The sequence below is a fragment of the Haemophilus sp. THUN1690 genome, assembly GCF_059704375.1.
Genome location: NZ_AP046582.1, coordinates 403,700 through 461,370, shown reverse-complemented (window position 1 = coordinate 461,370; position 57,671 = coordinate 403,700). Strand labels below are relative to the sequence as shown.

Below are 57,671 nucleotides of genomic sequence, written 5' to 3'. Positions count from 1 at the left end.
AAGCAAAATAAAGCCTAAAATCAGCCAGTGCCAAAGTGTCCAATTTATTAGCCAATCCGCCATAGATTCTCCTATTTGTTGTAAAGGCTTTTTATTACAAAAGTGCGGTGATAAGCGATTAAAAAAATCCGGTATTATGTAGCAGTTGCACAAAGATTTAATTTGTTGTTTCTGCTACATTTTCTTATCTTTTATGTACGAAAGGTAAGAATAGTCAATGACAAAACAAAAATCAACTTTGGAAAATGCGCTTGAAGAAGCGATTGAAGAAATTGAAACCGAAAAGAAAGAAATTGTAGCGCAAATCAAGCAACTCCATAAAGAATTAAAAGATCTTGATCGGAAGATTTCAGACTATCGTGTAGCATTAAATCACGCAAAAGGTCGGGAAGAACCGCCTTTACCGTCAAACCCCAAATTTAGAAATCTTCGTTTCCAAACTTCTCCTCAACAGTTGATTGCTCAGGTACTAAAACAAGAGCCTTCAAAATGGTTAAGTGTGAAGGAGATTACATATCTGGCGATGAAGTTAGATGGGCAAGAGATTGAAGAAGTCATACCGTATAAACAATCACAAACGATTGCTTGTACATTAAACTATTTAAAGTATAAATCGTTAGTGGAAAAATGCTTAATAGATAACTCACAACATTGGCGATTGAGAACACTTGAGCAAGGATAGTAAATAGCGGTAGAAATACCGCTATTTTTGTTTCCATTGCCAGTGAACCTCATTTCGGTTGATTTGAACTCTATTAATCCATTCCCTTTTATAAAACTCATTCAGTTGTTTACGCACGGAATCAAGATGCTTTTCAGACGGTGTATCAGGATTTTGTTCAATATCAAAAATGCGCTGCGTAAGCTCGGCAATTGTAAAGGTTTTATCTGGTGCTTCTCGCATCATTTGTACGATGTATTTACGAATTTTCCCTTTAAAGAGCTTATATTTGGAACGATACACAAAGTTGTCCGTATTATAAAGGGCTACATCAGTTTCCTGTTGAGTAAGCTCAATAGCACGTTTTAATGTGGCAATGTTCGCATCAAGTAACGCAAGATGATGTAATACTTGTTTACGCTCAAATTCAAACTCTTTGAGCTTCTTATCTAGGTTGTATGCCATATATCTATTGCCAAATCACTTCTTGATGAATAATTTTTCGTTGCCAATAACCGCACCATTCATTGTTATCGTTGGTGGTTTTCAAACATCGGCTTAATACATCAATAAACTGCGCTTTATTTGAGGTACGGCGATTGTCCTCACGGTAGGCAATTTCATTAGCATAGTTAAGTAAGTATTCATTGCCGATACGGTGAACTTGTCCGTAGTACATACGTTTGAAGCGACTGAATAAACTTTCTGCCTGATTGTTCGTTACGCCCAAATCACTGCGATATTCTTCCTTATGGTTTACAGTTCTCAAGTTATAGTAAGGCAACAAGACATCATAAGCAGTGCTTTCATCGGTATTGATTTGCGTATTCGGTTTAATAAATTTATCGGCAAAACTTTTCACTACCGATTGCGATTCCGTATGCGCCACAAAAACGTGAGAGCGTTTTGCCCCACAATGCAGCACATTACTGGCTTTTTCTTCTGGTGAATAATGCTCACGTGCAACCATTACACAACGTTTATCAGGATTCTGATTTTCCTTTAAACGATAGTCAATGCGGTCAGATTTCTTATTTGCTTTACGTGGTGCAGGATGAACATAAGTGCCGTCCATATCCACTACGCCTGAAAGGGGTTTCATATCACGACTTTCTAATAATGCTTTACGGAATTTATGCGATAAAACAAATGCCGTGCGAGGATTAAGTTTTGCATTACGAGCTAATTGAAGGGAAGATAAGCCTTTGACTGCATTTACCCATTCCATTAAAGCATAGAGATAAACCTTAATCGGTTTCTTGCGATTGGCAAAAATGGTGCCTGAAGTGACACTAAAAGTGTGATTACAATGTTTGCAGCGCCATTGTTTACGTGTAGAAATATAATAAGGCTTGTGTTGTACCCCACATTTAGGGCAAGTGATGAACTCTTTTCCACCCCATCTTAATTCACAAAGCAAATCATACGCTTCTTCTTCCGAGAGTTGTGCAATCTCGTAGGAAGAAAGCGTGCGAGCTTTGCTAGAAAGTAAGAAATGCTGAGTCATCGTCTTGTTTAAAATTTATGTTAATAGAGATTTTAAATATGCTCAAACGTGATAAAATGCGTTTAAACTAAAAACAAATATACGCTCATTTGCGTAATTTGTCAATTGTAAATTGAAAATGGAACGCTCAAATGTGCATATCAGAAAGATTAAGACAAGTTTGTGAGGCTAAAAATTGGAAAATTACGGACTTCGCAGAACAAACAGGAATAGCCTATCGTACGATGCAAGGTTATATCGGTGGTGAACGTGAACCCAATGCAGAAGGAATGTCAGGCATTGCTAAAGCAGGAGTGAATTTGAATTGGCTCGTGAGTGGTGAAGGTGAGATGTTTCAAGCTGTAACGCCAAAAAATACTATCTCAGAGCAAGAAGAAAAACTGATTGCAGACTATCGTACTATGCCTGAAAATTTAAAGGATGCCTTTGCTATTTCTTTTAAAGAAATATCAGAAAAACAATAAATACTAATTTGACACTAACTCAATAAGGAACAAAAATGTCTATACAAGCCTACAAGCCTACAAGCCTACAAGCCTACAAGCCTACAAGCCTACAAGCCTACAAGCCTACAAGCCTACAAGCCTACAAGCCTACAAGCCTACAAGCCTACAAGCCTACAAGCCTACAAGCCTACAAGCCTACAAGCCTACAAGCCTACAAGCCTACAAGCCTACAAGCCTACAAGCCTACAAGCCTACAAGCCTACAAGCCTACAAGCCTACAAGCCTAGTTTAATCTTGTCTTTTCAAACTTCCAACATTTTTTTTGGGAGTTTGAAATGTTAAAAAATACTTCTGCCAAAAACAACAATCTTCATGCGGCAAAACGCGGCAAAAATGACGAGTTTTACACGCAACTTTCTGATATTGAGCGCGAACTGCAACACTACACCGGTCATTTCAAAGACAAAGTGGTTTATTGCAACTGCGATGACCCACGAGTAAGCAATTTCTTTCATTATTTTTCCTACAATTTTGAACGCTTGGGGCTGAAAAAACTGATTGCCACATGCTACAAAAACCAGCATTCCGATGTATTCAGCCGAAACGACAGCGAGCAAGCCGTTTATTTGATTTACGAGGGCGACAAAGATGGCAACCGTGTTCCATCGCCCGATGAAGTTGAAGTGAAACCCTTACAGGGCGACGGCGATTTCCGCAGCGCGGAATGTATCAATCTGCTGAAACAAGCGGATATTGTGGTTACCAATCCGCCGTTTTCGCTGTTTCGGGAATATGTGGCGCAATTGGTTGAATATGATAAGAAATTCATCATTATCGGCAATCAAAACGCGATTACTTACAAAGAAATTTTTTCGTTAATCAAAGAAAATAAAATTTGGCTCGGTTACAAAAGCGGCGATATGGCATTTCAAGTGCCTGATTATTATGAAATGCGCGAAACACGCAGTTGGCGTGATGAAAACGGTAAAAATTGGCGCAGTTTGGGCAATGCTTGTTGGTTTACCAATTTAGACCATTCTAAACGCCATGAACCATTGATTTTATGGAAAACCTATACGTCCGAAGAATATCCGCATTACGATAATTATGATGCGATTAACGTTAATAAAGTTATAGATATTCCGATTGATTTTGACGGTGCAATGGGTGTGCCGGTTACATTTTTGGATAAATACAATCCTGAACAATTTGAGATTGTTGGACTTGACCGTTATGTTGAAGATAATCCCAATTATGGAAAACGGTTTACTTTAAATGGAAAAGAAACCTATGCTCGCATTCTTATTAAACACAAACATCCCAAAAAAGGCTAAATCATGAAAATCCAATTAAAAGAAATCTCCATCCGCGAATTAACACAAGATTATCAAGATAATGATGAACAGGGTGTATTCGGTTTTTCAGGCTGCCTGAATATCCGTCCGCCGTATCAGCGCGAATTTGTTTATAAAGACAAACAGCGTGATGAAGTGATTCGCACGATTATGAAAGGTTTTCCCTTAAATGTGATGTATTGGGCGGTGGGCGAAAATGGCGAATTTGAATTGATTGATGGACAACAACGCACAATATCTATTTGCCAATTTAGCCAAAGTCTGTTTTCGGTAGAGTTTGAAAAAGACAAACCACTTAATTTTGGTAATTTAACCGATGACCAACAAAATAAGTTTTTGGATTATAAATTGCAGGTTTATCAATGCACTGGCACAGATAGTGAAAAATTAGATTGGTTCAAAACCATCAATATTGCTGGCGAAAAATTAACCGAACAAGAATTGAGAAATGCGATTTATTCTGGTTCGTGGGTTTCGGCTGCAAAAAAATATTTCAGCAAGCGAAATTGTGTGGTTCAACAGCAATTTGGTGATTATTTGAAAGGCACGGCAGAACGCCAAGAGTTTTTGGAAACGGCGATTTCGTGGATTGCAGCGCGTGAAGATAAAACGATTGAGCAATACATGAGCGACCATCAAAAAGATGAAAGTGCAAGCGAATTGTATCAATACTTTCAAGAAGTTTTTGCGTGGGTAAAACGAATTTTCAGTAATCACAGCAAAGAACGTGTGAAACTAATGAAAGGGCAAGAATGGGGCATTTGGTATAACAAATACAAGGATAAACCATTTAATGCTGAAGAATTGGAACGAAAAATTATTGATTTGATTGACAATGATGAAGTGCAGAAAAAGAGTGGTATTTATCATTATCTATTGTCAGGTCAAGAAAAGCATTTGAATTTACGCGCATTTAGTGACAAAGATAAACAGAAAATGTACCAAAAACAAAATGGTGTATGTCCGCATTGCCAACAAAAATTTGAATTGTCGCAAATGGACGCAGACCATATTGTGCCGTGGTCGCAAGGTGGTAAAACCATATTAGAGAACGGACAAATGCTGTGTAAGCCATGCAATCAAACCAAATCTAATAAGTAGTTCAACATACTGCCATAAACTCATTTGGAACAAATAAAAAGTAGAAAGCCACCCATAATGGCTTTCTACTTAAAATATAATCAACACATCGTTAAAACACAGCCAAACAAATAAAATATAAAATGAATAATGATATTTTATCTATCTTATAAAGAATAACTTTCTATACATATAAGCAATCTCGAAAGAGGTTGCTTTTTTCTTCTTGCAAATCGATCAAACTTTGATCTAAAATCCTCCCGTTTTTAAGCAAATCTTCTCGTTTGCTTTTTTTATATTTAATTTGTTCAACCAATTTAACAAGAGAAACGCGACTTATTGGGCATAAAGCAATAAGTCAGGAGCTAATTATGAATGTTGAACAAATAAATGAAAAAGATGCAAACGCCACCACAATTACTTTCTGCCTATCGCAATTTATCTATCTCTGCGATTTATGATTTATCTGATAGTGAAGCCCTTATCTTTCTGAAAAATGCTCGTTGGGGAAATTCTCACTGTTTTCATACGGTTGAGTGTCCTCGTTGTCAGATTACGCATAAAGCCTATTTTATTTCCTCTCGTAAGCAATGGCAGTGCAAGCATTGCCAACATCGTTTTTCCGTAAAAAGCGGCACGATTTTTCAGCACACCAAACTTTCCCTAAGAAAGCTACTGTTATCGGTTTATTATTTCACTATCAATAGTAAAGGGATTTCTGCGCTTAACTTATCTCGTCATATTGGCGTGCAATATAAAACGTCATGGGCATTACTACATAAATTTCGTGAAGCAGTTGAAAAAACGCAAGATTACACACCACTCACGGGCATTATTCATATTGATGGTTGTTATGTGAATAACTACCTTCGCCCCAAAAATTTTAAACATAAGCGAATTGATAGACGTAAGAGATGTCACCAACGTAAAGATAAATCCTGCGTTATGGTTTTTCGTCAACAAGCTGCAAATCAGGAGATAATAAAAGGAGCCGACCGCACTCTCGTTGCATTAGTTAAAGAGGAAAATGCTGATGATATGCTTGCTTTAACACATCGCTTAGTCGCACCAAAATCTACAATTTGTGCTGATGAAAATCCTGCTTATGATGGCTTGGCATTTCACTATGATTTATGCCGAGTAAACCATTCGCAAGAATATTGCTCGATTGACGGCACCACCAATAACCTAGCTGAATCCTTCTTTGCAAGATTTAGAAGAATGATTATGGGTGTGTATCATAAGATGGGAAATAATTACATGATGCACTATGCGAATGAAACCGCATGGCGTGAGGATTTTCGTTACCAGTCAGATAAAGACAAATTTGACAACGTACTAAAACGCTGTTTGAAAGCCAGACCTTCACGAGATTTAACTGGCTACTGGCAGGGAAATAAGAAACCTGCGGCAAAATTCGGATTGGAAAGTTTATGTTTAGAAGCCTCAAACGATAACCAATATTTAGCCGTAGCCTAAATAATTTAAAGCAACACAAGGAGCAATAATGGAAACCATGACACACACTCCACTTAACGTGGATTTAAAAAAGATGGACTATGAAACATTCAAAACTTTTATGCGAGAACTGGCTCAGATGTATTCAAACGTAAAAGATGATGCCTATCTGTTGTTCTATCACAATTTGCGAGATCTTGCGAAAGAAGTCGGTACTTTACCCCGTAATCCGCTGATATTTTATGGAGCCTATGAAATCGCTAATAATCAGGTAGTTGTAGCAATATTTGAAATGCAATTTACCGATGAAGTGTTTGAAACCGAAGATGGGAAACCTTATCAGATGCTTTCTATTATTAGTAGTTTTGCAGAAGATAAAATCTATCTACGTTGCCCGACTAAAATTAGAGAACACTTAACCCAACCTGAATACGTTGCTCTCTGCGAACAGGCTTACCCTGCAATGATGGAACAAATGCTGCTAGAGGAGCAACGAGAAAGACTGTTTAGAAGAAAACGGAAAAGTGAGTAACGTAAAAATAAGTAGAATTCTGTAAAATACATTTATAAAAAATAATGCCCTTATCGAAATAAGGGCATTTTTGTATAGTTTTGTTTAAATTTTGGTCTTTGTGCAACTGCTACATAATACCGAAAAAAATCACCGCACTTTATCTAAATTAAGATTTTTTATCGCCCTTTAATAACTCCGCAATACCAGCAACAGAACCAATTAAATTGCCAGCTTCTAATGGCATAAGCACGACTTTACTGTTTCCTGAACTACCAATTTCTTTCAATGCTTCTGTGTATTTTTGTGCAATAAAGTAGTTAATCGCTTTGGTATCACCACTGGTAATGGCTTCTGATACCATCTGCGTTGCTTTTGCTTCAGCTTCCGCTGCACGTTCTCGAGCTTCAGCTTGTAAAAAGGCTTCTTGTCGCTCCCCTTCTGCTTTTAGAATTCTAGCTTGTTTTTCACCTTCAGCACGGAGAATCTGAGCTTGGCGAATCCCTTCAGCCTCTAATACTTCAGCACGTTTATTTCGTTCTGCTTTCATTTGAGCATTCATTGAATCAATCAGTTCACGAGGCGGACGAACATCACGAATTTCAATACGCGTTACTTTAATCCCCCATGGATTTGTCGCTTCATCCACAATAGCCAATAATCGACTATTAATAGAATCACGTTGGGAAAGCATTTCATCAAGCTCCATCGAGCCGAGCACTGTTCGAATATTTGTCATGGTTAAATTGATGATAGCTTGTTCCAAATGGTTTACTTCATAAGCCGCACTTCGAGCATCAATCACCTGCACAAAACAAACCGCATCAATAGAAACATTGGCGTTATCTTTAGAAATCACTTCTTGTGAAGGAATGTCTAAAACTTGTTCCATCATATTAATTTTACGACCAATACGATCAACAAAAGGCACCACTAAATTTAACCCTGGCATTAATGTTCTTGTGTAACGACCGAAACGTTCGATTGTCCAGTTATAACCTTGTGGTACAGTTTTCACTGTAGAAAACAAAATTAATGCGACTAATATCACAAAAATTAATGTGGAAATAGCGAATCCATCAAGCATATTTTTTCTCCTTTATTAGGGTAGATTTAATGAAAAAAGTCTATCAAATCCACCCGCACTTTTATAGCCTATTTTGTATAAAATTAAGGCAATTTTGCCACCACTGCATAGCCTTCAATTAAGCCTTCCACTTCATAAGAAGCACCTGCGGTAATGAAAGCTGCCTCACCTTGCTTCAAAGAAAGTGCGGTCGTTTCTGAGCGTAAATTTAACTGGCCATTCATCACCAATAAAATACTCGCACTTTGTGCTTTTAAATGATGAGTTTCACCACATTCATATTGAATATTTTGCAAAGCGAAATCTTGCGCCGGCGTAGCATAAGTAAATATACGCGCGTCTTGAGGTGCCGACGGGATAATTTTAGGCTCCACTTCACGACAATCGACAATTTTAAGCAATTCTGGAAGATCGACATATTTAGGCGTTAAACCACCGCGAATTACATTATCTGAACAAGCCATCAGTTCAATATTTTGCCCTCGCAAATAAGCGTGCGGAATGCCAGCATCTTGGTAAATTCCCTCGCCTTTTTTGAGGTGCACAATATTAAACAAATAGAAGCAAATTAAACCTGCATCTAATTTATCTAAAGAAATATTCATTGCATCAATGGTGTAAAGCACCCAATAATCTGGATTAGTTAAATCCAGATTATTAGCCTCATAATCTACTTGATTCGCCAACAGAATTGGGGAAAGCCATTGGTGTAATTGGGCCTGTTTTGCTTGCATAATATCGGCATAGAAAGCATGTAAATCTTGTTCATGCAATTTTTTTGCAAGCGGGACTAAAGATGATCGTGCCTCTAAAGTTTCGATAATATCTGATTTATTTTTAAAACCATGCAACAACCAGAAATCAGATAAAGCAATCATCATTTCAGGTTTATGATTGTTATCTTTATAAGTTCGTGTTGATGCTTTTAACTCAATGCCTTTCGCATTTTCTTCCGCAAAACCTATTTCAGCTTGCGTTTTTGTTGGATGAAGTTGAATGGAAAGAGGTTGGGCGACATCAAGAATTTTTAATAAATAGGGTAATTCATTACCAAAACTGGCTCGGCTTTGTGTGCCAAGTGCGGTAGGATTTTTCTGTAAAAATTCAGTAAGTAATACATTTTTACCATCGACTCCAATGGTTGAAGGCGCAGAATGATGTGCACCTAACCACCATTCAGCATAATATTGATTTTCTTCTGCAGGAATATTCAGTAATTGAGGAATATATTGATGCCCTCCCCATACATAATTTTGGAGTGAGCCAGTAAGTTTATAGATCATTTTTAATTTTTCCGTTGAATCCTATCTACACCACAGTTTTATTTACATAAATAAAAAATCCGCACAAAGGCGGACTTTTTTATCGTAAAGAAATTATTTAGTTAAGCTTAATACCACTGACTCTCCAGCGACCACTTCACCTGATTTTTTCACGATGCAAGAAACTTCATCCATATTGGAAATAACAACGGGTGTTAATACAGATTTTGCTTTTGATTCTAATAAAGGAAGATCAAATTCAATCACAGTATCTCCACGTTTAACTGATTGACCTTCTTGCGCAATACGAGTAAAGCCTTCACCTTTCAGCTCAACGGTATCAATACCAAAGTGTACAAATAATTCTACACCTTCTTTTGATTCCATTGAGAAAGCATGGTTGGTTTCAAAAATTTTACCAATCACACCATCAACTGGCGCAACGATTTTGTTACCAGTAGGGCGAATAGCAACACCATCACCCACGATTTTTTCAGAAAAAACCACATCGGGAACATCTTCAATATTTACAATATCACCAGAGATAGGTGCATAAATTTCAACTTCCACAGATTTGTTTTCTTTTGAACCGAATAACTTGTCAAATAAGCCCATTTTAATCTCCTATCAATTCATAGATGGCTGTTATTTTAACGTAAAATCAAACAATTTTGTTTAATTTAATGCATTTTCCGCCAAAAATTCTTCGATTAACTGCTCAATTTCCGAAGCGGTCGGTTTTTGTAATGCGGCATTAGCAAGGGCTTTTGCATCTTGGAAATTCACATTACGGATTAATTTTTTAATTCGAGGTACAGAAATAGCACTCATACTAAATTCATCTAATCCCATACCAAGTAACAATAAGGTTGCACGTTCATCACCGGCTAATTCACCGCACATTCCCGTCCATTTGCCCTCTGCGTGAGAAGCATCAATTACTTGTTTAATTAAACCAAGCACAGATGGCTGCATTGGATTATAAAGATGTGAAATTAACTCATTGCCTCGATCCACTGCTAAAGTATATTGGGTTAAATCGTTAGTTCCAATACTGAAGAAATCTACTTCTTTTGCTAAGAATTTTGCATTTACGGCAGCGGATGGCGTTTCAACCATTACCCCCACTTGGATATATTCATCAAACGCTTTACCTTCTGCACGCAATTCCGCTTTTAATGTTTCAATAACCGATTTTAATTCTCTAATTTCTTCTACGGAAATAATCATCGGGAACATCACTGCCAATTTGCCAAATGCCGAAGCACGCAACACCGCGCGTAATTGTGCATTTAAAATTTCACGGCGATCTAACGCAATGCGAATCGCACGCCATCCCAAGAATGGATTCATTTCTTTTGGTAAATCTAAATATGGAAGCTCTTTATCACCACCAATATCCATAGTACGAAGCACGGTTAAACGCCCGTTCATTGCTTCTACGACTTCTTTGTAGGCGATGAATTGTTCTTCTTCCGTCGGAAGTTGTTCACGATCCATAAATAAGAATTCAGTTCGGTATAAACCAATACCTTCTGCACCATTACGATCTGCCCCTTCACAATCACGGATTGTCCCGATATTAGCAACCACATCAACTTTATGTCCATCCAAGGTGATCGCTGGAAGATCTTTTAATTTAGCTAACTCTGCTTTTTCCTGAGAAATTTTAGCTTCAAGTGTTTTTAATTCATCAATCTGAGATTGTGTTGGATTAATATAAACTTGATTATTTATCGCATCTAAAATTAAGTAATCACCTGTATTGACTAATTCGGTCACATTATTTGTGCCTACAATCGCTGGTAATTCTAAAGAACGCGCCATAATAGAAGTATGAGATGTTCTACCACCAATATCAGTGACAACCCCTAATACTTTTTCAAGATTAAGTTGGGCGGTTTCTGATGGGGTCAGATCATAAGCAACAAGAATTGATTCTTCTTGAATATCGCCAAGATCTACTATGTACATGCCCAAAATATTTTTAATTAAACGGTTACCAATATCACGAATATCGCCAGCACGCTCTTTTAAATATTCATCATCGATCTCCGACAACATTGTGACTTGTTGATCAATAATTTTGCTCGCTGCAACTGCGGCATTGACTTTATTTGAACGAAGATAATCAAGAATTTCTTCTTCTAATTCTTCATCCTCAAGAATCATCAAGTGGCCTTCAAAGATCGCGGCTTTTTCTTCACCTAAAGAAATTAATGCGCGCTCTCTGATTGAATTAAGTTGTTCCACCGCCAATGCACGACCTTCATAAAATCGAGCGACTTCTGCGTCAATTTGATCATCAGTAATTTTTTGCGTATCAAGAACAATCTTTTCTTCTTTAAGAACAAGTGCCTTACCAAAGGCAATACCAGGTGATGCGAGAATACCAGAAATCATAGATACCTTCCGAAATAATTAAAAAGGAATAGATAAACAATAGCCATAAAATTTCACAATTTTATGGCTAAGTAAGAATTATTCTAAAGTTGGAATCAAAGCGACTAAATGCTCAACTGCCTGCTGCTCATCTTCGCCTTCAGCAGAAATGGTAATCACTGTTCCCTGTGTTAAACCTAGTGTTTGTAACTTAAACAAGCTTTTTGCACTTGCGCTCTTACCGGCAGATGTTACTGTGATATCGGAAGAAAATGCTTTCGCTTCTTTCACAAATTGTGCTGCTGGACGAGTGTGTAAACCGTTTGGCGCAGTGATTTCAACATCTTTTGAGTACATAATGCTACCTCTCTACTAAATAATAGTTAAAAAATACAAAGATAAAATCTGCCTTAGTATCCTTGTTCAAAAGCGAATAATCAAGAATAAACACTAAAAAAATTGAATTAGATCATAAAAAAACTCAGGATTTGTTTATTTATCATCCAGCTTGCGCAATCGTTAAACTGCTGAAAAATGACGTTGTGATTTTGTTTCACTTAAACTTTCAATTAATCGGTGATAATTATCATAACGAACAGGCGAAATTTTTCCTTGCTCCACTGCTTCACGCAACGCACACCCAGGATCGCTCAAATGTTTACAATCACGGAATTTACAGGTTCCCAAAACATATTGAAATTCTCGATACCCTTTTGTGATTTGCTCGGCATCTAAATGCCAAAGCCCAAATTCTCTAATCCCTGGCGAATCAATTAAATTACCACCTTGCGGCAAATGGTAAAGACGTGATGATGTCGTCGTATGCTGCCCTAAGCCTGATGTTTCGCTCACATCCCCTACTTGAGCGTTTACTCTAGGCAAAATATGATTAATTAAACTCGATTTACCAACACCAGATTGCCCAACAAAAATCGCCGTGCCTTGTGCCAAAAGTGCGGTTAATTTTTCCATATTTTCACCGCTCTTTGCTGAAATCATTAAAATCTCATAGCCAATATCTTGGTAAATTTTAAGATCTTTTTCAACTTCTTGACGCTGTTCTTGTGACAATAAATCCACTTTATTCAAAACAATGAGAGGCGTAATTCCCGCGATTTCACACACAACAAGATAACGATCGATAATATTTAAGGAAAGCGTTGGCAATACTGCTGATACAATAATAATACGATCAATATTCGCCGCAATGGGTTTCAAACCATCATAATAGTCAGGGCGGGAAATTTCATTTTCTCGGGGGTGAATTGCCTCAATCACGCCGCTCACACCTTGTAATTGTTCATTGCCTTTACGCCAAACAACTTTATCTCCCACCACCAAACTCGACAAGGTACGACGCAAATTACAACGATAAATTTCGCCTTGTTCATTTTCGACATCTGCATGAATCGAATAACGCGTGACCACAACACCTTCTTGTGATTCACCAAGCATTTCATCTGACCATTCAATCTCTTTTTTCTTATGGCGATGTAATGTTTTCGCATTATTCGATTGAATTCTTCTAGTTTGGTTCTGAGTTAATTTACGTTTAGCCATAAAAGTGAGGTCGTTTTTTCCCTTGTTTTTGGTAAAATGAAAAAAATTTTTGCATAGGATACCTGATATTATGTCATTCGATAAACAAAATCTTATTTGGATTGATTTAGAAATGACCGGTTTAGATCCGGAAAAAGAACGTATTATTGAAATTGCGACTATTGTGACAGATAAAAATTTAAATATTTTGGCAGAGGGCCCAGTATTGGCTGTTCATCAGTCTAATGAATTACTCAATAAAATGAATGATTGGTGCCAAAAAACACATAGTGAAAATGGCTTAATTGAACGCGTAAAAACCAGCAAACTCACCGAACGTGCAGCAGAATTACAAACCTTAGACTTTTTAAAAAAATGGGTTCCCAAAGGTGCGTCGCCAATTTGCGGTAACAGTATTGCCCAAGATAAACGATTCTTAGTGAAATATATGCCTGATTTAGCCGATTATTTTCATTATCGCCATTTAGACGTGAGCACATTAAAAGAACTTGCTGCACGTTGGAAACCTGAAATTTTAGAAGGCTTTAAAAAAGAGAATACGCATTTGGCGCTAGATGATATTCGAGAATCGATTAAAGAGCTGGCTTATTATCGCGAACATTTCATGAAATTAGATTGACGAAAACTTCAACAAAAAATTTCTTTTTATGAAATTGCCCTTGCAAGCCCTAAAAATATTTGTATAATGCGACCTCATTCACTGATGTGAACTGCGGGAATAGCTCAGTTGGTAGAGCACAACCTTGCCAAGGTTGGGGTCGCGAGTTCGAGCCTCGTTTCCCGCTCCAATTTCACATTATAGAAGCATTATTGCGGGAATAGCTCAGTTGGTAGAGCACGACCTTGCCAAGGTCGGGGTCGCGAGTTCGAGCCTCGTTTCCCGCTCCAAATTTCAATCCCTAGCCAAAAGGCTGGGGATTTTTTCTATCTATAAGAATAGATCGTCAAAATGTTAAAAAGCGCGGCGAATTTTCTCAAAAATAAAGGCTTGTGATTTAATAACACAAGCCTTTATTTTTTATGCTTTCTTCAATCGTTTTGCGCGACGTTTCATTCTTCTGACCCAACGAGTTATTCGCCATGCACGCGTAATTGAATAGACATAAAGGAAAAATAAAATGAAAAAGCCGACAAACATCGCCCACTCATTCACATAATAAACTTCCCCTAAAATACCGATAGTTGCACAAATTGCAGAAACAAACGTAATCAATAAAAAGGCTTGTCTTGATGTTAAACCTGCTCTCACCATTAAATGATGAACGTGTAAACGATCTGGGCGGAATGGGCTTTTACCTTTACGTACACGGCGATAAATAATCGCAACCATATCAATCAAAGGAATCGCAATAATCCAAAGTGCGGTTACTGGATTCATAGGATGCCCTTTTCCTTGCGTACTCAATAACAAAATCCAAATAATGGTAAATCCAATTAATGTACTCCCCGCATCCCCCATAAACACCTTATATTTTGGGCCAAATGGAATCCCTAGATTGAGCATCAAATAAGGTAAAATCGACACGATTAAAGCAAAACTCCAATGCGCCATATCCATTTGCCCATCTCGATACATCAAGAAACCAATCGCGGCAAAAGAAACGCAAGAAAGCCCACCGAGCAATCCATCAATACCATCAATCATATTAAAGGCATTAATAATCGCGATAGTGGCAAAGACGGTAATAATCAAACCAATTGAACCCAGCGTTAACTGGAAAGGCCCTAAAATTTGACCTAGATGATCAAGATAAACATTCCCAAGATCGATCATTAAAATAGCCAGTATTGCTTGAATCCCAGCTCTTAAGAAAGGACTGATATCAAATCGATCATCTAAAATCCCAATCGCCAATAAAACAAAAATACTGAACAAATAGAGATACGGTAATCGAAGTTGATCCCATTCCATCAGGTAATAGCAAAGATTTCCAACAAAAAGCGATACGCCACCGATTAGCGGAATTGCACCTTGATGACGTTTACGATAGTTTGGCTTATCAACTAATCCAATCCAATTGGCAACTGGTCGCATCACAATCAATGTTAAAAATGCGCCAAGGAAAGTAACAAAAATACTCAGCATAGTGTGACCCTAAAATGTTTTTGTAAAGGATAACATAAGGCAAATTTACCTAGAAATATATTTTTATAAAAAGGACTATCCAATATTTCGATACAGCACGTTACGTAATATTTCTCTTTGTTGAGAATCCAGAGCTTGTCCAAATTGGTTCGTCAAAATAAAAAAGTCCTCAGCTTTCTCGCCCACAGTGGTAATTTTCGCATTCAATAAATTGAGATTTAACTCACTGAAAATCTGGCTCACTTGGGCTAATAAACCCGGTTTATCCAACGCAACCAGTTCCATTTCAGTATGCTCTTTTTTGTTTTCATGTAAAAAACGCACGTCTGTTTGTACAGTAAAATGTTGAAGCTGACGATTCGGCGCAATAGAAAGTGCGGGTAATTTTTCACTTTGAAGGGCTAATGTTAGGGCTTGCTCTAGTTCTCGGCGACGATCAAATTCCACTAATTCACCGTTAAGTTCTGTGATGATAAAGCTATCAAAAACATAACCATCTTGTGTCGTAATAATCTGCGCATCATGGATACTGAATTTTTTTGCGCCAATGGTACTCACCACTTTATTAAATAAGTGCGGTTGATCTTGGCAATAAATAAACACTTCCGTGCCGCCAAGTGAAAAGCGATTACTAATTTTCACTAATAATGATTCAGCGAAATCCACCAACAAACTTGTATGCCACGCAATTTGTTTTGGCGTATTACGCACAAAATAATCTTCAGGACAACAAGCCCATAATTGCTCAATAAAGATTGGTGCAATATCTGAATAATCCTGCGTTAAAATTTGTTGTGCAAGTTTTCGGTTTTCTTCCGATTTTTCTGAATAATCAAGCAATTCTTTCATGCCTTGTGCAAATTGCTGTTCGGTAAATTCATATAAAGAGGCAAAAAGCGAACGTTTCCAGCTATTCCATAAATTGCTGTTGGTAGCACAAATATCCGCCACCGTTAAACAGGTGAGATAATCTAATCGAACTTGATTTTGCACAGCTTCCGCAAAATTCATGACGACTTCAGGATCATGAATATCACGGCGTTGCGCCGTAATTGACATCAGCAAATGGGATTTTACGAGCCAAGCAAGGGTATCAATTTCTCGACGATCTAAACCATGTAATTGCGCAAAGTCTGCCACATCTTCTACGCCAAGCTCTGCGTGATCACCGCCCCGCCCTTTTGCAATATCGTGGAACAACGCCGCAATATAAAGTAAAGAGCGGTCAGAAAGTTGACTAAAAATTCGATGAGCAATGGGATGTTCTTCCGCACTTTCCTGTGACAGAAAACTTTCCAATTTCAACATCACGCGCAATGTATGCTCATCCACCGTATAAATATGAAATAAATCAAATTGCATTAAGCCCTCAATGGCTTGCCATTGCGGAAGATACGCAGTTAATACGCCATATTGGTGCATCGGCATAAACGCACGCTTAATCGCATTAGGTTGATTAAACAAACGTAAAAATTTTTCTCGAGCCTCAGGGATTTCACATAATTTTTGTGGTAATTGCTCTAAGGAAATTTGTAATTGACGCAAGGTATCTGAATGAATATCAGCCTGTTCATACTGCGTTAAATAAAAGAATATATCTAAAATTCGCGCTGGTTTTTCTTGAAAAACAAGGCTATTACGCAAACATAAGGATTGGTTAATCAGTTGAAAATCATCGTCTAATTGGTCAATCACAGTATCCTGATTTGATGAGAGCACATTTTCTCGATAATGCTGAATCAGCAAATTACTAATCAGCGAAATTCGGTGCAATGCTTGGAAAAAACATTTCATCATTTTTTCCACAGCTTGATTGCCTTCCCCTCGGAAACCCAACAATTCACTGACTTTAATTTGACGATCAAACAACAGACGATTATCGTAACGTTTCAAAATCAAATGCAAAGCGAACCGCACTTTAAATAAAAATGCACGACTTTCTTGTAGTTGCTGATATTCTTGAGGATAAATAAAACCACTTTGTAAAATGGCCTCAAGGGTCAGCGCCCCCGAATGGCGCAAAGCCACCCAATACAACAAATGCAAATCACGCAAACCACCAGGGCTATACTTAATATCTGGCTCAAGGTTATAAGCCGTATTGTGATAACGCTGATAACGTTCTATTTGCTCTTGCACTTTGGCGTTAAAAAAATCCTCTTTCGACCAAAAATCAGCACGTTTTACCAATTCATTTAGCGCATCAAAGTGCGGTCGATTTCCAGTGAGAAATCTTGCTTCTAATAAATTGGTGGCAATCGTAATATCTTGTTTTCCTTCCGATTCGCATTGTTCTAAGGTTCGAACACTATTTCCCACCTCAAAGCCACAATCCCATAAAAATTGGATAAATTGAGTAATTTTTTCTTCAATTTCTGGGCTAGGTATTTGCTCGACCAAAATTAAAAAATCTAAATCCGACAAAGGAAACATCTCACGCCGTCCATAACCGCCCACCGCAATTAAAGAAATGCCTTGCTGTTCACTTAATCCTATTTCCTGCCAAAGTTGAATCAATAAGGAATCATAAAAATCACAGCGATTTTCAATAAGCTCAAAAATGGAATAACGAGAAAAATTCTCGAGCTCAAATTGCTTGAGATTTTCTCGTTCAATTTTGACCGTACTTGGCGTTAAAGGAGAAGATAATGACAAAGGAAACAGCATGTTGATTGCCTTTTAGTGGTTCGAGGTGGCGTTATTATAAAGAAAAATAAAAAGGGCGTATATCTACGCCCTTATCTTATAATTTAATATCAATTACACATTCACCATAATCCGTGAAATTCGGCCTTCCGCAATTTCTTCATCACGAATAGTCATTACTTCACAACCTGTTTCGGTGACAACAATTTGATGTTCGTATTGTGCTGAATGACTACGATCTTTGGTTTTTACTGTCCAACCATCTCCCATCACGCGCACTTCTTTTTTGCCCGCGTTAATCATTGGCTCAATCGTAAACACCATACCTGGTTTTAAAATCACACCGCCATCATCTGCGTAATAATGCAATACTTGAGGTTCGCAGTGAAATTCTGTACCAACACCATGTCCGCAATATTCACGCACAACGCTGAAAGTTTGACTTTCAGTATATTTTTGCACGGCTTTACCTATTTCATTTAAACGAATACCTGGTTTTACTGTACGCAATCCCACATATAGGGCTTCTTGTGCCGCTTCCACTAATTTTTTACTACGAATATTCGTTTCTCCGCCCACGATATACATTTTTGAGTTATCACCAAAATAACCGTCTTTAATCACCGTGACATCAATGTTCACAATATCGCCATTTTTAAGCACTTTATCTTCACTTGGAATACCGTGACAGACGACTTCGTTAATGGAAATACAGGTAGCCTTTGGGAAACCGTGATAATTCAAACACGCAGGGATAACCTTTTGTTCATTCACCATATATTCATGGCAAATTCGATCAAGTTCACCTGTAGTTACGCCTGCTTTTACGTAAGGTTCAATCATCACTAGCACATCAGAAGCCAATTTGCAGGCCTCACGTAGTTTTACAATTTCTTTTTCTGTTCTAATTGGAATAGCCATTTTATTTCACCTTTTTTGAAAAAAATTTTGCCAGATTATAGCACGATTTCTAGGAAAAAACTGGATTACACTTGAATGGAGTAAATGGTTATTAGATAATAACGGAATTCAAATTTTCGGGAAGCGGGAAATAATTATGACAGATAACATTGCAGTACCATTGATATTTACTGATGCAGCAGCGAATAAAGTAAAAAGTTTAATCAGCGAAGAAGAAAATACTAATTTGAAATTACGCGTGTATATCACGGGTGGTGGCTGTAGCGGTTTCCAATATGGTTTTACTTTTGATGAAAAAGTGAATGAAGGTGATTTAACGATTGAAAAATCAGGGGTTCAACTTGTGATTGACCCAATGAGTTTACAGTATTTAATCGGTGGTACCGTCGATTACACTGAAGGTTTAGAAGGCTCACGCTTTACTGTAAATAATCCAAATGCTACCAGCACTTGTGGCTGTGGTTCATCCTTTAGTATCTAAGATGGATTTTCAATTTACACATTATCAAGGCAATGTATCCGTAAAATGTTCGATGGAACACATTGCTCTTGCTAACTGGTTCAATACAGAAGTGCGGTCAAATCCAAAGGCGATTTTGACCGCACTTTCTACTGCGCAATCACTCTCTGAAAATCAAGAAGAGATCTTAATCGGCGCAGAATATACATTGTTTTTAGATGCTGATGAAATAATGGTGAGAGCGAATAATCTCGCCATTGAAACAGATGAAATTCTGGAAGACGATTTTCATTATTATGATGAAGAAAGCATCGCTTTTTGTGGCACGCAAGATTTTATTCATTTTCTCGAAGCTTATGTTGATTTTATCTCTTAACCGACTATGACCACCGAAAACGTTCAAAAAAATCCCGAAGAAAAAATACCTAAAAAACGCAGTTCTTTCAAAAGCTTTCTATTAAAAGTAGCGTTTACTGGTGCGGTATTAACTGTATTTTATGGCGGATATTTAGATTGGCAAATCCGTTCGAAAATGGACGGGCAAATTTGGCGTCTGCCCGCTGAAGTATATAGCCGCATTGAAAGTGTGAAAATTGCCGATAATCTCGCTTTCGATGAAGTGATTCAAATTTTATTAGATAACGAATATCGCCAAACGACCATGGTTGCTGCACCAGGCGATTTTAAATTAGAAGATGATACCATTGTAGTTCTTCGTCGAGCTTTCCCTTTCCCTGATAAACCAGAACCACAACGAGTTTTACGTTTACGTTTTGTCGATAACAAACTTAATCGAATTGAAGATCTCGTTGCCGTAAAAGCAATCGATGAATTTCGCCTTGCGCCAAAATTGATTGCAATGTTGGAATCTGATAATGAAGATCGCCTTGCAATTCCTTTACAAAATTACCCGCGCTTATTGATTGACGCCTTAATTTTAACGGAAGATCGCCGTTTTTATGATCATCATGGTATAAACCCAGTGGGGATTATACGAGCATTAATTACCAATATCCGTGCGGGGCAAACGGTACAAGGTGGGAGTACGCTCACTCAACAACTCGTGAAAAATTTATTTTTATCAAGCGAACGTACGATTACCCGTAAAGCGAACGAAGCCTTGATGTCATTGGTGTTAGATTGGCGTTATGATAAAAATCGTATTCTCGAAACCTATCTCAATGAAATTTATCTCGGACAAAATGGCGATACGCAAATTCATGGTTTTGAGTTAGCCAGCCAATTCTATTTTGGTCGTTCGATTCGTGAAATTAGCTTAGATCAAATTGCACTTTTAGTCGGTATGGTCAAAGGTCCTTCACTTTATAATCCTTGGCGTAATCCTCAAAATGCCTTAGAACGTCGTAATGTTGTTTTAAAGCTCATGCTTGAACATAAAATGATCGGTGATGAACTTTACCAATTATTAAGCCAACGACCTTTAGGTGTTCAACAAAAAGGACAAATCTCCCGTAAATATCCGTCATTTATTCAAACTTTACAGGCAGATTTACGTCGTGAACTAGGCGAACATAAAATATCCAGCTTACTTGGCGCACGGATTTTCACCACAATGGATTTAAAACAACAAGCCCAAGCAGAAAATGCAGTGGTGAATACAGTTTCACAACTACAACTGAAAACGAAAAATCCATATTTAGAAGGAGCCATGATTGTTGCCGATTACCGCGTGGGTGAAATTCGTGCGGTAGTAGGTGGTTTGCAAACACAATATGCGGGCTTTAATCGCGCATTAATGGCAAAGCGTCAGATTGGTTCTTTAGTAAAACCTTCTATTTATTTGACCGCACTTTCGAATCCAGAACAGTTCCGTTTGAATACCCCAATTAATAACCAGCCAATTACGATTAATGTTAAAGGTAGCCCGCCGTGGCAGCCGCGCAACTATGACAAAAAATATAGTGGTTCAGTGATGTTAATGGATGCCTTAGCGCGTTCTTTAAATATTCCGACTGTGAATATTGGGATGAAAGTCGGCTTGAGCAAAGTCATTGATACACAAAAAGCGATGGGATGGGATAATGTGGAAATTCCAAAAGTGCCGGCTATGTTGCTCGGGGCTTATACCATCTCACCTTATGATGTAACTAAACTTTATCAAACTATTGCGAATCAAGGTGGACGGATTGAACTCACAACTGTCGATACCATTGCGGATCGTCAAGGAAATATCATTTATCAACATGATAAAACCGCAAAACAAGTGGTCCCACAAGAAGCCGCATTCCAAACGTTATTTGCGATGCAACAAACTGTTGAACGTGGTACAGCTCGTAGCTTGCAAAATGATTATGCAGATTTACGTTTAGCTGGTAAAACAGGGACAACAAATGATGCCCGTGATACTTGGTTTGTGGGGATCGATGGAAAAAATATCAGCACAGTTTGGCTTGGTCGCGATGATAATGGCGAAACCAAACTCACTGGTGCATCAGGCGCATTACAGATTTATAAAGATTATTTAAGCCATACTTATATTGAGAAATTGAAGCTAAATAAACCTGCGAATATGAAATGGGTTGGCATTACCCAACATGGCAGCTGGGATTGTGACAGCAATCGAGTGATCCCAGTTTGGGTGAATAATGGGCAAAATTTCTGTGGAGGCACACCAAATGCTTCTCCATCGCCAGCTACTCCACCAGCTGAAACAGAAATTTCTCCTCGACAAGAAAGCGTCTGGGATGTATTGGATAACCCAAATCCACCCGCACAATAATTAATCGCGGTATATTTCTAATAATAAGCAAATTTTTTGAAGCGAAAAAACTACACTTCCCCTGAAATTTCAGGGGATTTTTTTATTTCTTTTAAAAAATAGCAAACGTTTGCTTTAAAAATGCGGTACAATACGCACCAGTTTTTACTTTCATACAGGTGCAAAACGATGACACAACAACTCCCCACTCTAAGTCTAAAAAAAATCTATTCAGGTAAAGTACGCGATCTCTATGAAATAGATGATAAACGTATGCTAATGGTTGCTTCTGACCGCTTATCTGCGTTTGACGTTATTTTAGATGATCCCATTCCACGAAAAGGCGAAATCCTGACTCAAATATCCAACTTTTGGTTCAACAAACTTGCTCACATTATGCCGAATCATTTCACTGGCGAGAGTGTTTATGATGTATTGCCAAAAGAAGAAGCTGATTTAGTCAAAGATCGCGCTGTAGTGTGTAAACGTTTGAATCCCATTAAAATTGAATCTATCGTACGTGGCTATTTAACTGGTAGTGGTTTAAAAGATTACAAACAAACTGGTACCATCTGCGGATTAAAACTACCTGAAGGCTTAGTTGAAGCCAGTAAATTACCAGAACCTATTTTCACCCCATCAAGTAAAGAAGCCGTCGGCAATCACGATATAAATATCAGCTATGCTGAATGTGAAAAACTCATCGGGGCTGATTTAGCCGCACAAGTAAAAGAAAAAGCAATCGCACTTTATACTGCTGCTGCAGAATATGCACTGACTAAAGGCATAATTATTTGCGACACAAAATTTGAATTTGGTTTAGATGAAAATGGCACGCTCACCTTAATGGATGAAGTATTAACCCCTGATTCTAGCCGTTTTTGGTCTATCGATACTTACCAAGAAGGGATTAATCCGCCATCATTCGATAAACAATTTGTACGCGATTGGTTAGAAAATAGCGGCTGGAACAAACAAGCTCCCGCACCGAAAGTACCAGAAAATATTATTCAGAAAACGGTTGATAAATATCAGGAAGCACTGGATTTATTAACAAAATAGAGATCAAAATCCCTGCTATTTACAGCGGGGATTTTTATGCATGATGACAACTAAAGATTTTCAGCCTTAATATATAAAAGGCTAGACAAACATAAAAAGTGCGGTTATATTTAAGTGACTTTTTATTCAAATAAAATGATTAATTATGCAATCTAATTTATAAACAAGGAAAAGATATGTCAAATACAATTCTACAACATTTACCTGAAGGGCAAAAAGTCGGTATCGCGTTCTCTGGCGGATTAGACACCAGCGCTGCATTACTTTGGATGCGTCAAAAAGGTGCAGTACCTTATGCATACACCGCCAATTTAGGTCAACCTGATGAAGATGATTACAGCGCAATCCCTAAAAAAGCAATGGCATATGGTGCAGAAAATGCTCGCTTAATTGATTGTCGTTCTCAACTTGCTCATGAAGGCATTGCGGCAATTCAATGCGGTGCATTCCATATTTCAACAGGCGGAATTCCTTACTTCAATACGACTCCACTTGGTCGCGCAGTAACCGGCACAATGCTCGTTGCGGCAATGAAAGAAGACGATGTGAATATTTGGGGCGATGGCTCTACATTCAAAGGGAATGACATCGAACGTTTCTATCGTTATGGTTTATTAACAAACCCGAATTTAAAAATCTATAAACCTTGGTTAGATCCACAGTTTATTGAAGAACTCGGCGGTCGTTTCGAAATGTCTCAATTTCTTATCGAAAATGGTTTTGACTATAAGATGTCCGTTGAAAAAGCCTATTCGACCGATTCCAATATGCTGGGTGCAACCCATGAAGCAAAAGACTTAGAGCAATTAAGCACAGGCATGAAAATTGTTAAACCAATTATGGGTGTCGCATTTTGGGATGACAAGGTAGAAATTAAACCAGAAACAGTAACTGTCACGTTTGAAGAAGGCGTCCCTGTCGCATTAAATGGTAAACGTTTTGATAATGCTGTTGATATTATTCTAGAAGCCAATCGTATCGGTGGGCGTCATGGTTTAGGAATGTCAGACCAAATCGAAAACCGTATTATTGAAGCCAAATCTCGTGGTATTTATGAAGCACCAGGAATGGCATTATTGCATATCGCTTACGAACGTTTAGTAACTGGTATTCACAATGAAGATACCATCGAACAATATCGTATTAATGGTATCCGTTTAGGCCGTTTGTTATATCAAGGTCGTTGGTTTGATCCACAAGCATTAATGCTGCGTGAAACAGCACAACGTTGGGTGGCAAAAGCAATTACGGGTACAGTAACCCTTGAACTTCGTCGTGGTAACGACTTCACTATCTTAAATACCGAATCACCAAACTTAACCTACGAAGCAGAGCGTTTAAGTATGGAAAAAGTGGAAGATGCACCATTTGATCCAATTGATCGTATCGGTCAATTAACTATGCGTAATTTAGATGTATCGGACACCCGAGGTAAACTTGGCATCTATGCACAAACAGGTTTATTAAGCGCAATTAAAGATTCAGTCTTGCCACAATTAGGCAAGAAATAAGATAAAAGTGAGGTAAAAACTGACCGCACTTTTCCGCTTATAAAAATGGCTACTTCATGTAGCCATTTTTTATTCACCCATCTTTTCTAATTCACCTTGAGAAAATGCTTGCAGCTTATGGATTTCATTTTTCGCTTTGTCAGAAAGCACTTTATTATCCTTTAGCATCTGCTCTGAACGCGCCATAATAAAACGTAAATAATCATAGTTTTGCGTTTTTTCAAATAAAGCCAGTGCTTGATACATATCAGCAAAATCCTTATTTGCTTGGGTAAGCAACATCTTTTGCCCAACCAAAACAATTAGTGCTAATGCCAATGCAATGACAGTGCCATAGCCATTTGTTGGATAATAAAGCAACCCTCCTATAACAAATAAGCCTGAAACCAGTCGAGAGCTGTTTTTAATATAAGTTTCAGTGGGTGGTGCTTGGATAAGTTCAGATAATTTCATTCAAATTCACCATAAAAAATAAGGGCGTTATCATCGCCCTTATTATTAACTTTCGCAAGGATTATGCAAGAATACCGGCCCAGTAACCTAAAATCCCTAAACCAAATAAACCGAAGATAATGACCATAGCATTCACTTTTTTACGTAATAAATACATACATAAGAAAGTCAGTAATAAGGCTAATAAACCTGGAAGTAGATCATTTAATACGCCTTGCAAGGTGACCACAACTTCTTCACCTAATTGGTTTTTATAGCGTGTAAGTTCTAATGGGACATTAATACTTGTCCATTTAGAAACAAGCGAGCCCATGACAAAGAGACCAAGAATAGAAGCACCTTGAGTGATTTTTTGTAAACGTCCACCGCCCATATCAGAAACGATTTCAGTGCCTTTTTCATAACCATATTTGAAACCATACCAGCGAGTAACAGCACGGATCATATTGATTAAGATAAAAAACAATAATGGACCTAAAATGCTACCTGTTAAGGCAATTCCAGCACCAAGTGCAGCTAAAACTGGACGTAAAGTTCCCCAGAAAATAGGATCGCCTACACCAGCTAGAGGCCCCATAAGTCCAACTTTTACACCGCTAATTGCCGCATCATCCACATCTTGTGCGCCATTCGCACGCTCTTGTTCCATTGCAGCAGTCACGCCCATAATTGCAGACCCGACCCAAGGTTGAGTATTAAAAAATTCAAGATGGCGTTTTAATGCCGCAGCTTGATCTTCTTTTTTGCTATATAGGCGTTTGATTGTTGGGATCATCGAAACACAAAATCCCATTGATTGCATACGTTCAAAGTTAAATGAACCTAAAAGGAACGTTGAACGGAAATAAGTACTTAAAATATCACCCTTGGTAAGAGTTACTTTTTGTTCTGACATAATGCGCTCCTTATAGACCTTCTAATTCGTTATCAGCAAGTTTTCTTTTGCTTGCCACTGGCATTGCGACCTGGTTAAAACGCGGATTTAATTGGATATAAAGCATTGCTAAACAAGTACCAAGAATACCCAATCCAACTAAGTTGTAATTAGTAAAGGAAGCAATAACAAAACCAAGGAAGAAGAATGGCATTAATGCACCTGCGCGCATCATATTAATCACCATTGCATAACCCACTACGACGATAAATCCACCCGCAATTTGTAAGCCACGAGTAATCACTTCAGGAATTGCATCTAATGCGCTAGTTACAGCATCTGTACCTGCGACCAAACCAACTGCTAATGCTGGAATTGCAACACGCAATGCTTGTAAGGAAAGCCCTGCAAAATGGCAAAGTTCAATCCCACGGAAATTAGCTTGCTCAGCAAATTTATCCGCTTTATGTTGTAAGAAGATCGTTAGTGTACGTACGAAAATAGTAAGCACTTGACCTGCAGCAGCAACTGGTACCGCGATAGCAATCGCCGTACCCACAGATTGACCGCCTTTAATAACAAGAATCGCGGAGATCACACTAGCAAGTGCTGCATCTGGCGCCATAGCAGCTCCAACGTTCATCCAACCTAGCGCGATCATTTCTAATGTACCGCCAAGGATAATACCGGTTTCAAGATCGCCTAATACCAAGCCAATCATCGTACAAGCAAAAAGTGGACGGTGGGTTTGGCGCTCATCTAATACGCTCCCCATACCGCAAATTGCCGCGACAAGCACGACTAAAATGAGTTCCATTGTTGACATAAAATGCGCTCCTAGAATTTAATTGAATCAAATTTTTCGCGAGTAAGTTCAACAGGCTTATTCACAGCCACTTTTTGAAGGGAAAGCTTCACGCCCATATCAAGTAATTTTTTGAATGCAGCGACATTAGATGGATTCACTGTGACTGCATCAGAAAGCTGTTTATTGCCTTCTTTATGCGTCATTCCACCCACGTTAATGGTATCAATACGCAAACCACCTTCGATTAAACGCACTGCATCTTCAGGCTTGGTTACAAGCATTAAAATATTACGGCTCGCATATTTTGGATTGTTGTAAACCTTAATCGCTTTATCCACAGGAATTACATAGGCTTTCAAATGTGGCGGAGCAATTTGAAGAAGCAATTCCTTACGCAATTCATCATTTGCCACTTCATCACTAATAGCAAAAATGGCTTCGCATTTCACTGCTTTTGCCCAAGAAGTAGCGACTTGACCATGAATTAAACGATCATCAATACGCAGTAAGTTGACACTCATACGTCCATTAGGATCGTATTGAGTATTATCTTCTTCGCTTTCTTGTTCTTCTTTTGCTTCCTCTTTTAGAGTTTCAGGTTGAGCGAAAGAGGCAATGTCATCTGGTTTCCGATAACTTTTCACTGCCATTACGCCAACTTCCTTGGCGACATCAGCAAGTGCTTCCGCTGATTTTGCATCATCCTTGGCATCTAATACTTCTAATAACATTGGTAAACTTACGCCAGTGACAATATCGTCTTGAGGGCGTTTTGCCGCTACTCGGGCTGCCGCGTTATACGGGCTACCACCAAATAAATCTACCAAAAATAACACGCTATCTGATGGCGAGCATTCAGCAATAATAGCCTCATACTTTTCCACCAAAGTGTCTTGCCCTTCTCCTGGAACGAATGTTACACCGTGGAGTCCTTCCACCTCACCGAACACCATTTCAGAAGAATTGACCAACTCAGCAGCAAGCTTGCCGTGAGCTGCAACGATTACTTGAATCATTGGATACTCCTAAGGTTGAAATAAATCCTCAAAAGCATAGAGTAAACAGTTGCCTAACTCAAGATAATTATAAGTGCTTGTACCATTAAAATTGACATACATCAATTATTTAGAACACAAAAAGGTATTGTAAACAGGATAATTTGGTATGCTTTATGCTTAATTACACTTCATAACTTTTGGATAAAAAGTGCGGTGTAAACTAAGAAAGTTTTTAAAAAGAAAAAACCGATTTTCAATCACTGAAAACCGGTTTAAAGAAGAACAATTTTATTGAACGATTTCGCCGACAATACTGCGCGTTAATTCTTTCACTTCCGTAAGTTTCACTTTCACAATATCACCTATTTTGTAAATACACTCACCTTTAATATAAAGGGCAATCTCATCAGAATTTACCTGCATTTCGTCTTTATTATTATGTAAAGTTGAAGCAGGTATAAACATTGAGGCGCCATTTTCTAATAATTGCACACGTAATCCACCACGCATCACATCTTGCACCTCTGCATCAAATTCAGCATTTTCTGCGACTTTATCAGCAAGATAGCGACAATATAACCAGTCTGCGATATCACGTTCAACCAAGCGATTTTGGCGGCGTGCTTCTTGTAAATGGGCCAGCACCTCATCTTGTGGCTTATTACAAGTTTGTTGTGTCAATACTGCTTTAATTAAACGATGGTTCACCATATCAGAATATTTACGAATTGGAGATGTCCATGTCGCATACCCTTCTAAACCAAGACCAAAGTGCGGTGCTAATTCCGATTTAAATTCAGCGAAAGTTAAATAACGACGTAAACGGAATTCTAAATAATCGCCTTCAATCGGTTCAATATCGTGGCGCATTTGGCAATAACCGTTTAATGTTGCCAAATTTTCTACCGAATAACGCTCCGCAAGTTCAGCTTGGTTTTGTTCATTGGCTAAATTTGCCATTAAGAAATTGTGCGCATTCTCTAAGAATTTCTTATCAAAACCGCTATGCGTATTGAAAATACCAGTTTGTGCTTGTTCGTCTAAGAATTGTGCAGCACAGATATTGGCAATAATCATGGATTCTTCCACAATTTGATTTGCAATACGACGATATTCTGCTTTGATTTCTGCCACTTTGCCATTTTCAGCGAGCACAAAAGAATAATCCGGTTTTTCTTTAAATAACAAAGAATGAGTCTTACGCCATTGAATGCGTGCTCTAGTAAATTGATGTAACCAATTAATTTGTTGTGTAATTTCTGATGTTTCGGGCTGCCATGCGTTATCTGCCTGTTCTAAATAATCCGACACTTTGTTGTAAGCCAATTTCGCTTTAGATTGAATATAAGCCGAAACAAAATGCGGTTTAGCCGTGATATTGCCTTCAAGATCCGTTTCGATATAACAAACAAGGGCTGGACGCGTTTCATTTGCGATTAACGAACATAATTCATCAGATAATTCGCGTGGCAACATTGGGATGTTAAAGCCTGGTAAATAATTGGTGAAACAACGCTGTTTCGCATCTTTTTCAATTTGAGAATCTAATGCAATATAAGCGGTTGGATCCGCAATCGCGACAACTAATTTCCAACCTGTTTGTTCACCATTTTGTTCGATAGGCTCGATATATAAGGCATCGTCCATATCCATTGTGCTTTCAGAGTCAATCGTCACAAAATGAAGTGCGGTCAGATCTTCACGGGTTTGCTGATCTAACATTTCATAACTTTCAGTGCCTTGCACAGGATAACGAGACTGGTCATGACGTGCCAATGTTACCCACCAAGGGGCAAATTCATCATCAGCTCGGCAAATAAACTGATTAATAGTAGCATAGAAAAAGCGATCATCACGTAATGGGTGAGTTTTTAAATTAGCAACCACCCAATCGCCCTCTTGTAATTCTTCTTTTACATATTTAGCTTGTTGTGCGCCAATCGGTTGGTTAATGCTTGGGTGATCAACCAAGACTTGCAATTTCTTATCTTTATTGAACCGCACTTTTGCAATGAAACGCGTCAACATTGGCTCAATTAAGGATTCCGGCTCGGCTTGTTCTTTATCACCTTGCTTTTCAATGGTGGCTTTGATTTTGTCACCGTGCATGACTTTTTTCATTGCCGGTGGGGCAATAAAGTAGCTTTTTTTATCGCACTCTAAAAAACCATAAGCTTTATCAGTACTTTTTACCACGCCTTCAACGTGTTCTTTGCTGTCGTGAATTTGTTGCTTAAGTTGTGCGAGTAATGGATTATCTTGGAACATAGTTATATTTAAAAAAAGAGAAAAGGCAGACTGAAAAGCCTGCCTAAAAATAGATTGTACGAAAAATTATTCTTCGCCTAATTCGCCCATTGCGGTGATGCTGAAACCTGCATCTACGTGAACGATTTCACCAGTGATACCCGATGCTAAATCAGAGCATAAGAATGCTGCTGAGTTACCCACATCTTCGATAGTCACAGTGCGGCGTAATGCTGCGGTTTTCTCAAATGCAGAAAGCATTTTCTTGAGGTTTTTAATACCTGATGCTGCTAAGGTACGGATTGGACCCGCAGAAATCGCATTCACACGAATACCTTCTTTACCTAAATCCGCTGCCATTACGCGAGTTGCCGCTTCAAGAGACGCTTTCGCTAAACACATGACGTTGTAGTTAGGAATTGCACGCTCTGCACCTAAGTAAGAAAGGGTTAATAATGCAGCGTTTGGATTTAAGTAAGGACGTGCTGCTTGTGCCATAGCAACGAAGCTGAATGCACTGATATCGTGAGCGATACGGTAGCCTTCACGAGTTGCTGCGTTTACGTAATCACCATCTAATTGGTCGCCTGGTGCGAATGCGATAGCGTGTACGAAACCATCAAATTTTTCCCAACGTTTGCTTAATTCAGCAAAGCAGTTTTGGATGCTTTCATCGGTCGCTACGTCTAAAGGAAGGACGATGTCAGAACCAAATTCTTTTGCAAATTCTTCTACGCGTGGTTGTAATTTATCGTTTAAATAAGTGAAAGCAAGTTCAGCGCCTTGTTCTTTCATTGCTTTTGCAATCCCGTAAGCAATAGAACGATTGCTTGCAAGACCGGTTACTAAAATGCGTTTACCTGTTAAGAAACCCATAATTTTTCCTATATTGTTAGCGTAAAAAACTTGCGTAGTATAAGCGAAAATTTGTCTTTGTACAACGCAGACCAATTTTTCTAAAAAACCAACCGCACTTTATTTACAAATTCGTTTGAGCAAAAACCTAAAATCAGCGAAAATAGCCCACATTTTTAATTGAACGAAGAAGAAACAATGAGTTATCCATTAGAAGAAGTTAATAAACGCCGCACTTTTGCAATTATTTCTCACCCCGATGCAGGTAAAACAACCATCACCGAAAAAGTACTTTTATACGGAAATGCGATTCAAACAGCAGGTTCTGTAAAAGGCAAAGGCTCGACTGCGCATGCCAAATCCGACTGGATGGAAATGGAAAAACAACGTGGAATTTCGATTACCACTTCCGTAATGCAATTTCCTTATAACGATTGCTTGGTGAACTTACTTGATACCCCGGGGCACGAAGATTTCTCTGAAGATACTTACCGCACTTTAACTGCTGTAGATAGCTGTTTAATGGTTATCGACTCCGCAAAAGGGGTTGAGGAACGTACAATTAAACTAATGGAAGTAACTCGCTTACGTGATACGCCAATCATCACCTTCATGAACAAACTCGACCGTGATATTCGCGATCCGATGGAATTGTTAGATGAAGTAGAAAATATTCTGAAAATTCGTTGTGCGCCAATTACATGGCCGATTGGTTGCGGAAAATTATTTAAAGGCGTTTATCATATCGCTAAAGATGAAACCTATCTTTATCAATCCGGTCAAGGCTCAACCATTCAAGAAGTTCGCATTGTCAAAGGTTTAAATAGCCCAGAATTAGATGCCGCTGTTGGCGATGATTTAGCACAACAACTTCGCGATGAATTGGAATTAGTGCAAGGCGCAAGTAATGAATTTGAACATGATGCCTTTATTAAAGGTGAACTTACACCAGTATTTTTCGGGACAGCATTAGGTAACTTCGGTGTGGATCATTTCCTTGATGGTTTAACACAATGGGCACCAAAACCAAAATCTCGTCAAGCAGATATAAGAACGGTCGAAAGTTCAGAAGAAAAATTCTCTGGTTTCGTATTTAAAATTCAAGCTAATATGGATCCAAAACACCGCGACCGTGTTGCCTTTATGCGCGTCGTTTCAGGCAAATATGAAAAAGGAATGAAACTAAAACATGTTCGAATTGGTAAAGATGTAGTGATTTCTGACGCACTCACCTTTATGGCTGGCGACCGTGCTCACGCCGAAGAAGCTTACGCTGGTGATATTATTGGTTTACATAATCACGGCACGATCCAAATTGGCGATACCTTTACGCAAGGTGAAACCTTAAAATTTACCGGTATTCCAAACTTTGCGCCTGAGCTATTCCGCCGTATTCGCTTGAGAGATCCACTCAAACAAAAACAATTACTTAAAGGTTTAGTACAACTTTCAGAAGAAGGTGCTGTTCAGGTATTTCGCCCATTAATGAATAACGATTTAATTGTAGGTGCGGTGGGTGTCTTGCAGTTTGATGTGGTGGTTTCTCGTCTAAAAACTGAATATAACGTAGAAGCGATTTATGAAAATGTGAACGTTGCAACCGCACGCTGGGTGGAATGTGCCGATGCGAAAAAATTCGAAGAATTTAAACGCAAAAATGAGCAAAATTTAGCTTTAGATGGTGGAGATAACTTAACCTATATTGCGCCAACAATGGTAAATCTGAATTTAGCTCAAGAACGTTATCCTGATGTCGTTTTTTACAAAACTCGTGAACATTAAAACGACATTAAAACGACAAAGTGCGGTGAAATTTCACCGCACTTTTCCAGAAAAAAGCGTTGAAATTTAATTCAACGCTTTTCTTTTATTTAGAGACTTTTTCTTGTCTTAATCGCCAAAGTTGATAAACATTCACAACGGCTAAAAATGCATTTAATAATGCAACAGGATAGGCGGCGATAATTACGCTATAGATAACAAATAAAATTGCTCCAATGCTGTTCACTATGCGTAAATGTACGATAGATTTAAACAAAAACGATACTGCAACAAAAAAGGTTGCGATATAACCCAATAATTCAACTAAATTCAATTCCATAATTCTGTTCTCTTCAATTAAAAATAAAAACGGGCGCCATGATAAAAGATTTTTAAAACAAGGAAAAGATCAGAAAAAAAAGCAACCGATTGCAAGCTGAAATTATTTTTTCTTATCAAAAATAAAGGTATTTTCACCATCATTAGTGCATAAAAAGCCGGAGACGAGTACGCACATCTAAATTTTGGGAGCTTATCCAATTTGGGGGAATTAGATAACATTAGCTCGCTCAACACGCACTTTGTTACCGGCTAAATTCTTTTAAGAATCCTGATGGTAATGCTATGAACAAGAAAGAAATTTAATAAAACGAGGTTCTATCTTTTATAATAACTAGAATTCCAATTTCTATTATTCTAGAAATTGGATTGATTATAAACTATGAAGTAACTTTAGATTCAAGAGGATTATAGAGAAATGAAAGTTATGATTTTATTCTAAATAAAGACAAGTTGTACTAAAAGCATATAGAAAAGCGTACCAACAGCAATAGATAGAAACATATTTTTCTTCCAAAAATGCAACCCTAGCACCACTATGCCTGCAAGAAAATCAGGGATACCATGATAACCAGTTAAAACATCAACATTCTTATAGCAATAAACTACAAGCATACCAAACATAGCTGGAGGTAAAACTTTCCCAAGATAGCGAATATATTGTGGAATCGGACGATTGGCTGGGAAGACAAAAAATGGCAATAAGCGCGTAAATTGCACCGTAAGCACACAAATTCCAATCGTCATAATCTGTTCTGTAAGTGTCATTTTAGTGACTCCAATTTTGTGTCTAATTTAGGTCCACGCATAGTTAGAATTAACCAGATACCAATTAATGTTGGAATTAAAAAATATTCTTTGCCTACAATCAGTAAAAAAGCCAATGCAATCCCTAAACCTAAGAGAGAGCTTTCATGGGATTTTTCCTTTATCCAATTTTCTGCAAAAATGACTAAGAAAAGAGCGGTCATAGAGAATTCCACACCTTTTAAATCAAAAGGTAAAACAGAGCCAAATAAGTTACCAATTGCAGCACCAACCACCCAATAAATATGCAAATATAAGCTGACAAAAAACATATACCAACCTTTATCTAAGTGCTGTGGAATTTTGGCCATATAATTTAAAGAAAAAGATTCATCTACAAGGGTAGTAATTAAATACCAACGTTTATGACCGATATGTACCCCATATTTTTCTAACATTGATATGCCATAGAAAATCTGACGAGTACTGATCATTAAGGTAATTAATAACACACTGATAGGAGAAAAAGGTGCAATAAGTGCCCCTGCAGCAATAAACTCAACCGAACCGGCATAAATAAGTAAAGCCATAAAAGTAGGATATAAAAATCCGAAACCAAGTGCCTTCATATAAATACCGTATGCCACACCAAGAAATAGAAATCCGGCAATCATTGGCGCACTATAAGGAAAAGCTGCTTTAGCCGCCGCACTAATTGGGTGAGGCTGCTGATTTTGTTGAGAAAAATTCATTTATTACTTCTATAAATCTAAAACGGATAGCCCTGGTAAAGTTGAAAAACTTTGAGCTTTTACGGTTTGATAAAAATCTTCTAAATAAGAAAGGGATTCATCTTCTTTGCGAATAGCCGCATATAGATTGCTATATAAACCCTCTTTTGTGACTTTTCTTGCTACGACATAACCCTTTTCCAAATAAGGCAACGCAGCCCAATAAGGGATAGTCGCAATACCACGACGACTCGCTACTAATTGAATCATAGCAATAGTCAATTCAGTTGTGCGGCGAGTAGGATTAATGCCTTTTGGTTTAAGCACTTTACGCAATAGATCTAACATATCATCAGGAACTGGGTAAGTTACCCAGGTTTCATACGCAAAATCTTCCGCGTCCCAAATGTCTTTTTCAGCTAAAGGGTGATCTTTTGAGCAAATTCCAACCATCTCATAAGAAAAGAGCGGTTTAAAAATTACATCATCATTATGCTCTACTTCTGATACTATCGCCCAATCTGCTCGGTGAGAAAGTAATAAACCAACAGGATCCGTATGAAAACCAGATACAATATCTAACTCAACTAGCCCCCAATGCCGACGGAATTCATCCATAGCAGGCATTAACCAATCAAAACAAGTATGACATTCCACAGCTATTCTCAGCTGCCCCGCATCACCATGTTTAACGCGTGCAAGATCACGTTCAGCATCAACAACTTTTGGCATCACTTCATTAGCAAGACGAATTAAACGCTCTCCTGCCGAAGTAAAACGAAGTGGATTACTTTTACGCTCAAACAAAGGTAAACCAAACTGTTCTTCTATTAATTTAATTTGGTGAGAAAGGGCTGATTGGGTTAAATATACTCGCTTTGCTGCCAAAGAAACGCTCCCTGTCTCTTTTAAGGCTAATAAAGTTTTAAGATGTCTAAATTCTAGAAAGGTTGGTTTCATTAAAAATATTCATACAAAATAGAAAATTAGATGATAGATATAATACCTTAAAATACGAAATATTCGAATTAATATTCTATAGATAAACAAAAACCCCATACCTTTCGATACGGGGTTCTTCTTTTTTATTTAATTTAACTTAGATAAGTATTTGGTAACCTGGCGGTGCCCTACTCTCACATGGGGAAGCCCCACACTACCATCGGCATTACAGCGTTTCACTTCTGAGTTCGGTATGGTGTCAGGTGGTTCCACCGCACTATCGCCGCCAGGATAATTCTTTGATAACGTTTATTTTAAATTCTATCTATGTTCTTCATTGGCCACAAGCTGAACGTTTAGTTAATTTCTTTTTCTTTCACTCTGTTTTCCAAAAACACTTGAGCGTTGTATAGTTAAGCCTCTCGGGCAATTAGTATGCGTTAGCTCAATGTATCACTACACTTACACACCGCACCTATCTACGTCTTAGTCTTAAACAACCCTTACAGATTTATAATCTGGGAGAACTCATCTCTTGGCAAGTTTCGTGCTTAGATGCTTTCAGCACTTATCTCTTCCGCACTTAGCTACCCGGCAATGCGTCTGGCGACACAACCGGAACACCAGTGGTGCGTCCACTCCGGTCCTCTCGTACTAGGAGCAGCCCCAACCAATTCTCCAACGCCCACGGCAGATAGGGACCGAACTGTCTCACGACGTTCTAAACCCAGCTCGCGTACCACTTTAAATGGCGAACAGCCATACCCTTGGGACCTACTTCAGCCCCAGGATGTGATGAGCCGACATCGAGGTGCCAAACACCGCCGTCGATATGAACTCTTGGGCGGTATCAGCCTGTTATCCCCGGAGTACCTTTTATCCGTTGAGCGATGGCCCTTCCATTCAGAACCACCGGATCACTATGACCTACTTTCGTACCTGCTCGACTTGTCTGTCTCGCAGTTAAGCTTGCTTATACCATTGCACTAACCTCACGATGTCCGACCGTGATTAGCAAACCTTCGTGCTCCTCCGTTACTCTTTGGGAGGAGACCGCCCCAGTCAAACTACCCACCAGACACTGTCCGAGACCGCGTTCCGCAATCTTCGTTAGAACATCAAACGTTAAAGGGTGGTATTTCAAGGACGACTCCATAATCACTGGCGTGACTACTTCTAAGTCTCCCACCTATCCTACACATCAAAATTCAATGTTCAGTGTCAAGCTATAGTAAAGGTTCACGGGGTCTTTCCGTCTAGCCGCGGGTACACCGCATCTTCACGGCGATTTCAATTTCACTGAGTCTCGGGTGGAGACAGCCTGGCCATCATTATGCCATTCGTGCAGGTCGGAACTTACCCGACAAGGAATTTCGCTACCTTAGGACCGTTATAGTTACGGCCGCCGTTTACTGGGGCTTCGATCAGGAGCTTCTCTTTCGATTACACCATCAATTAACCTTCCAGCACCGGGCAGGCATCACACCCTATACGTCCACTTTCGTGTTTGCAGAGTGCTGTGTTTTTAATAAACAGTTGCAGCCAGCTGGTATCTTCGACCGGTTCAACCTTCGCCCGCGAGGGACTACAATCTACGCCGGCGCACCTTCTCCCGAAGTTACGGTGCTATTTTGCCTAGTTCCTTCACCCGAGTTCTCTCAAGCGCCTGAGTATTCTCTACCTGACCACCTGTGTCGGTTTTCAGTACGGTTTAGATAAACCTGAAGCTTAGTGGCTTTTCCTGGAAGTGTGGTATCGGTTACTTCAGCTCCGTAGAGCCTCGTCATCATCTCTCAGTGTTTAATAGAAGTCCGGATTTGCCTAAACTTCCCACCTACCAACTTAAACGCACATATCCAACAGTGCGATAACCTAACCTGCTCCGTCCCCACATCGCAGTTTATCCAAGTACAGGAATATTAACCTGTTTCCCATCGACTACGCTTTTCAGCCTCGCCTTAGGGGCCGACTCACCCTGCCCCGATTAACGTTGGACAGGAACCCTTGGTCTTCCGGCGAACGGGTTTTTCACCCGTTTTATCGTTACTTATGTCAGCATTCGCACTTCTGATACGTCCAGCAGCCCTCTCGAGCCACCTTCATCCGCTTACAGAACGCTCCCCTACCCAACAGACTTACGTCTGATGCCGCAGCTTCGGTGCTATATTTGAGCCCCGTTACATCTTCCGCGCAGGCCGACTCGACTAGTGAGCTATTACGCTTTCTTTAAATGATGGCTGCTTCTAAGCCAACATCCTAGCTGTCTAAGCCTTCCCACTTCGTTTCCCACTTAATATAGACTTTGGGACCTTAGCTGGCGGTCTGGGTTGTTTCCCTCTCCACGACGGACGTTAGCACCCGCCGTGTGTCTCCTGAGTATCACTCTTTGGTATTCGTAGTTTGCATCGGGTTGGTAATCCGGGATGGACCCCTAGCCGAAACAGTGCTCTACCCCCAAAGGTGTCCGCTCAAGGCTCTACCTAAATAGATTTCGGGGAGAACCAGCTATCTCCCGGTTTGATTGGCCTTTCACCCCCAGCCACAAGTCATCCGCTAATTTTTCAACATTAGTCGGTTCGGTCCTCCAGTTAGTGTTACCCAACCTTCAACCTGCCCATGGCTAGATCACCGGGTTTCGGGTCTATACCTTGCAACTAGACGCCCAGTTAAGACTCGGTTTCCCTTCGGCTCCCCTATTCGGTTAACCTCGCTACAAAATATAAGTCGCTGACCCATTATACAAAAGGTACGCAGTCACCCTTTCAGGCTCCCACTGCTTGTACGTACAAGGTTTCAGGTTCTATTTCACTCCCCTCACCGGGGTTCTTTTCGCCTTTCCTTCACAGTACTGGTTCACTATCGGTCAATCAGGAGTATTTAGCCTTGGAGGATGGTCCCCCCATCTTCAAACAGGATATCACGTGTCCCGCCCTACTTATCGTTAACTTAGTACCACAGCCTGGATGTCGAGTACGGGGCTATCACCCTGTGTCGCTAAGCTTCCCAGCTTATTCCTCTATCTCTGCTGCTATCATTAACAGGCTCTTTCGCTTTCGCTCGCCGCTACTGACGAAATCTCGGTTGATTTCTTTTCCTCGGGGTACTTAGATGTTTCAGTTCTCCCGGTTTGCCTCACCTACCTATGTATTCAGTAAGTGATAGTAGATTCTTCATCTACTGGGTTTCCCCATTCGGATATCTTGGATTAAACGCCTCTTATCGACTCATCCAAGCTTTTCGCAGATTAGCACGTCCTTCTTCGCCTCTGATTGCCAAGGCATCCACCTTGTACGCTTAGTCACTTAACTATACAACCTCAAATGTTTTCAATCACTTTAAGTTTTCACTTGAAAGTGCGGTCAATTTGATGCGTATCTTCATTCAACTAAACACTTGATTGCTTTTGTTCAATCAAGATTTTATGCAAAACAGGTTTTATTTTTAGATTTCCCTTTTCAGTTCCCTCTTTCACTTTCCTGCCTTGCCTACTCAGACTTTCTCTCGAAAATCTCTTGTTTTCAGCTTGTTTCCAATTTTTTAAAGAACAGTAAGATAATCTAACAAAGTTATCTTTAATTGGCGTCCCCACGGGGATTCGAACCCCGGTTACCGCCGTGAAAGGGCGATGTCCTAGGCCTCTAGACGATGGGGACATCAATTAAAGATACTCTATCTTATTCTTATCTTTCAACGTTGCTTTCGCTTCGTTTCAAATCTTGTCTACAACAATCAGCCAATCTGTGTGAGCACTCGCTGTCTCTCGTCTTTGGTAAGGAGGTGATCCAACCGCAGGTTCCCCTACGGTTACCTTGTTACGACTTCACCCCAGTCATGAATCATACCGTGGTAAACGCCCTCCAAAAGGTTAAGCTATCTACTTCTGGTACAACCCACTCCCATGGTGTGACGGGCGGTGTGTACAAGGCCCGGGAACGTATTCACCGCGACATTCTGATTCGCGATTACTAGCGATTCCGACTTCATGGAGTCGAGTTGCAGACTCCAATCCGGACTTAGACGTACTTTCTGAGATTCGCTCCACCTCGCAGTTTCGCCACCCTCTGTATACGCCATTGTAGCACGTGTGTAGCCCTACTCGTAAGGGCCATGATGACTTGACGTCATCCCCACCTTCCTCCAGTTTATCACTGGCAGTCTCCTTTGAGTTCCCGACCAAATCGCTGGCAACAAAGGATAAGGGTTGCGCTCGTTGCGGGACTTAACCCAACATTTCACAACACGAGCTGACGACAGCCATGCAGCACCTGTCTCATGGTTCCCGAAGGCACTCCCGTATCTCTACAGGATTCCATGGATGTCAAGAGTAGGTAAGGTTCTTCGCGTTGCATCGAATTAAACCACATGCTCCACCGCTTGTGCGGGCCCCCGTCAATTCATTTGAGTTTTAACCTTGCGGCCGTACTCCCCAGGCGGTCGATTTATCACGTTAGCTACGGGCACCAAGCTTTAAGCCCAATCCCCAAATCGACAGCGTTTACAGCGTGGACTACCAGGGTATCTAATCCTGTTTGCTCCCCACGCTTTCGCACATGAGCGTCAGTACATTCCCAAGGGGCTGCCTTCGCCTTCGGTATTCCTCCACATCTCTACGCATTTCACCGCTACACGTGGAATTCTACCCCTCCCTAAAGTACTCTAGTTACCCAGTCTGAAATGCAATTCCCAGGTTAAGCCCGGGGCTTTCACACCTCACTTAAATAACCGCCTGCGTGCCCTTTACGCCCAGTTATTCCGATTAACGCTCGCACCCTCCGTATTACCGCGGCTGCTGGCACGGAGTTAGCCGGTGCTTCTTCTGTATTTAACGTCAATGATGTCTACTATTAGCACACATCCCTTCCTCAATACCGAAAGAACTTTACAACCCGAAGGCCTTCTTCATTCACGCGGCATGGCTGCGTCAGGGTTCCCCCCATTGCGCAATATTCCCCACTGCTGCCTCCCGTAGGAGTCTGGACCGTGTCTCAGTTCCAGTGTGGCTGGTCATCCTCTCAGACCAGCTAGAGATCGTCGGCTTGGTAGGCCTTTACCCCACCAACTACCTAATCCCACTTGGGCTCATCTTATGGCATGTGGCCCGAAGGTCCCACACTTTAATCTTTCGATATTACGCGGTATTAGCTACAGTTTCCCGTAGTTATCCCCCTCCATAAGCCAGATTCCCAAGCATTACTCACCCGTCCGCCACTCGTCAGCAAGAAAGCAAGCTTTCTCCTGCTACCGTTCGACTTGCATGTGTTAAGCCTGCCGCCAGCGTTCAATCTGAGCCATGATCAAACTCTTCAATTCAAGTTCAATCGCTCAATAAACTGCTTAGCTATAAATAAAACACTACTTAAAAAAGTAATTATGAATTTTCAGTTAAGCACCTATTAAGACTTCAAAATTAAAAATATTTTAAAACAAGTCAATCAACAAGTGCCCACACAGATTGTCTGATATATTGTTAAAGAGCAAAAAACAACGACGCACTTGTAAACTTAAATACTTCACAACAGTGCGTCGTTGTGTGCGGTGCATTATAGGGATTTTCAAATCCCTTGCAAGTACTTTTTTGTAAAAATATTTAAAAAAATGATCTTTTGAATAAAGTTAATACAAAAAGGTCTATTTAACATCAATTTTAGTCTATTTTTATTACATCTAAAGATTCAAATCCCCATAGGTGTAAAGCTTTTTTAAATTGAGATTCTTCAGAAAAATGGTCGGTACAAAACATTTGATTATATTTTTCACCTTGAGCACGTATACTTTTACCATCGAGCAAATATTTTATCCGCTTAGCAATCGCCGCGCCAGGATCCATAAAATATTTAATTTGTGGCAAGCACAAGTGAATTTCATCTTTGATGAGTGGAAAGTGAGTACAACCTAAAACTAATGTATCCAAATCTGCCATGTCTGCCCACAGAGATAACTCATCTTTTAAACTAATTAGATCAACGGAATGACCACGAATTTTTTGCTCCGCAATTTCTACTAATTTTGTTGTTCCCAATCTCTCAACAACACAATCTTGCGCAAATTTATCAATCAAATCATCTACATAATGACGTTTTACAGTACCTTTTGTAGCTAATAAACCAATATGTTTTGTCTTTGTCATTTCTGATGCAGGTTTAATAGCGGGTACAGTCCCAACGATAGGAATATCAAAAGCAGCTCGCAAAGGAGGAAGTACAACTGTACTCGCTGTATTGCAAGCTATCACAATTGCATCTAATGGATAACGTTGATTAATAAGTTGGCAAACTGCTAAAGTGCGGTGAATAATACTTTCTTCTTCACGTTCTGAATAAGGGAAACCGGCATTATCGAAACAATAGAGATAATGCCAATTTGGTAATAATTTTTTGGCTTCACGATATACGCTAAACCCACCCACTCCAGAGTCAAAAAAAAGTACAGTTGGGCGTTTTTCTTTTTTATCCATTTAAAACTCTTTGAAAATTGACCGCACTTTTAAGCGTTCGAGTAAATCTCTTTATTATTTAACCAACGACGAATCAGACTTTCCGCTAGATCTGGGTATTTTTGGATAAGTGATTTCGCATAAAATTGCACCGTTGGTATCATTTTTCTATCTCGCATTAAATTTGCTACTCGCAATTCAGCAATGCCCGTTTGTTTCGTTCCAAGTACTTCACCTGGCCCACGAATTTCTAAGTCTTTTTCCGAAATAACAAACCCATCTTGGCTATCTCGTAGCACTTGCAAACGTTTTTGCGAAACTTTGCCTAGAGGAGGTTTATACATTAGTACACAAAAAGAAGCCGTACTGCCTCGACCGACGCGCCCTCGTAACTGATGAAGTTGTGATAAACCTAAACGCTCTGCATTTTCAATAATCATCAAACTCGCATTCGGAACATCAACACCCACTTCGATTACTGTCGTTGCCACCAATAAATCCAATTCTGCATTTTTAAAACGCATCATGACATCTTGTTTTTCTTGTGGTTTCATCCGCCCGTGCACTAACCCAATATTTAACATAGGTAATGCCTTAGTTAGATCTTCCCAAATCGCTTCAGCTGCTTGAGCTTCTAAAACCTCTGATTCATCAATTAACGTACACACCCAATAGGCTTGGCGTTTTTCATTAACACAAGCGTTTTTTACACGCATCACAATTTCAGCGCGACGTTCTTCAGAAACCACCACTGTTGTTATAGGCGTACGACCGGGAGGCAATTCATCAATAATTGATGTATCCAAATCGGCATAGACAGTCATTGCTAACGTTCTTGGTATCGGCGTGGCCGTCATAATTAACTGATGGGGATAAAATCCCGCTTTTTCGCCTTTCTCACGCAACATTAATCGTTGATGCACCCCAAAACGGTGTTGTTCATCAATAATCACTAATGCTAAGTCAGAAAACTCGACTTCTTCTTGGAATAAAGCATGCGTTCCCACCACCATTTGCACCGCACCAGTTTTAATTTTTTCAAGCTCTGCTTGTCTTGATTTTCCTTTTACTTTACTGGCTAACCAACCAACTTCAATACCGAAAGGCTCAAACCACCGTCTAAAATTATTCGCATGCTGTTCTGCTAGTATTTCTGTTGGCGCCATTAAGGCGACTTGTTTGCCATTATCAATTGCCGTTAAAGCAGCCAATGCAGCAACCAATGTTTTTCCCGAGCCGACATCCCCTTGCACTAAGCGCATCATCGGATAATCTTTGATAAGATCTTGTTCAATATCCGACACGACTCGTTTTTGCGCATTAGTTGGTTGAAATGGCAAGGTGGCTAAAAATCGCTGTTTTAAATCTGTTTGATAATGTAGCGGTAAGGCAGAAAATTGCTGCGTTCCTAACCGCACTTTTTGCATAGCTAAATTATGCGCCAGCAGCTCTTCAAAGATTAAGCGCTGTTGCGCAGGATGCTTACCTTGCTCTAACATTTCTAATGAAATGTCGGGCGGCGGACGATGCAATAATCGTAATGCCTCTTTTAAGCTATATTGATGTGGATTAAATTCATTAGGCAAAATTTCTGCAATCTGAACTTTGTCGAGCAATGCCAAAGCCTGATCCGTTAATTTTCGTAATGAATTTTGTTTGAGCCCTTCCGTCGTAGAATAAATCGGCGTTAGCGTTTCTTCCAATACAATAGGCGCATTATCTCGCACAATTTGATATTCTGGATGATGAATTTCTGGCATATGGCGACCACGTTTCACTTCGCCAAAAGCCTTTACTCGCACACCAACTTGAAAACTATTACGCATTCCCGCATTAAAATTGAAAAAACGTAACATAATTTTCGATGTGCCGTCTGACAAACTCACAGACAGAATCGGGCGACGGCCAAAAGCGACTTCACTGGTTTGTACAATTCCTTCAATGGTAAAATATTGTTCGGGGCGGAGATTAGCGATTGGCGTAATTCGCGTACGATCTTCATAGCGAATAGGTAAATGAAAGAGTAAATCTTGCAGGTTGTGAATGCCGATTTTAGCCAGTTTATTAGAAATGGCCGCACCAACACCAGAGAGGCTGGTCAAAGGTACGGCATCAAGAAGTTCAAGGCTCATAGCTCATTAATATTACGTTTGACATTAACGACGCCAGTGATGCCTTTAATGCGATGAACGATATTGGCAAGGTGTTTGATATCTTTTACACAAACCTGCAAAATCACAAGCAATAAATTGTTCTCTAATTCTTCCGTCCAAATATTTTGAAGACTGCTTTCGCTCGCAGAAATTGCAGTCATTAAACTAAGCAAGGCATTCTGCTCATTCAATATTTCTATTTGTAATTCAGCCTCAAAATTCACCGCACTTTGAACATTATCCCATTTAGCCAGCGATTGGCGACAAGCATTTTTCAAACTTGCACAATGTTGATGGTGTACCACAACGGTATTTTTTTCTGTACAACATCCCACAATAGGATCACCTGGGATTGGATGGCAACATTGAGCAAATTGTGTTTTACCCACTTGCATTGGTGCAATAGTGAGTATTTTTGATTCAAATTCAAAATTCTGAGTATTAGAAGATTCTAATGGCACGCCCACAAATTGATGTGCAATGATGGAGGCAGACTGATTGCCTAAACCAATTTCTCGTAATAATTCATCTAAAGAAGAAAGCGCTAAAGCATCTAATACAGTTCTAATTTGTTGAATAGAAAAATCACCTAAATTATGAGGCTGTAATGCTGCATTAAGTTCAACTTCACCTAATTTCACTGCATCCTCTTCACAACGCTGTTTGAGGTAATGGCGAATCCGTGTTTTCGCACGAGCCGTTACCACGAAATTTAACCATGCGGCTTCAGGATGCGCATTTGGATCGGTGATGATATTGACCGTTTGACCAGACTCAAGGGCTTGTGAAAGCGGATAAGGTTTACGCTCAACACTCACGCCAACACAAGTATTCCCCACATCTGAATGCACAGCATAAGCGAAATCCACGGCCGTTGCGCCCATTGGCAATTCAACAATTCGACCTTTTGGCGTAAAAACATAAATCTCTTTAGGAAAAAATTCTGATTTTACATTCTCAATAAACTCAAACGAATTACCTACACTTTGTTGAATTTCGACCAAACTTTGCAGCCAACGTTGCGCGCGAATTTGTGCGGTTGTACTGTCGTTTTTACCATTTTCTTTATAAACCCAATGAGCAGTAATGCCCATTTCGGCGACTTGTTCCATATCCTCTGTATGGATATGAACTTCTACGGGAACACCTTTCGGCCCAATCATTGAAGTTTGCAAAGATTGATAGCCATTTGCTTTAGGTACCGCGATATAATCCTTTACTCGGCCAGGGCGTGGCTTATAAAGATTATGCATTTGTCCCAAAACGCGATAACAATCATCAACATTTTTCACAATCACACGGAACGCATAAATATCCATAATAGAGTGGAATTCTTGATCCTTTATGCGCATTTTTTGATAGATCTTGTAAAGGTGTTTTTCACGCCCCCACACTCGGGCAAAAATTCCTGCGTTTTCTAACCGCACTTTAATCTCTTGTGAAATACGTTCGATTAAATCTTGTCGATTACTCCGCGCCACATCAATGAGTTTTTTCAACACCTCATAACGATGTGGATGCATTGCTTGAAAAGATAAGTCTTCTAATTCATTTTTGATATGCTCAATACCTAAACGATGAGCAAGCGGACAATAAATTTCAAGCGTTTCTTTCGCAATACGGCGGCGTTTATCTGGTCGTAACGAACCAAGCGTGCGCATATTATGCGTGCGGTCAGCAAGCTTGATTAACACAACACGAATATCACGCGTCATCGCCAAAATCATTTTGCGAAAATTCTCGACTTGTGCTTCTTGGCGAGTACGAAATTTCAACTTATCGAGTTTTGATACACCGTCCACGATTTCAGCCACACTGGCACCGAACTCTTCTTTCAGTTGTTCTTCCGTATAAGGTGTATCTTCAATAACATCGTGCAATAGCGCAGCCATTACCGCTTCGTGATCTAAGTGAAGTTGAGCAATAATGGAGGCTACCGCCACAGGATGGGTAATGTAAGGTTCGCCGCTGGAGCGAAATTGTCCTTCGTGCGCATCTCTTGCAATCACAAACGCACGCTTGATGAGTTCAATTTTATCTGCGGGCAAATACCCTTGAATAATTCGATCTAAATCCGCAAACAGTTCCAAAGGAGACCTACTTATCGTTGAAAGAGAAAGTGCGGTTAAAATATCGTGATTTTTTACCGCACTTTTAAAAGATTATTCTGTAATTAATGCAATAGCTGCTTCTTCCGTTTCTTGCACTTTCGCCATTTCTTGGAATTCTTGTGCATCCATAATATCTTGATTAATCAAACCTTTTTCGATTTCACGCAATGCGATTACTGTTGGTTTGTCATTATCTTCTGGCACTAACGGTGCACTTTGATTAAGTTGTAATTGTCTTGCACGACGAGCAGCCGTTAAAATTAAATCAAAACGGTTACCAATTTTTTCTACCGCATCTTGCACTGTAACACGAGCCATAATTTACTCCGATTTGTCAAAAATTACTCTATTGAAAGGGCGCTATAATACTCAATTTCGCCCTATTTTGCTAGTAGCTGTTGAATTAACATTGCATTTTGTTTTTGTTGATAATCTTTAGTTAAGCGTTCCGATTGCAAAATACTTTGCAAATCTTTTAATGCTTTCTCAAAATCATCATTCACAATGACATAATCATATTCGTCATAATGCGAAATTTCACTTATCGCTTTTGACATTCGTTCAGCGATAACCTCTTCACTATCTTGCCCACGACCAATTAAACGACGCTCTAATTCAGGCAATGAAGGCGGTAAAATAAAAATGCTTTTTACTGAAGGCACTTTTTTACGGATTTGTTGGGTGCCCTGCCAATCAATATCTAAAAATACATCAATGCCTTTTGCTAAATTTTCTTCAATCGCAGGTAAAGAGGTTCCATAATAATTGCCACCAAAAACTTTGGCATATTCTAGAAATAAATCTTGCTCAATGAGTGATTCAAACTCTTCTTTTGATACAAAATAATAGTGTACACCTTCAACTTCACCTGGACGTGGGGCACGTGTCGTATGTGATACAGACACCATTTTTTGAGTTGAGCTATCTAATGCCAATAACGCTGAAATTAATGAAGATTTTCCTGCACCACTTGGTGCAGATAAAATATAAAGATTACCTTGGGACATAGATCATTTAACCTTTTCTAACAATTTCAGTCTATTATGCAGATTTCTCTATAAAAAATCATCAAAAGTGCGGTGATTTTTTACGGTACTTTTTCATTCTAATGATGATTTGATATAGATCACAAAAAAGTGGTAGGGTTTATAGTTTTATAAAAATGCTCGTGCTATACTCTGTGTGCTGTCTTACTGAGTGAGCAGTATTACTCAAAGCAAACAGATTTGTTTAACTTAAATAAAAGGTGAAAATCTTATGGCAATTAAAATTGGTATCAATGGTTTTGGTCGTATCGGCCGTATCGTATTCCGTGCGGCACAACACCGTGATGACATCGAAGTTGTAGGTATTAACGACTTAATCGACGTTGAATACATGGCTTATATGTTGAAATATGATTCAACTCACGGTCGTTTCGACGGTACTGTTGAAGTGAAAGATGGTAACTTAGTGGTTAATGGTAAAACTATCCGTGTAACTGCAGAACGTGATCCAGCAAACTTAAACTGGGGTGCAATCGGTGTTGATATCGCTGTTGAAGCGACAGGTTTATTCTTAACTGATGAAACTGCTCGTAAACACATCACTGCAGGCGCGAAAAAAGTTGTATTAACTGGTCCATCTAAAGATGCAACCCCTATGTTCGTTCGTGGTGTAAACTTCAACGCATACGCAGGTCAAGATATCGTTTCTAACGCATCTTGTACAACAAACTGTTTAGCTCCTTTAGCACGTGTTGTTCATGAAACTTTCGGTATCAAAGATGGTTTAATGACCACTGTTCACGCAACGACTGCAACTCAAAAAACTGTGGATGGCCCATCAGCTAAAGACTGGCGCGGCGGCCGCGGTGCATCACAAAACATCATTCCATCTTCAACAGGTGCAGCGAAAGCAGTAGGTAAAGTATTACCTGCATTAAACGGTAAATTAACTGGTATGGCTTTCCGTGTTCCAACTCCAAACGTATCTGTTGTTGACTTAACTGTTAACCTTGAAAAACCAGCTTCTTACGATGCAATCAAACAAGCAATCAAAGACGCAGCTGAAGGTAAAACTTTCAATGGCGAATTAAAAGGCGTATTAGGTTACACTGAAGATGCGGTTGTTTCTACTGACTTCAACGGCTGTACTTTAACTTCTGTATTTGATGCAGATGCTGGTATCGCATTAACTGATTCTTTCGTTAAATTAGTATCTTGGTACGATAACGAAACTGGTTACTCAAACAAAGTATTAGACTTAGTAGCTCACATTTACAACTACAAAGGCTAATTAAAACTTTGAAAAAATTAACCGCTCTTCGGAGCGGTTTTTTATTATCTAGAATTTAGTTTACGATCTAAAAATGAACAAAGGATCACTAAGAATGATTTAAAACAATCAATATTCTTCTGGCTTTCATTCCTATTTAAGATTATATTAGCGCACAACCGTTCGCTCAATGAAATAAAAAATAGGGTTAATATGAATCTCGATCTCCATTTTGTCCATCGTATTCAACAACAAGCCAAAACTCGTGCAAATATGACCGCACTTCGCTATAAAGAACACAGCTTGTGGAGAGATATCTCTTGGAAAAACTTTCAAGAGCAACTCAATCAACTTTCTCGAGCATTGCTTGCTCACAATATTGACGTACAAGATAAAATCGCCATTTTTGCCCATAATATGGAACGTTGGACAATCGCTGACATTGCGACCTTACAAATTCGAGCAATCACAGTACCTATTTACGCAACCAATACAGCCCAGCAAGCAGAATTTATCCTAAATCACGCCGATGTAAAAATTCTATTTGTCGGCGATCAAGAGCAATACGATCAAGCATTGGAAATTGTTCATCATTGTCCACAATTACAAAAAATCGTGGCAATGAAATCCACCATTCAATTACAACAAGATCCTCTTTCTTGCACTTGGGAAAGTTTTATTGAAACAGGTTCAAACGCCCAACAAGATGAACTAACCCAACGCTTAAACCAAAAACAATTATCGGATTTATTTACGATTATTTATACATCAGGCACAACGGGAGAACCTAAAGGTGTCATGTTAGATTACGCTAATCTCGCTCACCAATTAGAAGCTCATGATCTTTCACTTAATGTGACAGATCAGGATATTTCACTTTCTTTCTTACCGTTCTCTCATATTTTTGAACGGGCATGGGCGGCTTATATTCTTCATAGAGGTGCAATACTTTGCTATTTAGAAGACACCAACCAAGTGCGGTCAGCTTTAACAGAAATTCGCCCAACTTTAATGTGTGCCGTCCCACGTTTTTACGAAAAAATTTATGCCGCCGTATTGGATAAAGTTCAAAAAGCACCAAAACTTCGCCAAATTATGTTCCATTGGGCAATTTCCGTAGGACAAAAACATTTTGATTTACGTGCGAATAACAAAACTATTCCATTCTTATTGAAAAAACAATTTGCTTTAGCGGATAAATTAGTGCTCTCAAAACTTCGCCAATTATTGGGTGGTCGTATAAAAATGATGCCTTGCGGAGGAGCTAAATTAGAACCTGCTATTGGGCTATTTTTCCATGCTATTGGTATCAACATAAAATTAGGCTATGGCATGACAGAAACAACTGCGACCGTTTCTTGCTGGCATGATTGCCAATTTAACCCAAATTCAATCGGCACACTGATGCCAAAAGCGGAAGTGAAAATTGGGGAAAACAATGAAATCCTCGTGCGTGGCGGAATGGTGATGAAAGGCTATTACAAGAAGCCAGAAGAAACGGCTCAAGCCTTCACAGAAGATGGTTTCTTAAAAACTGGCGATGCGGGAGAATTTGACGAAAAAGGTAATTTATTTATTACCGATCGCATTAAAGAATTAATGAAAACCTCAAACGGCAAATATATCGCGCCACAATATATCGAAAGCAAAATTGGTAAAGATAAATTTATCGAACAAATTGCGATTATCGCCGATGCAAAAAAATATGTATCTGCACTTATTGTACCTTGCTTTGATAGTTTGGAAGAATACGCTAAACAGATCAATATTAAATATCATGACCGTTTAGAATTATTAAAAAATTCTGAAATTCTAAAAATGTTTGAGCAACGTATTAATGCGGTGCAAAAAGAATTGGCTCATTTCGAGCAAGTAAAAAAATTCACACTACTTTCTCAAGCATTTAGCATTAAATTGGGTGAAATTACACCAACATTAAAATTACGTAGAAAAGTTATTTTAGAACGTTATCGTAAGCAAATTGAAGATATGTATAATTCAAAAGAATCAAAAAATTTATAACTAAAAGGCTCTCGTTTGAGAGCCTTTTTCTTGCTAATTATTCAGGAAATTTTTCTTCCAAAATTAATGCTAACCCATCTTCATTATTGGTCGCAGTGACTACATTTGCAGCTTGTTTAATTTCATCAGGTGCATTTCCCATTGCCACCCCAAGCCCAACATGTTCTAGCATATCCAGATCATTAAAGTTATCACCAAACGCAATCACCTCATTGGTTTTTACGCCAAAACAATCTTCCAAAAAACGCACCGCACTTCCTTTGGTTGCCCCCTTGTGCATCACCTCTAAAAAGTTAGCATGAGAACGACAAATACTCAGATGTGGAAATTTTTCCTTTAAAATAATTTCAATCTCAATGATTTCTTGTGCTTCCCCAATAATCTGAATTTTATGTGGCGAACGTGTTGCTACTTCATCAAAAGGATGAATCTCAATTTTGGTGACGCTGCGTTCATAAATCACCCATTTATTTTCTACGTCGCGAGCATGGCAATCATTATTTGTATAATAATTCACGCCAAGCAACGGATGATCCGCCAAAACGGCATTAATATCTAAAATATCTTTTGGTTCAATTTGTACGCTATAAATTGGTTCAAGATGTTGATTCAAAATAAGCGCGCCACTAAATGCAACAAGTACATTATTCGTTTCAAGCTGTTTCCAATAAGGCAAAATACCTAAAGGAGAACGCGCCGAAATTGGCACAAAAGGAATGCCATTCGCCGTTAAACGCTTAATTGCTGCAACAGTTCGAGGGGAAATGGTATGTTGAGAGGTTAATAAGGTGCCATCAAAATCACTAAATACCGCTTTATACATCATTACTCCGAATAAAGATTATTTCTCTGCTAGATAAGGATCATCAAAACCTAATCCTTGCATAATTTGGGTTTCTAAACTTTCCATTTCTTCAGCTTCATCGTCTTCAATATGATCATAACCGAGTAAATGTAAGCAACCATGCACGACCATATGCGCCCAATGCGCCATTAATGGTTTCTCTTGTTCTGCAGCTTCTCGCTCCACGACTTGATGGCAAATAACGAGATCCCCTAACAATGGCAACTCCACCTCATCGGGGCATTCAAATGGAAATGAAAGTACGTTAGTCGGGCGATCCTTGCCACGATAAGTTAAATTTAAGTCATGGCTTTCGGATTCATCCACAATACGAACCGTCATTTCAACTTCATCCCCTTCTGGTTGAACAGCAGCTGTTGCCCACTGCACAATCTGTTCTTCTGTTGGCAAACCCTCTATATTTTCTGTGGCAATTTGCAGATCAACGAATATACTTCCCATTTTACTCTCCTAAATTCTTTTCAATTTCTGACCGCTCTTTTTCACGTTCGGCTTTACGAAGCTCCGCTAATTCTTTGCGACGAATTTCATCTTGCACTTCCCATTCTTCGTATGCTTGCACGACTTTAGCCACCACCGGATGACGCACAATATCTTTGCTATCAAAATAGTTAAAACTTAATTCTGGTACTTTTTCCAACACTTCAATAGCATGGCGTAAACCAGATTTTGTGCTACGAGGTAAGTCAATTTGCGTAATATCGCCCGTAATCACAGCTTTAGAATTAAAACCAATACGGGTTAAAAACATTTTCATTTGCTCAACTGTCGTATTTTGGCTTTCATCTAAAATAATAAAACTATCATTAAGTGTACGCCCACGCATATAAGCCAAAGGCGCAATTTCAATAACATTACGTTCCATTAATTTTTGCACACGCTCAAAACCTAACATTTCAAACAAAGCATCATAAAGCGGGCGTAAATAAGGTTCGATTTTCTGACCTAAATCCCCTGGTAAAAAACCTAGCTTTTCGCCAGCTTCCACCGCAGGTCTCGTCAGTAAGACACGACGAATTTCTTGACGTTCTAAGGCTTCAACTGCAGCAGCAACAGCTAAGAATGTTTTCCCCGTTCCTGCTGGGCCAATACCAAAACTAATATCGTGAGTTAAAATATTATGCAAATATTGAACTTGATTTTCGCCTCGAGGTTTAATCACACCTCGTTTAGTTTTAATCGTTGTACTAAAAACATTATTTTCAGCACGGTTCGGTTCAGCTTGAGATAACATTCGGCTTTCTTGTAAAGCCATATGCACATCTTCCAAATCTAACTCTTTCACTTTACCTTTTACAGGCGCAGTTTCTACATATAAATCTTGGATTAATTTCACCGCACTTTTTATCAATTTTGCACGATGAGGTTTTGGCTCCTCTTCCACTGTATCAATATTAAAAGTGAAATTATGACGAGCAATGACAAGATTAAATTCTTTTTCGATAAGTTTTAGATGATCATCAAATGCACCACATAAAGATTGCAAACGTGCGTTATCTTGAGGTTCGAGAGTAAATGAAAGCATGAGGATACTAAGCTGGTGAAAATTGCGGTTATTCTAGCGTAATTACCACTTCATGGGAAATAATCATCACTTTGTTTTCTCCCCCATATCCTCTCTATAATATGCATGCTTAATTATATGACAAGTTGGATATATTATTATGACCTAACATAACCCTTACGACGAACTTAGATTACATCCAACCAGCCACACTATAAACAAAATTCAAAGCAATCAATCTATTGAAGGAGAGCTAACCGCTCTCCTGTTTCTTTGCCAAAAGAAAAATTGAGAATTATTTGCATTTGAATAAGTTTATAAATAGAATAAAGGCTATTCAAACTTAACTAAAACATTCATTCTCATAAAACAAGGAGTTTTCAATGACATTCAAATCTTTCAAAATTGCGACACTCGCTGCTGCACTTACATTCTCAGCAAGTAGCTTTGCCGACATTACCGTTTACAATGGCCAACATAAAGAAGCTGCAAAAGCCGTAGCTGATGCATTTACGCAAGAAACCGGCATCAAAGTCACTTTAAATAGTGCTAAAAGCGAACAGTTAGCTGGTCAACTTAAAGAAGAAGGCGATAAAAGCCCAGCCGATATATTCTATTCAGAACAAACATCTCCATTTGCCGCACTTTCTGAAGCAGGTTTATTAGAACCACTTTCAGCCAATACGATCAAACAAACCTCTCACCAAGGTGTACCAGTGGCGCCTAAAAAAGATTGGATTGCATTAAGTGGTCGTTCTCGTGTTGTGGTTTATGATCACACTAAATTATCTGAAAAAGATATGGAAAAATCAGTGCTTGATTACGCTACACCAAAATGGAAAGATAAAATCGGTTATGTACCAACCTCTGGTGCATTCTTAGAACAAGTTGTAGCTATTGTTAAACTAAAAGGCGAGAAAGTTGCGCTTAATTGGTTAAAAGGCTTAAAAGAAAATGGTAAACTTTACGCGAAAAACAGTGTTGCATTGCAAGCTGTTGAAAATGGCGAAGTACCTGCAGCCTTAATTAATAACTACTACTGGTATGCATTAGCAAAAGAAAAAGGCGCAGAAAACTTAAAAACTCGCTTGTACTTTATTCGTCATAAAGACCCTGGTGCATTAGTCACTTACTCTGGTGCTGCAATCTTAAAATCATCTAAAAATAAAGAAGAAGCGAAAAAATTCGTGGACTTCTTAGCAAGCAAAAAAGGTCAAGAAGCCTTAGTTGCTGTACGTGCAGAATATCCATTACGTACAGATGTGACTTCTCCATTCAATATGGAACCTTATGCTAAATTGCAAGCGCCGGTAGTTTCAGCAACTACTGCTCAAGATAAAGAACAAGCAAATAAATTAATTGAAGAAGCTGGTTTAAAATAAGCCCGCTAACGTCGCAACTGTATTTTCACTAAAAGTGGAGATACAGTTGCCACATATAAAGGACTATCTTTTGACCCGAACGCCCCCACTTTGGCTCACCATCATTATTTTACTTATTGGTTTACCGCTCTTATTACCATTTCTGTATATTCTTTTCCGTGCGATTGAAGTCGGATTAGATCGTAGCCTTGAGCTTCTTATTCGTCCGAGAATGGCGGAATTACTGAGCAATACAATGCTTCTTATGGTCTGTGTGACTATTGGTTCCATTTTTCTCGGTACGCTTTGTGCATTTTTAATTGAACGCTATCATTTTTTCGGCAAATCATTTTTTGAAGTGGCGATGAGTTTGCCACTTTGTATTCCAGCCTTTGTGAGCTGTTTTACTTGGATCAGTCTCACCTTTCGAGTAGAAGGTTTTTGGGGAACAATTGGTATCATGACATTAAGCTCTTTCCCACTCGCTTACTTGCCTATTTCAGCCACACTTAAACGACTTGACCGCTCTCTTGAAGAAGTAAGTCTTTCATTAGGAAAAAGCCAAACTTACACCTTTTGGCACGCTATTTTCCCGCAATTAAAACCAGCAATCGGTAGCAGTTTGTTACTGATAGCATTACATATGCTGGTAGATTTTGGTGCAGTTTCAATTTTAAATTACCAAACATTCACCACAGCTATTTTCCAAGAATATGAAATGTCTTTTAATAATAGCACCGCAGCACTACTTTCCGCTGTATTAATGGCAATTTGTAGCATTATTGTGCTGGGAGAAACATTCTTCCGTGGTAAACAAACGCTTTACAACAGCGGCAAAGGTGTCACTCGTCCTTATCCAGTAAAAACGCTTTCTTTTGGCAAACAATGTTTAACCTTCGGCTTTTTCTCTAGCATATTCATCTTAAGCATTGGCGTGCCTGTGATTATGTTAATTTACTGGCTTATCGTAGGTCATTCACTCGAAAGTGCGGGTGATTTTTCAGAATTTTTATCGGCATTCAGCAGTTCATTTATTATTTCAAGCCTAGGCGCATTGCTTACCGTAATTTGTGCTTTGCCATTGGTTTGGGCAGCTGTACGCTATCGTAGCAAATTAACAATTTGGATCGATCGATTACCTTACCTATTACACGCCGTACCTGGCTTAGTTATCGCATTATCGCTGATCTACTTTACGATCAACTATGCCAACAGCTTATATCAAACCTTTTTAGTTATTATCGTAGCTTACTTTATGCTCTATTTACCAATGGCACAAACCGCACTTAGAGCCTCACTTGAGCAACTATCTGATAATATTGAGAAAGTCGGACAAAGCCTAGGACGAAGTCCATTCTATATTTTCCGGACTTTAACATTACCCGCAATGCTACCAGGCATTGCGGCGGCATTCTCTCTAGTATTTTTGAATTTAATGAAAGAGCTTACTGCAACACTTTTGCTCACGCCAAACGACATCAAAACCCTTTCGATTGCCGTTTGGGAATATACCAGTGATGCGCAATACGCCGCGGCAACGCCTTATGCCTTAATGCTCGTTCTCTTTTCAGGGATTCCTGTGTTTTTATTGAAAAAATATGCATTTAAATAAAATGATAAATAATCCGTTATTATCCGTTAAAAATCTCAATAAATTTTTTAATGAACAACAAGTTCTACACGATATTTCCTTTACCTTGCAACGAGGTGAAATCCTCTTTTTGCTTGGTGCTTCTGGTTGTGGAAAAACAACGTTATTGCGAGCGATCGCAGGATTTGAACAACCCAATACGGGCGAAATTTGGCTAAAAGAGCGGTTAATTTTTGGTGAGAATACGAATGTGTCAACGCAACAGCGTCATCTAGGTTATGTGGTGCAAGAAGGTGTGCTTTTCCCTCACTTAAATGTCTATCGCAACATTGCTTACGGATTAGGGAATGGAAAAGAGAAAACGGATGAGGAGAAAATGCGGATTGAGCAGGCAATGCAACTCACTGGAATTAGTGAACTGGCAGAACGTTTTCCTCACCAACTGTCAGGCGGACAACAACAGCGTGTTGCCCTTGCACGAGCACTAGCGCCGAATCCCGAACTGATTTTATTAGACGAACCTTTTAGTGCCTTAGATGAACATCTTCGCCAGCAAATTCGTCATGATATGCTGAAAGCACTACGTCAAAGCGGTGCATCAGCGATTTTCGTCACCCATGATCGTGATGAAGCATTACGTTATGCAGATAAAATCGCGGTTATCCAACAAGGAAAAATTTTACAAATCGACACGCCTCGTACACTTTATTGGTCGCCTAATCATATTGAAACCGCAAGTTTTATTGGTGACAACATCGTGTTATCGGCGAATCTGATTGATGAAAACACAGTTCAATGCCAATTAGGTAATATTCCTGTAAAAAATAAATCAATCTCGCTGAAAAAAGGTAAGATTTTGCTTCGTCCAGAACAATTCAGCCTGTTTAAAACATCGGAAAATCCAATCGCACTTTTCAAAGGGCAAGTAAAACAAATCGAATTTAAAGGGAAAATTACCACTATTCAAATTGAAATTAATGGCTACGCAATATGGATTGAGAACATCATTTCCCCTGATTTATCTATTGGCGATGAGCTACCAATTTATTTGCATGGAAAAGGGCTTTTTTACGCCTAAGAATAAAGCCTTATCTTCACGATAAGGCTTTATTTTTAAACAATATATTCAGAAAAAATTTGTTCAAGATTTGATATTAAACAGTCTGCGCCTAAAATATTTTCCCCTTTCCATGCCTGTTGCAAAATGTCTGGAGAAAATTGCTGGCTTGCCAATTCAGCTAACGGCAAATAACTGATATGCCAAGGCTCCCTCCCCACTTTCTTATTGGACTGCATATTTATAAAAGGTAAAGCAAAATCAAAGTGCGGTAAATTTTCGGTAAGAAATTCACTCAATTCAAAGAAATAGCCGCCTTTTTCATATTCCCAAGGCTCCAGTTGTAAAGATTGACCTTGTGGCAAAAGATCAGGATCGAAAATATCCACTTCCGTTCCCCAATGATGACGGCTCGCCCCCGGTAATGCAGACCAACGTAAAATCGCCTGACATTTTTGCCAGTCATCTAATTGGTTCAAATCTAATGCCTTTCCTGTGTCATCATGGACTTTTCTCTCGCCCTTAAATTTGCTGTTCCAAATAAGCTGTTGCCGTTCAAAATCACGAAAACTGCTCGCTGGCTGTAAATTAAAGCCATTTTTTGCCGCACTTTTTTGCAGCCCTTGAAATGCGTTCACAGCTTGCGTTTGCAAAAAATGATTTGATGAATGAGTTGCGGGTAAATTGACTAAATGCTCACGGGACTTTCCTGTAAGCATTTCTGGGGTTAATTTCATTTTAGTTATCCAATAAATTCACTAACATTTTTTGATAAATTTCACCGCACTTGCCAAGATCTTCTACACAGACGCATTCATTTACTTTATGAATTGTTGCGTTAAGTGGACC

At 39.2% G+C, this 57,671-nt stretch carries 50 protein-coding genes, 3 tRNA genes and 3 rRNA genes (2 of these 56 running past the window's edge); 20 read left to right on the top strand and 36 right to left on the bottom strand.

Features of this window, described 5'->3' with window-relative positions; translation table 11 throughout:
- On the bottom strand, positions 1–63 hold the start of the coding sequence (locus tag AC6H22_RS02230; RefSeq protein ID WP_005628415.1) for an NfeD family protein. The gene continues 393 nt to the left of window position 1, outside the view; 63 of the gene's 456 nt are visible here — the first part of the coding sequence; its start codon is at positions 61–63; its stop codon lies off the left edge, out of view.
- A 154-nt stretch (positions 64–217) separates the two neighbouring features.
- Between AC6H22_RS02230 and AC6H22_RS02225 the strand changes: the two genes are divergently transcribed.
- The gene (locus tag AC6H22_RS02225) at positions 218–682 is read left to right on the top strand and encodes a hypothetical protein (RefSeq protein ID WP_005695404.1); all 465 of its coding nucleotides are present in this window, start codon (positions 218–220) and stop codon (positions 680–682) included.
- A gap of 21 nt (positions 683–703) precedes the next feature.
- Here AC6H22_RS02225 and AC6H22_RS02220 read toward each other — a convergent pair whose 3' ends face one another.
- On the bottom strand, positions 704–1,126 hold the full coding sequence (locus AC6H22_RS02220) for a hypothetical protein (RefSeq protein ID WP_118816795.1): 423 nt from the start codon (positions 1,124–1,126) through the stop codon (positions 704–706).
- Between the two features lie 4 nt (positions 1,127–1,130).
- A complete protein-coding gene (locus tag AC6H22_RS02215) occupies positions 1,131–2,168 on the bottom strand; it encodes an IS1595 family transposase (protein WP_118816794.1) in 1,038 nt (345 codons plus the stop codon).
- Between the two features lie 131 nt (positions 2,169–2,299).
- Between AC6H22_RS02215 and AC6H22_RS02210 the strand changes: the two genes are divergently transcribed.
- The 5 genes from AC6H22_RS02210 (at position 2,300) to AC6H22_RS02190 (ending at position 7,039) form a co-directional block, all read left to right on the top strand.
- Positions 2,300–2,632, top strand: a complete 333-nt coding sequence (locus AC6H22_RS02210) for a helix-turn-helix domain-containing protein (RefSeq protein ID WP_118816793.1) — start codon at positions 2,300–2,302, stop codon at positions 2,630–2,632.
- 317 nt (positions 2,633–2,949) lie between these two features.
- On the top strand, positions 2,950–3,948 hold the full coding sequence (locus tag AC6H22_RS02205; RefSeq protein WP_118816792.1) for an adenine-specific methyltransferase EcoRI family protein: 999 nt from the start codon (positions 2,950–2,952) through the stop codon (positions 3,946–3,948).
- Between the two features lie 3 nt (positions 3,949–3,951).
- A complete protein-coding gene (locus AC6H22_RS02200; protein WP_118816791.1) occupies positions 3,952–5,070 on the top strand; it encodes a GmrSD restriction endonuclease domain-containing protein in 1,119 nt (372 codons plus the stop codon).
- 369 nt (positions 5,071–5,439) lie between these two features.
- Positions 5,440–6,528 (top strand): IS1595 family transposase, encoded by a 1,089-nt coding sequence (locus AC6H22_RS02195; RefSeq protein ID WP_118816790.1) that lies wholly within the window; start codon positions 5,440–5,442, stop codon positions 6,526–6,528.
- 28 nt (positions 6,529–6,556) lie between these two features.
- Entirely contained in the window at positions 6,557–7,039 is a 483-nt protein-coding gene (locus tag AC6H22_RS02190; RefSeq protein WP_118816789.1) for a hypothetical protein, read from the top strand.
- A gap of 148 nt (positions 7,040–7,187) precedes the next feature.
- Here the strand turns inward: AC6H22_RS02190 and AC6H22_RS02185 are convergent, their stop codons facing one another.
- From AC6H22_RS02185 to rsgA, 6 genes are all read right to left on the bottom strand, one after another.
- Positions 7,188–8,105, bottom strand: a complete 918-nt coding sequence (locus AC6H22_RS02185; protein WP_005628412.1) for an SPFH domain-containing protein — start codon at positions 8,103–8,105, stop codon at positions 7,188–7,190.
- An 83-nt stretch (positions 8,106–8,188) separates the two neighbouring features.
- Positions 8,189–9,388, bottom strand: a complete 1,200-nt coding sequence (gene manA / locus AC6H22_RS02180; protein WP_118816788.1) for a mannose-6-phosphate isomerase, class I — start codon at positions 9,386–9,388, stop codon at positions 8,189–8,191.
- Positions 9,389–9,481: 93 nt separating this feature from the next.
- Positions 9,482–9,982, bottom strand: coding sequence for a PTS glucose transporter subunit IIA (crr, locus tag AC6H22_RS02175; RefSeq protein ID WP_118816787.1), 501 nt, complete (start codon positions 9,980–9,982; stop codon positions 9,482–9,484).
- A gap of 60 nt (positions 9,983–10,042) precedes the next feature.
- Positions 10,043–11,770, bottom strand: coding sequence for a phosphoenolpyruvate-protein phosphotransferase PtsI (gene ptsI / locus AC6H22_RS02170; RefSeq protein WP_005628406.1), 1,728 nt, complete (start codon positions 11,768–11,770; stop codon positions 10,043–10,045).
- A gap of 78 nt (positions 11,771–11,848) precedes the next feature.
- A complete protein-coding gene (gene ptsH, locus AC6H22_RS02165) occupies positions 11,849–12,106 on the bottom strand; it encodes a phosphocarrier protein Hpr (protein WP_005628404.1) in 258 nt (85 codons plus the stop codon).
- Positions 12,107–12,268: 162 nt separating this feature from the next.
- Positions 12,269–13,309, bottom strand: coding sequence for a small ribosomal subunit biogenesis GTPase RsgA (rsgA, locus tag AC6H22_RS02160; RefSeq protein ID WP_005628403.1), 1,041 nt, complete (start codon positions 13,307–13,309; stop codon positions 12,269–12,271).
- Positions 13,310–13,379: 70 nt separating this feature from the next.
- Here rsgA and orn point away from each other — a divergent pair, with 70 nt between their 5' ends.
- From orn to AC6H22_RS02145, 3 genes are all read left to right on the top strand, one after another.
- Complete coding sequence (gene orn, locus AC6H22_RS02155) at positions 13,380–13,928, top strand: oligoribonuclease (RefSeq protein ID WP_046953499.1); 549 nt, start codon at positions 13,380–13,382, stop codon at positions 13,926–13,928.
- A 93-nt stretch (positions 13,929–14,021) separates the two neighbouring features.
- Positions 14,022–14,097, top strand: a tRNA-Gly gene (locus AC6H22_RS02150).
- A 24-nt stretch (positions 14,098–14,121) separates the two neighbouring features.
- A tRNA-Gly gene (locus AC6H22_RS02145) sits at positions 14,122–14,197 on the top strand.
- A 130-nt stretch (positions 14,198–14,327) separates the two neighbouring features.
- Here the strand turns inward: AC6H22_RS02145 and wecA are convergent.
- The 3 genes from wecA to map form a co-directional block, all read right to left on the bottom strand.
- Positions 14,328–15,395, bottom strand: coding sequence for a UDP-N-acetylglucosamine--undecaprenyl-phosphate N-acetylglucosaminephosphotransferase (wecA, locus tag AC6H22_RS02140; RefSeq protein ID WP_005628399.1), 1,068 nt, complete (start codon positions 15,393–15,395; stop codon positions 14,328–14,330).
- Positions 15,396–15,470: 75 nt separating this feature from the next.
- Positions 15,471–18,062, bottom strand: a complete 2,592-nt coding sequence (gene glnD, locus AC6H22_RS02135; RefSeq protein WP_114892593.1) for a bifunctional uridylyltransferase/uridylyl-removing protein GlnD — start codon at positions 18,060–18,062, stop codon at positions 15,471–15,473.
- A 93-nt stretch (positions 18,063–18,155) separates the two neighbouring features.
- A complete protein-coding gene (gene map, locus AC6H22_RS02130; RefSeq protein ID WP_046953542.1) occupies positions 18,156–18,962 on the bottom strand; it encodes a type I methionyl aminopeptidase in 807 nt (268 codons plus the stop codon).
- A gap of 136 nt (positions 18,963–19,098) precedes the next feature.
- Between map and erpA the strand changes: the two genes are divergently transcribed.
- The 5 genes from erpA (at position 19,099) to argG (ending at position 24,714) form a co-directional block, all read left to right on the top strand.
- Positions 19,099–19,443: an iron-sulfur cluster insertion protein ErpA gene (gene erpA, locus AC6H22_RS02125; RefSeq protein ID WP_005628395.1), complete on the top strand. Its 345-nt coding sequence runs from the start codon at positions 19,099–19,101 to the stop codon at positions 19,441–19,443.
- 1 nt (position 19,444) lies between these two features.
- Positions 19,445–19,798, top strand: coding sequence for a YacL family protein (locus AC6H22_RS02120; protein ID WP_032825703.1), 354 nt, complete (start codon positions 19,445–19,447; stop codon positions 19,796–19,798).
- Positions 19,799–19,804: 6 nt separating this feature from the next.
- Positions 19,805–22,162, top strand: coding sequence for a penicillin-binding protein 1B (gene mrcB, locus AC6H22_RS02115; RefSeq protein WP_005628393.1), 2,358 nt, complete (start codon positions 19,805–19,807; stop codon positions 22,160–22,162).
- 168 nt (positions 22,163–22,330) lie between these two features.
- Positions 22,331–23,203 (top strand): phosphoribosylaminoimidazolesuccinocarboxamide synthase, encoded by an 873-nt coding sequence (locus AC6H22_RS02110; RefSeq protein WP_046953543.1) that lies wholly within the window; start codon positions 22,331–22,333, stop codon positions 23,201–23,203.
- Positions 23,204–23,379: 176 nt separating this feature from the next.
- Positions 23,380–24,714, top strand: coding sequence for an argininosuccinate synthase (gene argG / locus AC6H22_RS02105; RefSeq protein WP_005628389.1), 1,335 nt, complete (start codon positions 23,380–23,382; stop codon positions 24,712–24,714).
- 69 nt (positions 24,715–24,783) lie between these two features.
- Here argG and AC6H22_RS02100 read toward each other — a convergent pair whose 3' ends face one another.
- The 6 genes from AC6H22_RS02100 to AC6H22_RS02075 all read right to left on the bottom strand — a co-directional run bounded on the left by AC6H22_RS02100 (position 24,784) and on the right by AC6H22_RS02075 (position 30,970).
- Complete coding sequence (locus AC6H22_RS02100) at positions 24,784–25,167, bottom strand: hypothetical protein (protein WP_497515256.1); 384 nt, start codon at positions 25,165–25,167, stop codon at positions 24,784–24,786.
- A 61-nt stretch (positions 25,168–25,228) separates the two neighbouring features.
- Complete coding sequence (gene manZ / locus AC6H22_RS02095; RefSeq protein WP_497515255.1) at positions 25,229–26,062, bottom strand: PTS mannose transporter subunit IID; 834 nt, start codon at positions 26,060–26,062, stop codon at positions 25,229–25,231.
- Between the two features lie 10 nt (positions 26,063–26,072).
- A complete protein-coding gene (locus AC6H22_RS02090) occupies positions 26,073–26,867 on the bottom strand; it encodes a PTS mannose/fructose/sorbose transporter subunit IIC (protein WP_005628385.1) in 795 nt (264 codons plus the stop codon).
- Positions 26,868–26,878: 11 nt separating this feature from the next.
- Complete coding sequence (locus AC6H22_RS02085; RefSeq protein WP_046953545.1) at positions 26,879–27,865, bottom strand: mannose/fructose/sorbose PTS transporter subunit IIA; 987 nt, start codon at positions 27,863–27,865, stop codon at positions 26,879–26,881.
- Positions 27,866–28,135: 270 nt separating this feature from the next.
- Entirely contained in the window at positions 28,136–30,115 is a 1,980-nt protein-coding gene (gene rnb / locus AC6H22_RS02080; RefSeq protein WP_497515254.1) for an exoribonuclease II, read from the bottom strand.
- Between the two features lie 66 nt (positions 30,116–30,181).
- Positions 30,182–30,970, bottom strand: coding sequence for an SDR family oxidoreductase (locus AC6H22_RS02075; protein WP_049365990.1), 789 nt, complete (start codon positions 30,968–30,970; stop codon positions 30,182–30,184).
- Positions 30,971–31,147: 177 nt separating this feature from the next.
- Between AC6H22_RS02075 and prfC the strand changes: the two genes are divergently transcribed.
- Positions 31,148–32,731, top strand: coding sequence for a peptide chain release factor 3 (prfC, locus tag AC6H22_RS02070; RefSeq protein ID WP_032825701.1), 1,584 nt, complete (start codon positions 31,148–31,150; stop codon positions 32,729–32,731).
- Positions 32,732–32,816: 85 nt separating this feature from the next.
- Here the strand turns inward: prfC and AC6H22_RS02065 are convergent, their stop codons facing one another.
- The 13 genes from AC6H22_RS02065 to gmk all read right to left on the bottom strand — a co-directional run bounded on the left by AC6H22_RS02065 (position 32,817) and on the right by gmk (position 47,173).
- Positions 32,817–33,050: a YgjV family protein gene (locus AC6H22_RS02065; RefSeq protein WP_005628380.1), complete on the bottom strand. Its 234-nt coding sequence runs from the start codon at positions 33,048–33,050 to the stop codon at positions 32,817–32,819.
- Positions 33,051–33,487: 437 nt separating this feature from the next.
- Positions 33,488–33,817, bottom strand: a complete 330-nt coding sequence (locus tag AC6H22_RS02060) for a branched-chain amino acid transporter permease (RefSeq protein WP_005629158.1) — start codon at positions 33,815–33,817, stop codon at positions 33,488–33,490.
- Positions 33,814–34,548: an azaleucine resistance protein AzlC gene (gene azlC, locus AC6H22_RS02055; RefSeq protein WP_046953548.1), complete on the bottom strand. Its 735-nt coding sequence runs from the start codon at positions 34,546–34,548 to the stop codon at positions 33,814–33,816. Before azlC ends, AC6H22_RS02060 begins: the two co-directional genes overlap by 4 nt.
- 9 nt (positions 34,549–34,557) lie before the next feature.
- Positions 34,558–35,487, bottom strand: coding sequence for a LysR family transcriptional regulator (locus AC6H22_RS02050; protein ID WP_005629156.1), 930 nt, complete (start codon positions 35,485–35,487; stop codon positions 34,558–34,560).
- Between the two features lie 157 nt (positions 35,488–35,644).
- Positions 35,645–35,760 (bottom strand): 5S ribosomal RNA (gene rrf, locus AC6H22_RS02045).
- A gap of 118 nt (positions 35,761–35,878) precedes the next feature.
- Positions 35,879–38,777 (bottom strand): 23S ribosomal RNA (locus tag AC6H22_RS02040).
- Between the two features lie 269 nt (positions 38,778–39,046).
- Positions 39,047–39,122: transfer RNA gene (locus AC6H22_RS02035), tRNA-Glu, on the bottom strand.
- 117 nt (positions 39,123–39,239) lie between these two features.
- Positions 39,240–40,779, bottom strand: a 16S ribosomal RNA gene (locus AC6H22_RS02030).
- The 16S, 23S and 5S rRNA genes sit together here with 1 tRNA gene alongside, the layout of an rRNA operon.
- A 334-nt stretch (positions 40,780–41,113) precedes the next feature.
- Positions 41,114–41,923, bottom strand: a complete 810-nt coding sequence (gene murI / locus AC6H22_RS02025) for a glutamate racemase (RefSeq protein WP_118817444.1) — start codon at positions 41,921–41,923, stop codon at positions 41,114–41,116.
- 29 nt (positions 41,924–41,952) lie between these two features.
- A complete protein-coding gene (recG, locus tag AC6H22_RS02020) occupies positions 41,953–44,034 on the bottom strand; it encodes an ATP-dependent DNA helicase RecG (RefSeq protein ID WP_118817443.1) in 2,082 nt (693 codons plus the stop codon).
- Positions 44,031–46,145, bottom strand: coding sequence for a bifunctional GTP diphosphokinase/guanosine-3',5'-bis pyrophosphate 3'-pyrophosphohydrolase (gene spoT / locus AC6H22_RS02015; protein ID WP_118817442.1), 2,115 nt, complete (start codon positions 46,143–46,145; stop codon positions 44,031–44,033). Before spoT ends, recG begins: the two co-directional genes overlap by 4 nt.
- A gap of 72 nt (positions 46,146–46,217) precedes the next feature.
- Positions 46,218–46,484: a DNA-directed RNA polymerase subunit omega gene (rpoZ, locus tag AC6H22_RS02010; protein ID WP_046953508.1), complete on the bottom strand. Its 267-nt coding sequence runs from the start codon at positions 46,482–46,484 to the stop codon at positions 46,218–46,220.
- 62 nt (positions 46,485–46,546) lie between these two features.
- Positions 46,547–47,173, bottom strand: coding sequence for a guanylate kinase (gene gmk / locus AC6H22_RS02005; protein WP_118817441.1), 627 nt, complete (start codon positions 47,171–47,173; stop codon positions 46,547–46,549).
- Between the two features lie 250 nt (positions 47,174–47,423).
- Between gmk and gap the strand changes: the two genes are divergently transcribed.
- Both gap and AC6H22_RS01995 read left to right on the top strand, forming a co-directional pair.
- Positions 47,424–48,443: a type I glyceraldehyde-3-phosphate dehydrogenase gene (gap, locus tag AC6H22_RS02000; RefSeq protein ID WP_005634934.1), complete on the top strand. Its 1,020-nt coding sequence runs from the start codon at positions 47,424–47,426 to the stop codon at positions 48,441–48,443.
- A gap of 192 nt (positions 48,444–48,635) precedes the next feature.
- Positions 48,636–50,444, top strand: coding sequence for an AMP-dependent synthetase/ligase (locus AC6H22_RS01995; protein ID WP_118817440.1), 1,809 nt, complete (start codon positions 48,636–48,638; stop codon positions 50,442–50,444).
- Positions 50,445–50,481: 37 nt separating this feature from the next.
- Here the strand turns inward: AC6H22_RS01995 and AC6H22_RS01990 are convergent, their stop codons facing one another.
- Genes AC6H22_RS01990 through AC6H22_RS01980 form a run of 3 tightly spaced genes read right to left on the bottom strand, consistent with a single transcriptional unit; the run spans position 50,482 to position 52,834 of the window.
- Positions 50,482–51,267: a Cof-type HAD-IIB family hydrolase gene (locus AC6H22_RS01990; RefSeq protein WP_192885348.1), complete on the bottom strand. Its 786-nt coding sequence runs from the start codon at positions 51,265–51,267 to the stop codon at positions 50,482–50,484.
- 18 nt (positions 51,268–51,285) lie between these two features.
- Entirely contained in the window at positions 51,286–51,750 is a 465-nt protein-coding gene (gene ybeY / locus AC6H22_RS01985) for an rRNA maturation RNase YbeY (protein ID WP_046953512.1), read from the bottom strand.
- Between the two features lies 1 nt (position 51,751).
- On the bottom strand, positions 51,752–52,834 hold the full coding sequence (locus tag AC6H22_RS01980; RefSeq protein WP_118817438.1) for a PhoH family protein: 1,083 nt from the start codon (positions 52,832–52,834) through the stop codon (positions 51,752–51,754).
- Positions 52,835–53,196: 362 nt separating this feature from the next.
- On the opposite strand from AC6H22_RS01980, the gene AC6H22_RS01975 reads away from it, so the two are divergent.
- From AC6H22_RS01975 to fbpC, 3 genes are all read left to right on the top strand, one after another.
- The gene (locus tag AC6H22_RS01975; protein WP_118817437.1) at positions 53,197–54,195 is read left to right on the top strand and encodes an iron ABC transporter substrate-binding protein; all 999 of its coding nucleotides are present in this window, start codon (positions 53,197–53,199) and stop codon (positions 54,193–54,195) included.
- A 70-nt stretch (positions 54,196–54,265) separates the two neighbouring features.
- A complete protein-coding gene (locus tag AC6H22_RS01970; RefSeq protein ID WP_118817436.1) occupies positions 54,266–55,786 on the top strand; it encodes an ABC transporter permease in 1,521 nt (506 codons plus the stop codon).
- A complete protein-coding gene (gene fbpC / locus AC6H22_RS01965) occupies positions 55,773–56,843 on the top strand; it encodes a Fe(3+) ABC transporter ATP-binding protein FbpC (protein ID WP_192885347.1) in 1,071 nt (356 codons plus the stop codon). The genes AC6H22_RS01970 and fbpC overlap by 14 nt, the downstream gene beginning before the upstream one ends.
- A 35-nt stretch (positions 56,844–56,878) precedes the next feature.
- Here the strand turns inward: fbpC and AC6H22_RS01960 are convergent, their stop codons facing one another.
- Together AC6H22_RS01960 and dapE are read right to left on the bottom strand one after the other, a co-directional pair.
- Positions 56,879–57,559: a M15 family metallopeptidase gene (locus AC6H22_RS01960; protein ID WP_118817435.1), complete on the bottom strand. Its 681-nt coding sequence runs from the start codon at positions 57,557–57,559 to the stop codon at positions 56,879–56,881.
- Position 57,560: 1 nt separating this feature from the next.
- Positions 57,561–57,671, bottom strand: partial view of a succinyl-diaminopimelate desuccinylase gene (dapE, locus tag AC6H22_RS01955; protein ID WP_497515253.1) — the end only. Its footprint extends 1,023 nt past the window's final position; 111 of the gene's 1,134 nt are visible here — the last part of the coding sequence; its start codon lies beyond the right edge, outside the window; its stop codon occupies positions 57,561–57,563.

Coding starts and splice junctions, on each gene's coding strand:
- mrcB (WP_005628393.1), top strand. CDS start 19,805: ATGACCACCGAAAACGTTCAAAAAAATCCCGAAGAAAAAATACCTAAA.
- AC6H22_RS02215 (WP_118816794.1), bottom strand. CDS start 2,168: ATGACTCAGCATTTCTTACTTTCTAGCAAAGCTCGCACGCTTTCTTCC.
- AC6H22_RS01995 (WP_118817440.1), top strand. CDS start 48,636: ATGAATCTCGATCTCCATTTTGTCCATCGTATTCAACAACAAGCCAAA.
- erpA (WP_005628395.1), top strand. CDS start 19,099: ATGACAGATAACATTGCAGTACCATTGATATTTACTGATGCAGCAGCG.
- AC6H22_RS01975 (WP_118817437.1), top strand. CDS start 53,197: ATGACATTCAAATCTTTCAAAATTGCGACACTCGCTGCTGCACTTACA.
- wecA (WP_005628399.1), bottom strand. CDS start 15,395: ATGCTGAGTATTTTTGTTACTTTCCTTGGCGCATTTTTAACATTGATT.
- argG (WP_005628389.1), top strand. CDS start 23,380: ATGTCAAATACAATTCTACAACATTTACCTGAAGGGCAAAAAGTCGGT.
- rnb (WP_497515254.1), bottom strand. CDS start 30,115: ATGTTCCAAGATAATCCATTACTCGCACAACTTAAGCAACAAATTCAC.
- recG (WP_118817443.1), bottom strand. CDS start 44,034: ATGAGCCTTGAACTTCTTGATGCCGTACCTTTGACCAGCCTCTCTGGT.
- AC6H22_RS02110 (WP_046953543.1), top strand. CDS start 22,331: ATGACACAACAACTCCCCACTCTAAGTCTAAAAAAAATCTATTCAGGT.
- map (WP_046953542.1), bottom strand. CDS start 18,962: ATGGCTATTCCAATTAGAACAGAAAAAGAAATTGTAAAACTACGTGAG.
- azlC (WP_046953548.1), bottom strand. CDS start 34,548: ATGAATTTTTCTCAACAAAATCAGCAGCCTCACCCAATTAGTGCGGCG.
- fbpC (WP_192885347.1), top strand. CDS start 55,773: ATGCATTTAAATAAAATGATAAATAATCCGTTATTATCCGTTAAAAAT.
- AC6H22_RS02220 (WP_118816795.1), bottom strand. CDS start 1,126: ATGGCATACAACCTAGATAAGAAGCTCAAAGAGTTTGAATTTGAGCGT.
- glnD (WP_114892593.1), bottom strand. CDS start 18,062: ATGCTGTTTCCTTTGTCATTATCTTCTCCTTTAACGCCAAGTACGGTC.
- AC6H22_RS02120 (WP_032825703.1), top strand. CDS start 19,445: ATGGATTTTCAATTTACACATTATCAAGGCAATGTATCCGTAAAATGT.
- AC6H22_RS02065 (WP_005628380.1), bottom strand. CDS start 33,050: ATGGAATTGAATTTAGTTGAATTATTGGGTTATATCGCAACCTTTTTT.
- AC6H22_RS02185 (WP_005628412.1), bottom strand. CDS start 8,105: ATGCTTGATGGATTCGCTATTTCCACATTAATTTTTGTGATATTAGTC.
- murI (WP_118817444.1), bottom strand. CDS start 41,923: ATGGATAAAAAAGAAAAACGCCCAACTGTACTTTTTTTTGACTCTGGA.
- AC6H22_RS02090 (WP_005628385.1), bottom strand. CDS start 26,867: ATGTCAACAATGGAACTCATTTTAGTCGTGCTTGTCGCGGCAATTTGC.
- AC6H22_RS02205 (WP_118816792.1), top strand. CDS start 2,950: ATGTTAAAAAATACTTCTGCCAAAAACAACAATCTTCATGCGGCAAAA.
- gmk (WP_118817441.1), bottom strand. CDS start 47,173: ATGTCCCAAGGTAATCTTTATATTTTATCTGCACCAAGTGGTGCAGGA.
- AC6H22_RS02200 (WP_118816791.1), top strand. CDS start 3,952: ATGAAAATCCAATTAAAAGAAATCTCCATCCGCGAATTAACACAAGAT.
- manZ (WP_497515255.1), bottom strand. CDS start 26,062: ATGTCAGAACAAAAAGTAACTCTTACCAAGGGTGATATTTTAAGTACT.
- ptsI (WP_005628406.1), bottom strand. CDS start 11,770: ATGATTTCTGGTATTCTCGCATCACCTGGTATTGCCTTTGGTAAGGCA.
- ybeY (WP_046953512.1), bottom strand. CDS start 51,750: ATGGGAAGTATATTCGTTGATCTGCAAATTGCCACAGAAAATATAGAG.
- AC6H22_RS02060 (WP_005629158.1), bottom strand. CDS start 33,817: ATGACACTTACAGAACAGATTATGACGATTGGAATTTGTGTGCTTACG.
- AC6H22_RS02075 (WP_049365990.1), bottom strand. CDS start 30,970: ATGGGTTTCTTAACAGGTAAACGCATTTTAGTAACCGGTCTTGCAAGC.
- rsgA (WP_005628403.1), bottom strand. CDS start 13,309: ATGGCTAAACGTAAATTAACTCAGAACCAAACTAGAAGAATTCAATCG.
- AC6H22_RS02195 (WP_118816790.1), top strand. CDS start 5,440: ATGAAAAAGATGCAAACGCCACCACAATTACTTTCTGCCTATCGCAAT.
- rpoZ (WP_046953508.1), bottom strand. CDS start 46,484: ATGGCTCGTGTTACAGTGCAAGATGCGGTAGAAAAAATTGGTAACCGT.
- AC6H22_RS01980 (WP_118817438.1), bottom strand. CDS start 52,834: ATGCTTTCATTTACTCTCGAACCTCAAGATAACGCACGTTTGCAATCT.
- AC6H22_RS01990 (WP_192885348.1), bottom strand. CDS start 51,267: ATGTATAAAGCGGTATTTAGTGATTTTGATGGCACCTTATTAACCTCT.
- AC6H22_RS02210 (WP_118816793.1), top strand. CDS start 2,300: ATGTGCATATCAGAAAGATTAAGACAAGTTTGTGAGGCTAAAAATTGG.
- AC6H22_RS02100 (WP_497515256.1), bottom strand. CDS start 25,167: ATGAAATTATCTGAACTTATCCAAGCACCACCCACTGAAACTTATATT.
- AC6H22_RS02190 (WP_118816789.1), top strand. CDS start 6,557: ATGGAAACCATGACACACACTCCACTTAACGTGGATTTAAAAAAGATG.
- AC6H22_RS02225 (WP_005695404.1), top strand. CDS start 218: ATGACAAAACAAAAATCAACTTTGGAAAATGCGCTTGAAGAAGCGATT.
- ptsH (WP_005628404.1), bottom strand. CDS start 12,106: ATGTACTCAAAAGATGTTGAAATCACTGCGCCAAACGGTTTACACACT.
- manA (WP_118816788.1), bottom strand. CDS start 9,388: ATGATCTATAAACTTACTGGCTCACTCCAAAATTATGTATGGGGAGGG.
- AC6H22_RS02085 (WP_046953545.1), bottom strand. CDS start 27,865: ATGATTCAAGTAATCGTTGCAGCTCACGGCAAGCTTGCTGCTGAGTTG.
- AC6H22_RS02050 (WP_005629156.1), bottom strand. CDS start 35,487: ATGAAACCAACCTTTCTAGAATTTAGACATCTTAAAACTTTATTAGCC.
- orn (WP_046953499.1), top strand. CDS start 13,380: ATGTCATTCGATAAACAAAATCTTATTTGGATTGATTTAGAAATGACC.
- AC6H22_RS01960 (WP_118817435.1), bottom strand. CDS start 57,559: ATGAAATTAACCCCAGAAATGCTTACAGGAAAGTCCCGTGAGCATTTA.
- prfC (WP_032825701.1), top strand. CDS start 31,148: ATGAGTTATCCATTAGAAGAAGTTAATAAACGCCGCACTTTTGCAATT.
- gap (WP_005634934.1), top strand. CDS start 47,424: ATGGCAATTAAAATTGGTATCAATGGTTTTGGTCGTATCGGCCGTATC.
- crr (WP_118816787.1), bottom strand. CDS start 9,982: ATGGGCTTATTTGACAAGTTATTCGGTTCAAAAGAAAACAAATCTGTG.